Source organism: Victivallis lenta, assembly GCF_009695545.1.
Lineage (GTDB): Bacteria > Verrucomicrobiota > Lentisphaeria > Victivallales > Victivallaceae > Victivallis > Victivallis lenta.
On sequence record NZ_VUNS01000029.1, the window covers coordinates 1 to 57,671 of the forward strand.

General features: G+C 57.3%; 50 protein-coding genes (1 of these 50 running past the window's edge). 31 read left to right on the plus strand and 19 right to left on the minus strand.

Going from position 1 to position 57,671, the window contains the following annotated elements:
* Positions 1 to 733: 733 nt before the first annotated feature.
* Genes FYJ85_RS18855 through FYJ85_RS18870 form a run of 4 tightly spaced genes read right to left on the minus strand, consistent with a single transcriptional unit; the run spans position 734 to position 4,422 of the window.
* Positions 734 to 1,417 (minus strand): hypothetical protein, encoded by a 684-nt coding sequence (locus FYJ85_RS18855; RefSeq protein WP_154420205.1) that lies wholly within the window; start codon positions 1,415 to 1,417, stop codon positions 734 to 736.
* A gap of 59 nt (positions 1,418 to 1,476) precedes the next feature.
* Complete coding sequence (locus FYJ85_RS18860; protein ID WP_154420207.1) at positions 1,477 to 2,421, minus strand: hypothetical protein; 945 nt, start codon at positions 2,419 to 2,421, stop codon at positions 1,477 to 1,479.
* A gap of 13 nt (positions 2,422 to 2,434) precedes the next feature.
* A complete protein-coding gene (locus FYJ85_RS18865; protein WP_154420209.1) occupies positions 2,435 to 3,424 on the minus strand; it encodes a hypothetical protein in 990 nt (329 codons plus the stop codon).
* A complete protein-coding gene (locus FYJ85_RS18870) occupies positions 3,415 to 4,422 on the minus strand; it encodes an AAA family ATPase (protein ID WP_116884172.1) in 1,008 nt (335 codons plus the stop codon). Before FYJ85_RS18870 ends, FYJ85_RS18865 begins: the two co-directional genes overlap by 10 nt.
* A 275-nt stretch (positions 4,423 to 4,697) precedes the next feature.
* On the opposite strand from FYJ85_RS18870, the gene FYJ85_RS18875 reads away from it, so the two are divergent.
* The 8 genes from FYJ85_RS18875 to FYJ85_RS18910 are packed head-to-tail and all read left to right on the plus strand — an operon-like array spanning position 4,698 to position 16,070.
* Positions 4,698 to 5,024, plus strand: coding sequence for a hypothetical protein (locus tag FYJ85_RS18875; RefSeq protein WP_116884173.1), 327 nt, complete (start codon positions 4,698 to 4,700; stop codon positions 5,022 to 5,024).
* 10 nt (positions 5,025 to 5,034) lie between these two features.
* On the plus strand, positions 5,035 to 5,370 hold the full coding sequence (locus FYJ85_RS18880; RefSeq protein ID WP_116884174.1) for a hypothetical protein: 336 nt from the start codon (positions 5,035 to 5,037) through the stop codon (positions 5,368 to 5,370).
* On the plus strand, positions 5,357 to 8,230 hold the full coding sequence (locus FYJ85_RS18885; RefSeq protein WP_154420211.1) for a TraC family protein: 2,874 nt from the start codon (positions 5,357 to 5,359) through the stop codon (positions 8,228 to 8,230). The genes FYJ85_RS18880 and FYJ85_RS18885 overlap by 14 nt, the downstream gene beginning before the upstream one ends.
* A 2-nt stretch (positions 8,231 to 8,232) precedes the next feature.
* Positions 8,233 to 10,908 carry a coiled-coil domain-containing protein gene (locus FYJ85_RS18890; protein WP_154420213.1) on the plus strand — a complete coding sequence of 892 codons (2,676 nt, stop codon included), beginning with the start codon at positions 8,233 to 8,235 and terminating at the stop codon, positions 10,906 to 10,908.
* 20 nt (positions 10,909 to 10,928) lie between these two features.
* Positions 10,929 to 13,706: a coiled-coil domain-containing protein gene (locus FYJ85_RS18895; protein WP_154420215.1), complete on the plus strand. Its 2,778-nt coding sequence runs from the start codon at positions 10,929 to 10,931 to the stop codon at positions 13,704 to 13,706.
* 17 nt (positions 13,707 to 13,723) lie between these two features.
* On the plus strand, positions 13,724 to 14,173 hold the full coding sequence (locus FYJ85_RS18900; protein WP_154420217.1) for a hypothetical protein: 450 nt from the start codon (positions 13,724 to 13,726) through the stop codon (positions 14,171 to 14,173).
* 11 nt (positions 14,174 to 14,184) lie between these two features.
* Positions 14,185 to 15,066: a hypothetical protein gene (locus tag FYJ85_RS18905; RefSeq protein WP_154420219.1), complete on the plus strand. Its 882-nt coding sequence runs from the start codon at positions 14,185 to 14,187 to the stop codon at positions 15,064 to 15,066.
* Positions 15,063 to 16,070: a hypothetical protein gene (locus FYJ85_RS18910; protein ID WP_154420221.1), complete on the plus strand. Its 1,008-nt coding sequence runs from the start codon at positions 15,063 to 15,065 to the stop codon at positions 16,068 to 16,070. Before FYJ85_RS18905 ends, FYJ85_RS18910 begins: the two co-directional genes overlap by 4 nt.
* A 5-nt stretch (positions 16,071 to 16,075) precedes the next feature.
* Here the strand turns inward: FYJ85_RS18910 and FYJ85_RS18915 are convergent, their stop codons facing one another.
* Positions 16,076 to 16,351, minus strand: a complete 276-nt coding sequence (locus FYJ85_RS18915; RefSeq protein ID WP_154420223.1) for a hypothetical protein — start codon at positions 16,349 to 16,351, stop codon at positions 16,076 to 16,078.
* A gap of 82 nt (positions 16,352 to 16,433) precedes the next feature.
* Between FYJ85_RS18915 and FYJ85_RS18920 the strand changes: the two genes are divergently transcribed.
* The 11 genes from FYJ85_RS18920 (at position 16,434) to FYJ85_RS18970 (ending at position 27,708) form a co-directional block, all read left to right on the plus strand.
* The gene (locus FYJ85_RS18920) at positions 16,434 to 17,042 is read left to right on the plus strand and encodes a hypothetical protein (RefSeq protein WP_116884181.1); all 609 of its coding nucleotides are present in this window, start codon (positions 16,434 to 16,436) and stop codon (positions 17,040 to 17,042) included.
* Positions 17,035 to 17,622: a hypothetical protein gene (locus FYJ85_RS18925; RefSeq protein ID WP_154420225.1), complete on the plus strand. Its 588-nt coding sequence runs from the start codon at positions 17,035 to 17,037 to the stop codon at positions 17,620 to 17,622. Before FYJ85_RS18920 ends, FYJ85_RS18925 begins: the two co-directional genes overlap by 8 nt.
* Positions 17,623 to 17,736: 114 nt before the next feature.
* Positions 17,737 to 18,747: a hypothetical protein gene (locus FYJ85_RS18930; RefSeq protein ID WP_154420227.1), complete on the plus strand. Its 1,011-nt coding sequence runs from the start codon at positions 17,737 to 17,739 to the stop codon at positions 18,745 to 18,747.
* A gap of 18 nt (positions 18,748 to 18,765) precedes the next feature.
* Positions 18,766 to 19,962, plus strand: a complete 1,197-nt coding sequence (locus FYJ85_RS18935) for a TrbI/VirB10 family protein (protein WP_154420229.1) — start codon at positions 18,766 to 18,768, stop codon at positions 19,960 to 19,962.
* 20 nt (positions 19,963 to 19,982) lie between these two features.
* The gene (locus FYJ85_RS18940; protein WP_154420231.1) at positions 19,983 to 20,624 is read left to right on the plus strand and encodes a hypothetical protein; all 642 of its coding nucleotides are present in this window, start codon (positions 19,983 to 19,985) and stop codon (positions 20,622 to 20,624) included.
* Complete coding sequence (locus tag FYJ85_RS18945) at positions 20,621 to 20,881, plus strand: hypothetical protein (protein ID WP_154420233.1); 261 nt, start codon at positions 20,621 to 20,623, stop codon at positions 20,879 to 20,881. The genes FYJ85_RS18940 and FYJ85_RS18945 overlap by 4 nt, the downstream gene beginning before the upstream one ends.
* Positions 20,882 to 20,988: 107 nt before the next feature.
* Positions 20,989 to 21,456 (plus strand): hypothetical protein, encoded by a 468-nt coding sequence (locus FYJ85_RS18950; RefSeq protein ID WP_154420235.1) that lies wholly within the window; start codon positions 20,989 to 20,991, stop codon positions 21,454 to 21,456.
* Between the two features lie 13 nt (positions 21,457 to 21,469).
* Positions 21,470 to 22,267, plus strand: coding sequence for a nucleotide-binding protein (locus tag FYJ85_RS18955; RefSeq protein ID WP_154420237.1), 798 nt, complete (start codon positions 21,470 to 21,472; stop codon positions 22,265 to 22,267).
* Complete coding sequence (locus FYJ85_RS18960; protein WP_154420239.1) at positions 22,245 to 25,136, plus strand: hypothetical protein; 2,892 nt, start codon at positions 22,245 to 22,247, stop codon at positions 25,134 to 25,136. Before FYJ85_RS18955 ends, FYJ85_RS18960 begins: the two co-directional genes overlap by 23 nt.
* 52 nt (positions 25,137 to 25,188) lie before the next feature.
* Positions 25,189 to 25,614 carry a hypothetical protein gene (locus FYJ85_RS18965; RefSeq protein ID WP_154420241.1) on the plus strand — a complete coding sequence of 142 codons (426 nt, stop codon included), beginning with the start codon at positions 25,189 to 25,191 and terminating at the stop codon, positions 25,612 to 25,614.
* On the plus strand, positions 25,615 to 27,708 hold the full coding sequence (locus FYJ85_RS18970) for a type IV secretory system conjugative DNA transfer family protein (RefSeq protein WP_154420243.1): 2,094 nt from the start codon (positions 25,615 to 25,617) through the stop codon (positions 27,706 to 27,708). It begins immediately after the preceding gene.
* 51 nt (positions 27,709 to 27,759) lie between these two features.
* On the opposite strand, the gene FYJ85_RS18975 is transcribed toward FYJ85_RS18970, so the two are convergent.
* The 6 genes from FYJ85_RS18975 to FYJ85_RS18995 all read right to left on the minus strand — a co-directional run bounded on the left by FYJ85_RS18975 (position 27,760) and on the right by FYJ85_RS18995 (position 32,022).
* Positions 27,760 to 28,158 carry a type II toxin-antitoxin system death-on-curing family toxin gene (locus tag FYJ85_RS18975; protein WP_116886008.1) on the minus strand — a complete coding sequence of 133 codons (399 nt, stop codon included), beginning with the start codon at positions 28,156 to 28,158 and terminating at the stop codon, positions 27,760 to 27,762.
* Positions 28,155 to 28,382, minus strand: a complete 228-nt coding sequence (locus FYJ85_RS18980; protein WP_116886007.1) for an AbrB/MazE/SpoVT family DNA-binding domain-containing protein — start codon at positions 28,380 to 28,382, stop codon at positions 28,155 to 28,157. The genes FYJ85_RS18975 and FYJ85_RS18980 overlap by 4 nt, the downstream gene beginning before the upstream one ends.
* A 154-nt stretch (positions 28,383 to 28,536) precedes the next feature.
* Positions 28,537 to 29,142: a tyrosine-type recombinase/integrase gene (locus FYJ85_RS23310; RefSeq protein WP_206213314.1), complete on the minus strand. Its 606-nt coding sequence runs from the start codon at positions 29,140 to 29,142 to the stop codon at positions 28,537 to 28,539.
* Positions 29,139 to 29,981: a hypothetical protein gene (locus FYJ85_RS23315; protein WP_206213315.1), complete on the minus strand. Its 843-nt coding sequence runs from the start codon at positions 29,979 to 29,981 to the stop codon at positions 29,139 to 29,141. The genes FYJ85_RS23310 and FYJ85_RS23315 overlap by 4 nt, the downstream gene beginning before the upstream one ends.
* Before the next feature lie 124 nt (positions 29,982 to 30,105).
* Positions 30,106 to 30,411 (minus strand): helix-turn-helix transcriptional regulator, encoded by a 306-nt coding sequence (locus tag FYJ85_RS18990; protein WP_116886005.1) that lies wholly within the window; start codon positions 30,409 to 30,411, stop codon positions 30,106 to 30,108.
* Between the two features lie 117 nt (positions 30,412 to 30,528).
* On the minus strand, positions 30,529 to 32,022 hold the full coding sequence (locus tag FYJ85_RS18995; protein WP_206213316.1) for a tyrosine-type recombinase/integrase: 1,494 nt from the start codon (positions 32,020 to 32,022) through the stop codon (positions 30,529 to 30,531).
* A gap of 406 nt (positions 32,023 to 32,428) precedes the next feature.
* On the opposite strand from FYJ85_RS18995, the gene FYJ85_RS19000 reads away from it, so the two are divergent.
* The 11 genes from FYJ85_RS19000 (at position 32,429) to FYJ85_RS19050 (ending at position 43,321) form a co-directional block, all read left to right on the plus strand.
* Positions 32,429 to 33,118: a DUF1559 family PulG-like putative transporter gene (locus tag FYJ85_RS19000; protein WP_154420249.1), complete on the plus strand. Its 690-nt coding sequence runs from the start codon at positions 32,429 to 32,431 to the stop codon at positions 33,116 to 33,118.
* Positions 33,119 to 33,140: 22 nt separating this feature from the next.
* Complete coding sequence (locus FYJ85_RS19005) at positions 33,141 to 33,569, plus strand: hypothetical protein (protein WP_154420251.1); 429 nt, start codon at positions 33,141 to 33,143, stop codon at positions 33,567 to 33,569.
* Positions 33,570 to 33,841: 272 nt separating this feature from the next.
* A complete protein-coding gene (locus FYJ85_RS19010) occupies positions 33,842 to 34,930 on the plus strand; it encodes a substrate-binding domain-containing protein (RefSeq protein WP_206213317.1) in 1,089 nt (362 codons plus the stop codon).
* A 21-nt stretch (positions 34,931 to 34,951) separates the two neighbouring features.
* The gene (locus FYJ85_RS19015; protein ID WP_154420255.1) at positions 34,952 to 35,983 is read left to right on the plus strand and encodes a hypothetical protein; all 1,032 of its coding nucleotides are present in this window, start codon (positions 34,952 to 34,954) and stop codon (positions 35,981 to 35,983) included.
* Between the two features lie 9 nt (positions 35,984 to 35,992).
* The gene (locus FYJ85_RS19020; protein ID WP_106051167.1) at positions 35,993 to 36,745 is read left to right on the plus strand and encodes a sugar isomerase domain-containing protein; all 753 of its coding nucleotides are present in this window, start codon (positions 35,993 to 35,995) and stop codon (positions 36,743 to 36,745) included.
* A 44-nt stretch (positions 36,746 to 36,789) separates the two neighbouring features.
* Positions 36,790 to 36,981, plus strand: a complete 192-nt coding sequence (locus FYJ85_RS19025; RefSeq protein ID WP_154420257.1) for a prepilin-type N-terminal cleavage/methylation domain-containing protein — start codon at positions 36,790 to 36,792, stop codon at positions 36,979 to 36,981.
* On the plus strand, positions 36,948 to 37,466 hold the full coding sequence (locus FYJ85_RS19030; protein ID WP_154420259.1) for a hypothetical protein: 519 nt from the start codon (positions 36,948 to 36,950) through the stop codon (positions 37,464 to 37,466). Before FYJ85_RS19025 ends, FYJ85_RS19030 begins: the two co-directional genes overlap by 34 nt.
* An 18-nt stretch (positions 37,467 to 37,484) precedes the next feature.
* Positions 37,485 to 40,103 (plus strand): glycoside hydrolase domain-containing protein, encoded by a 2,619-nt coding sequence (locus FYJ85_RS19035; protein ID WP_154420261.1) that lies wholly within the window; start codon positions 37,485 to 37,487, stop codon positions 40,101 to 40,103.
* A gap of 2 nt (positions 40,104 to 40,105) precedes the next feature.
* On the plus strand, positions 40,106 to 40,744 hold the full coding sequence (locus FYJ85_RS19040; protein ID WP_154420263.1) for a hypothetical protein: 639 nt from the start codon (positions 40,106 to 40,108) through the stop codon (positions 40,742 to 40,744).
* Positions 40,741 to 41,841 carry a Gfo/Idh/MocA family protein gene (locus FYJ85_RS19045; RefSeq protein WP_154420265.1) on the plus strand — a complete coding sequence of 367 codons (1,101 nt, stop codon included), beginning with the start codon at positions 40,741 to 40,743 and terminating at the stop codon, positions 41,839 to 41,841. Before FYJ85_RS19040 ends, FYJ85_RS19045 begins: the two co-directional genes overlap by 4 nt.
* Before the next feature lie 7 nt (positions 41,842 to 41,848).
* Complete coding sequence (locus FYJ85_RS19050) at positions 41,849 to 43,321, plus strand: ABC transporter substrate-binding protein (protein ID WP_206213318.1); 1,473 nt, start codon at positions 41,849 to 41,851, stop codon at positions 43,319 to 43,321.
* A gap of 19 nt (positions 43,322 to 43,340) precedes the next feature.
* Here FYJ85_RS19050 and FYJ85_RS19055 read toward each other — a convergent pair whose 3' ends face one another.
* The 5 genes from FYJ85_RS19055 to FYJ85_RS19075 all read right to left on the minus strand — a co-directional run bounded on the left by FYJ85_RS19055 (position 43,341) and on the right by FYJ85_RS19075 (position 51,735).
* The gene (locus FYJ85_RS19055) at positions 43,341 to 45,860 is read right to left on the minus strand and encodes an endo-1,3-alpha-glucanase family glycosylhydrolase (RefSeq protein WP_154420269.1); all 2,520 of its coding nucleotides are present in this window, start codon (positions 45,858 to 45,860) and stop codon (positions 43,341 to 43,343) included.
* A 2-nt stretch (positions 45,861 to 45,862) separates the two neighbouring features.
* Complete coding sequence (locus tag FYJ85_RS19060) at positions 45,863 to 48,088, minus strand: endo-1,3-alpha-glucanase family glycosylhydrolase (RefSeq protein ID WP_206213319.1); 2,226 nt, start codon at positions 48,086 to 48,088, stop codon at positions 45,863 to 45,865.
* A 32-nt stretch (positions 48,089 to 48,120) separates the two neighbouring features.
* Positions 48,121 to 48,783, minus strand: coding sequence for a type II secretion system protein (locus FYJ85_RS24130; RefSeq protein ID WP_206213320.1), 663 nt, complete (start codon positions 48,781 to 48,783; stop codon positions 48,121 to 48,123).
* Complete coding sequence (locus tag FYJ85_RS19070; protein ID WP_154420273.1) at positions 48,780 to 50,678, minus strand: DUF5696 domain-containing protein; 1,899 nt, start codon at positions 50,676 to 50,678, stop codon at positions 48,780 to 48,782. Before FYJ85_RS19070 ends, FYJ85_RS24130 begins: the two co-directional genes overlap by 4 nt.
* 508 nt (positions 50,679 to 51,186) lie before the next feature.
* Positions 51,187 to 51,735, minus strand: a complete 549-nt coding sequence (locus FYJ85_RS19075; protein ID WP_154420275.1) for a hypothetical protein — start codon at positions 51,733 to 51,735, stop codon at positions 51,187 to 51,189.
* On the opposite strand from FYJ85_RS19075, the gene FYJ85_RS23325 reads away from it, so the two are divergent.
* On the plus strand, positions 51,715 to 51,885 hold the full coding sequence (locus FYJ85_RS23325; protein ID WP_206213321.1) for a hypothetical protein: 171 nt from the start codon (positions 51,715 to 51,717) through the stop codon (positions 51,883 to 51,885). The two genes, FYJ85_RS19075 and FYJ85_RS23325, sit on opposite strands and share 21 nt — an antisense overlap.
* Before the next feature lie 9 nt (positions 51,886 to 51,894).
* Here the strand turns inward: FYJ85_RS23325 and FYJ85_RS19080 are convergent, their stop codons facing one another.
* From FYJ85_RS19080 to FYJ85_RS19090, 3 genes are all read right to left on the minus strand, one after another.
* Positions 51,895 to 52,536 (minus strand): sugar O-acetyltransferase, encoded by a 642-nt coding sequence (locus tag FYJ85_RS19080; protein WP_106051183.1) that lies wholly within the window; start codon positions 52,534 to 52,536, stop codon positions 51,895 to 51,897.
* 166 nt (positions 52,537 to 52,702) lie between these two features.
* Positions 52,703 to 53,449 carry an H-X9-DG-CTERM domain-containing protein gene (locus FYJ85_RS19085; RefSeq protein WP_106051185.1) on the minus strand — a complete coding sequence of 249 codons (747 nt, stop codon included), beginning with the start codon at positions 53,447 to 53,449 and terminating at the stop codon, positions 52,703 to 52,705.
* A gap of 337 nt (positions 53,450 to 53,786) precedes the next feature.
* On the minus strand, positions 53,787 to 57,671 hold the 3' portion of the coding sequence (locus FYJ85_RS19090; protein ID WP_154420277.1) for a hypothetical protein. 195 nt of this gene lie beyond the right edge of the window; 3,885 of the gene's 4,080 nt are visible here — the last part of the coding sequence; its start codon lies beyond the right edge, outside the window — the gene reads right to left on this strand; its stop codon occupies positions 53,787 to 53,789.

The following is a 57,671-nucleotide window of genomic DNA, read 5'->3' on the forward strand; positions in this document are numbered from 1 at the left end:
TTTGACGAAACAGACTTATCGAGGTATTTTTCATTACGGAGCCCTCCTTTGGGGTTAGGCAACCGTAATATACTGTTACGGACAAAGTTTGGCTCCGCCTTTTTGGCTAATTGTTAGGACACGTCTGTGATTACCTTATGTTTTATCGATTTCATGATGACAATCGATTTTTGATTTTCAATCTTTTCACTCTAATTTAACACGATTTCTGTACATTACAATGATTCAACGAAACAAACAATTAAGAGGTATCACAACTTATAAGAAATGAAATACTACGGCTTTCGTAACCGGCAGCAACGCTGCGGCGCCCGAAAATGCACGCCTCTCAGAGCAGCCGTGGACATAGTCACCAAGATAGCCCGGTCAATCGTCTCGTCGTGAAAGCGGAGAACCATTTCATCGACGAATTCATCGAGCCTTCATTGACCCATCAGAAAATCCGGGGCACACACCGCCGCCCTCCGGCACTTCAAAGCGAACCGAAAGACAACGGTAGGGCTCCTCCTGTAGTTCTGTGCCTTTCTTGGTATATTCAGTTGCCTTGCATTTGATTTTTTCAATCCTGTTGTCAGTTATCCATGACTGCAAATGATCGAAAAATTCTCCGGCAGACAACTGAAATTTACTGATAAATTCGTTAAAATATCCCTCTGTGAACTAAAAATATTTTCTATAGGGAAATGAGTAAATAAATGTTTTTTACAGATTATTTTCATAACATCGGCCAGTTTCATTTGGAGTGGAACTTCCACATACTACTGCGCTTTCGTTCGAGATTTTGGATTTTCCCCTGAACCTCTTCCCATAGCGTGTCATCGAGGTCCTCCTGCCATTGTTCCAGTTCATGCCGGGAGCGAAATATTTTTATTTCCGGACAATTGGCCTGCATTGTTCGAATCGCGGCATCAGTAAAATCGGGAACGGCAGCGAGCGGCAGGACATCCGCCTGATTCCCGCCAGGAAAGTTGAAGCTGAGAAAAACCAGCTCCGCAGAATCGTTTTGTGAATACATACGGAGTTGCCGCCGCCATTTTTCGACTGTCACTCGGCTGTTTTTATCAGGTTTCGACAACTGATTTATGGTTTCCCGGAACGCCTTATCTATTATCAGGTAATTGAGGTCGAATTTCGAGGTACAGAATAAAAACAGATCCTCATCCGCGATCTCATAGACATGATAAGGGTGCCCATCTTTGAAACTGATCAAAGTCAGCATCCGTTTTTTCGGAGTCCGGAAAAAGCAGGCCTCAAGAAGAATCAGGAAGATCGCGGCGATCAACAAAATTCCCATGATCAACATCGAGAATGCCAGCGGTTCGGAAGAGTCTTTACGAGTATCGCTTCCAGCGAGTATAATCAGGAGCAGCCCGAAACAGCCCGCTTCCAGCACAGGCAACAGTTTTTCATGCTTCATATTCAATACTCCGGAATTGGCCCCGCTGCAGCCGTACCACTGCCGCGGGGCGGGGGGGACTATTTGCCGATAACCGGCGCTTTGGTTTCTTTTTCCAGAACCGAGCGGGTATCGAGGGTACTGCCGAGTTCGATCATATCATCCTCCGGCATATCGAATCCCGGAACGATTTCCTGCGGGAGTTCCGGAGGATAAAGCCGCTCCTCTTCGAGTTTGCGGCGCTGTTCCACCGCTTCGCCGAGTGTGGCGAAGCGCAGAAGTTCCGTTTCGGCATTTTTTTCCACTTCATCGGTGAGGTGAAAGATTTCGCCGATATCACCAGCCGCCTGAACACAAATGGCATACCTGACCGGTGGTGTCGGAGAATCGCCGTCCCGGAATTTCTCCCAGAGCCGATAGTGGCGTTCCGCTTCTTCTTCGGTGTCGAAAGTAAACCGCTCCCGGTAGTTTTCCCCGAGTTCGTCGTGAGTGATTTCCCATCCGGTTTCAGGCGGAAATGGTTCGATATCGTTGAGCTGTACGAAGAAGGGCGCGGTTTCAACCGTGAAGCCGAACCTGGGCTTTGCGGGTGGTTCCGGCTCCCGGCCGGGTACTGCGAGTGGGAGTTCGATCTTCTGCTCGCGCAGCCGCACCAGCTCCGGGTAGAGTTCGACGGCATAGCCGCGCGCGATCTCCCGGCCGAGGGCATCGGCCCCGGCCAGCACCATATCGTAAAGATAATGCGAAGCCGGCAACGGCAACTCCTCCTGAATTTGAGCGCGGGCGATGGCGCCGCCGATCCGGCGGGCCTGGATCAGAAAATCGAGGCGGTTGCGGGAGTCGGCATCCATTTGCGGATGAGCGGCAGCGGCGGCAATCTCCGCCGGAGGTTCCAGTACAGGGAGTTGACGAAGTTCCGACAGGATTTTTTCACGCAGCGGCGCGGACTGAAAACCGTCCTCCTGACGGTGCATTCCGATTTCACAGGTGAGTTTGTCGATGAGTTTCCGGTAATGTTCCATCATTGAAATGCCTTTCTTATTTGATTTGACTGTTGCGCAGAATGTCGAGAGCGGCGTTCCGCGACATCATGGCGGTTTCGTAATCGGGAAAGACCTGAGCGTACAGGTCGTAGCGGGGAAGCGAAATCATCTCCGACTTCTCGCCTCGGGCGGCCGGCGTGATCTCGCCGATCTCCACCCGACCGTCGGAAAAATACCGTTCGCAGTAACGCGCGGGTTCGGGGGATTTTTCGATTTCGGATGCGAAATGTTTCTGATTGGCGAGGAAGCCCCACACCATCGAAATGGGCGTTGCCAGTTCGGCTTCCACCTTGCCGCAGCCGCGCAAGGCGAGAGAGCCGGCCATGGCCCGCCGCGATTCACCGGCTTCGGCTTCCGCTCGCGACAGGATGATATTCCGGAGATAGTGATGCGCCCGGTTCCGGAAAATTTCCTGATTGGTCTCTTCCTCTCGGGTCAGGGAGAGTTCGAGGAGCGTGACGAACAGTTCCATCAGAAAATAGCGTTTTTCGACATCCGGCTCCTGCTGGAGAAAATCGCAGATGTAATTCCGGACGCCGGCGCTTTTCAGAACCGGGTTGGAGAGCGCGGAACGGATCAGCCGCAGGCGCCTGTCCGCCAGTTGGAAGATTTCGATGAATCTCTCCGGCAGGAATCCCGGCTCCGTCTGCATCTCCAGTTCGAGGTTCAGGAACTTGAAGAAGACGCAGTGAAATTTTCCGGCGCACTGCCAGAACTTCAGGTGAAGCCGATCCCATTCGCTTGTCAACTCCATGACGCCGGCCAGCCCCCACTCTTTGATGGTACGGTGGTACTCTTTGTCGGCAGCCAGGTGCCAGACGATCTTGAATGGCGGCGTGATGCCGTACAGCTCGTCCAGAACGGCGGTGCGGCATCCTTTGCCGGTGAGCTTCGCGTGGACGGCCTTGCGCTTGAGCATCAGCAGGAACCCCTGCAGCCTGTGGTCGAACACGTGGGTCTGGAAACAGTCGTTGATCAGTAACATGAATGGAACTCCTTTGTTTGATTGGGTTTGGGAAGCAAAATCAACTGCCGCGATCCGCCGGGAGCAAGATCGAGCCAGCCGGTTCGTTCTTTTTCCGGGGAGCACAACAGTTCGAACATAAATTCTCGGATGGTTCTCTCGACGGAGCTGCGAAGCTCGCGCGCGCCGTTGCGCGTATTGTCGATGGAGCGGATCGTTTCCTCGATCAGATCGGCCGAAAAGCCCCTGATATCGATCCGGTGCGTTCCCCGGTAGACCGGAAGCAGCTGCGCATAGAATTTACGGGCGATCAGCCGCAGGTGTTCCGGCTTGAGCGGCCGGAAGATCAGGATTTCATGGTTGAATTTGCCGAAACGGGCGACGAATTCGGGAGAAAACCGCTCTTTCAACTGCATCTCCAGACTCTGCTGCAGCCGGCGTTCGCTGAGGTGTTTTGCGCTTTGGAAAAGGTGAGCGCCGATATTGGAGGTGGCGATCAGGAAAAAGCGTTCGAGATTGTAGGTGCGATTGTTGTTGAGTGTGATCCGCGCGGCATCCAGCTGCTGCAGAAGGATCGTGAAAAGCTGCGGATGCGCCTTTTCGATTTCATCGTAAAGGATGATGCCCTCGTCGTTCTCTTCGAGGAAGCGCTCAAGACGGCCCGGAGATTTTCCGCCGGGAGTACCGAGCAGGTTGACCAGCGCCTCCTCTCCGGCCTGGCGTGAAAACTCCGACATATCGAGCCGCAGCAGCCGCGCATCGGGCGAACCGTACATGAACTCTGCCGCGGCCCGGACGGATTCCGTTTTCCCCACACCGGTGGGGCCGAGCAGAAACAGGGTTCCGCGCGGCCGGTTGGGAGTGCTGAGTTGGCACCAGCCGTATTTGATGCAGTCGGAAAACGACCCGATGACGGTCTCCTGTCCGATGATCTGCCGGCGCAGAAAAGTTTCCAGACGACGGCTTTTCTCGACGACTTCCCGCATGGTGTCTTTTGAATCTCTGTTCAGGTTTCTCATGGTTAATTAACTCATAAAAATTTGAAATTTTGTTGAGATTTGCTCTTGATGTTTTGAATCCGATATGCTTTATTGATATCGCATAAAGGAGATCTATTCTAAAATTAAATTAAACACATATCATCTTTATTTCAAGCGTATAGCAAAAATAAATCAAATAAAAATCGATAAAAATGAATCATATATAACCATTGTATATCACGGTTATTTATCGTTACGATAATAACGATAAAATAATAGTAAATAATAACGATAAAAAACAAGGAGCGGATAAGATGAAAATGTACCATCAGCTCTCCGACAAAGTGAAAGGCTTCGTGATTTCCGTTGTGATCCTGGGAATGTCGTGGCGGTCGGACGCCTCAATTCAGCAGGTGACGCTGGACCAGGGTCTCGGTTTTGTGGGGTATTTCATAATCGGGATGATCATGCTGACGAGCCTGATTCTGATCGGAGTCGGTGGGTATCAGCTCAGCCAGGATTCCGGACGCGGCAAAATGACGATTGCCGGCGGCGTACTGACCCCGGTGTTTCTGGCGGTGGTCTATTGGATCTTCAAAAATATCCTGAACATCGACCTGGATTTCATTTCCAATCTGTGAGGAGCCGGATATGAACGAGGAAATTTTGATCGTAATCAACCGCAATCCCGGCCAGGCGGTTCACTCGGTCGTGAAACTGTTCGGCATCCGCATTCGGGGCAACAGCGTCTACATCTTTTTCGGCGGCCTGCTCGCCGGGGTGCTGCTGGCCATGGCGGCTTATCAGGTCAGCATTCTGCTGGCGGCGATGTTGCTGGTTGCGCCGGCAGCTGCTGCGGTCGTTTTCATCCGGATGTTCGTGGCCAACAAACCGCGCGGTTATTTCGGCTTCTGGCTTGAGGAACGTTTTCGCGGTTCCAAACTCAATCCGCCGCAGAAAGCAGGAGGTAACCATGCGTCTGCCTAATGCGTACATCGTACAGACAGCGAATCCGCAGGAGAGTTTTCTGGTCTACGGGGAACTCAACTCCAGGGGATTTGCAGCGAAAGGCTACCGGCTTGAGGTGCCGAATCTCGACAATGCGGGCAATGCGCTGAAGAACGATCTGTTCATGCGCCTGTCGGGCTGGCTGGCTTCGCAGAGCCTCGATAAGCGCATCCAGATCCGCTATACGCGGGATGCGGACTACCGGGATATTCTGGAACGGTACAAAGAGGACACGGAACAGTATGCCGCCGATCTCTGGAGCCGGAAAATCCGCTCTGAGAATTATGATGATTTCATGCGGCGAATTGCGGAACGCAGACTGTACCGGGAGTATGTTTCCGTATATTTCAGCAGGGAGCTGCGTCAGTTTATCGGTTCGGATTTCATACCGGAACAGGAACAGGACAGGCGCCAGTTTGAACGGGAAGTGACTACCGCCTTTGAAGCAGACCGGACGGAACTGCAGCAATTTTTGAATCAGCCGGTAACTCCGTTGGATCACATCGGACTGTACAAGGAATACTACCGCGCGGTCAATAAATCGGCGTTCGATCTGGATATCGATTACGAGGCGGATTTTGAGGCGGATCTCGCCGGAATCTACCGTTGCGGCTATGCGAAAACTTCTTCCGAACCTGGTGCGGTGAGTTTTCACTCGGACGGCTATTTCCACAATATCTTCACACTCCATGACTTTCCGAAAAGCGACCTGACGCCGTTCGCCGGCAACCGCCTGCTGGGAAACGATATTCAGAATTTGACGATAGCAGTCAATATTGAACCGCTGGACACGGAAAAGGTCATTGAACAGAAACAGAAGCACTGGCGCCGGGTGCGAGCGGACCTGCTGGAAGAAGAGAGCGAAGTTGCGGCCTCCGCCGGTCTGGATGAGCTGACCGAGCACATTTACCGGCTCGGCAAGGGAGAGGATTCGCCTTTCCGGATTGAGTATGTGATCCATACCTGGAATAAGGATGCCGCTGAACTTCAGAGCGACAGCATGATTCTGCGGCAGGCTGCGACTTCAATGCTGACCTCGCTGGACTCCTATGAACTCGGTCTGCAGTCCATGCACAATTTCCTGAAGACGCTGCCGGGATACTCCTGGTATAAGCGGCATGATGCGGCATTGGACTGCATGCACCGCCCGCTGGCGGCCATGCTGCCGTTTTCCTGTTCATTTGTCGGGAAAGGCGCGGAGGGAAATATTCTGTTCGGAGGCGATCACTGCAATCTGATGACCTTTTCGTTTTTCGACGGCGACACGCCGCAGCATACGCTTTGCCTGGGGCAGACGGGATCGGGGAAGTCGGTCAATTTCGTATCGATTCTCTCGCAGGCATACTACCAGTTTGCCAAGGTCGTGATCATCGAAGAAGGCGGCAGCTACTACAACCTGACGCGGATTCGCGGGAATGAGGCACAATATATTGTGATCGACCCGAATGCCAACCAGACGTTGAACTACTTTGACACCGGCGGCCTGCCGCTGACTCCGGGACAGTTCGAATTTGTGACGGCGTTTCTGACCGCCATGTGCGGCGAGAGCAGCGACTTGGAGGTGATTCAGGACCGGACCGCTCTCATCAGCCCGTTCGTCGCGGCAGTCTATACGGATGCGTATGTCGAATGGCGCAACCGGAACCGCGAAGGGCTCGAACGGGCTGCCCGGATGGCGTTGTCCGTGGAAAAACTGATTCCGTCCATGCCGATCGACCGAAATACTGCGCTGGACGCTTGGATCGAACTGCGGGATGCGCTGGCTGCCCCGGCGGAGAGTCCGGATGAGGCCCGGCGCAAACTACAGGAACTTTACAATTCGTGGACGATCCGGGAACTCAATGACTACATCATCGAGGATTCCGAAATGCTGCGCAATATTTCGTATGCGTATATGGCGAAGTCGGATATGCCCTATCACAGTCAGCTGGTGGAGGCGCTGCGCGAAACTTCGCTGCTGCATCTGGATCGCTCCGACCTGAACCGGGTCGCGGCCCGGCTGGCGGTCTATTCCGTTGAAAGCGGCAAAGGCAGTCTGTTCGACGGTGAAACGACGGTGGATCTCGGCAGACGATGGGTTCATATCGAACTCGGAAAAATCGCGCAGAGCGGTGCCGTACTGCGGAATCTGGTCGGGATCGTGATCAACAATCTGGTGATGAACCAGATCATCAATATGCCGCGCGGCAGCGCCAAACTGTATTTGTTTGAGGAGCTGGCCCGATTGCTCGCCACGGTTCCCGGAGCGGCGGAGATCGTCAAGCAGTCTTATGCCCAGTTGCGGAAATACAAGTGCGTGGCGGTCACGATCACGCAGTCCGCCGCCCAGATGACGCAGAGCGGCGTGGGGCAGATCGTTATGACGCAGAGCAAGCAGTTTCTGTTTTTGCGCAATACCGATGCGGCCGAACTGCGGCTGATCACGAATTATGTGCCGCTTTCGGAGGATGCTCAACAGAATATCCGGAATTTTCCGACGCCGGAACATCTGCCTCCGGGCAGGAAATTTTCCTCGTTCCTGCTGGTTGCGCAACGGGCCGGCTGGCCGCTGTGCGGAACCGGACGGAATTACGCTTCTTCGGCGATTCTGGCAACCGCGGCAACCTCGGGAAGGCTGCACAGCAGGCTGGAACGGCTGATGAAAGAACTTCAGGCTCAGAACGCGGGATTGCCGTTTGCCGAACTGCTTTTGAGGGCAATGGAGATCGCAACGGTCGACAATACGCTGTTTGCGATCCTCGACCGGATCGAAAAACTCGGCAATGAACAGATCAAATCTCTGGTGACCGACGCCAGAATTGAGTTCAACAATCTCATCAGGAAAGGAACATTGGTATGATTATGAAACTGAAAATGGAAATCCTCATCTGGAAGCTCGTTCACCGGGCTTTGCTGCTGGCTGTCGGGAGCGCGATTCTCGCTTTCGGAATAAGCTGCCGTGGAGCGAAGGTGCTGTATCAGGCAGAAGAGTTGTTAAATCCGACTAATTCGTTTGTCATTCCCCGTGAATGCGCGGGGCATACTGCCACCGTCTGGGCCGTATGCTATAAGCAGGGAGAAAACATCAAACTTATCGTTACGCTGTATGGGCCTGACGGACAAGCGATTGGAGTTTCGGAAGCCAACTACAACAATAAATATGAAAACACAAGCAAAAAGACGCAATGTGTGCTGAATCGGACTCTTGTTTTGCAGGAAGGAACTTACAGCATCACCCTTGATGGAAAAAGCGAAAAAGACGTGATTGCCAAGACGGAGAGTATTCTGGTGATCTGCTGGGATTGCGCTGGTGACGATGCCACCATTCTTCAGCAAGAACTGACCGGCCAGTTGGACAATCTCCGTCAGGAATTGAACGGTAAAATCGACACCGAGACCAGAAAACTGCAGGATCAGATATCGAATCTGCAGAAGGCTTTGAACGACGCGATCGGCGATCATGACCGGGATCAGGCCGAACTGCTGAAGAAGATCGAGGAGTATAAGAAAGAACTCGCGGATTCGGTTTCCGGCCTGCGGCAGAAGTTGTCCGAACTGGAGGCGAAGCAGGCGGAATACCTGTCCGAACTGGAGAAACTCAAGCAGAAGCACGATCAGGATATTGCCGCCGTGAATGCGCGGATCGACGAACTTGCGGCACAGTATGCGAAAGACGCGGCCGGCCTGAATGCCAGACTTGATGAGATTACGGAGTCCCTGAAAGGTCTGGAGGAGAGTTTCGGAGCCGACGGCGGCGAGTTGAAAGAGCAGATTGAGAAGCTGACGGAGACGCAGACTACGCTTCAGCACCAGATTGAAATCATCGAGCGGCAGCACAGCAGCGATATGAGTGCCGTCCAGCAGAAGATTGATTCGGAAACCGCCCGGATTCAGGCTGCCCACGACGCGGATGTCAAACAGATTCAGCAGTCGATCAGCCATCTGGATGAGAAGTTCAGCGCGGAGAACGCACGGCTCGAAAATTCAATCGAGAAAATCGACAGCCGCCTGGAACAGCTTCAGAAAGAATACGCGGCCGGCAATCTGAGTTTGAAGGAACAGATCGATGCCCTGAAGTATCAGCAGCTCTCCTTTGAAAAACAGCTTTCCAACCTGAGCCAGACGCATTCCCGCGATGTGGCGGCGCTGCAGACGGAGATCCGGGAAAAGACGGAAGCGTTGTCCGGAAAAATCGATACCGCCGTGGCGGACTTCCGGCAGGAACTGGTGTCGTTGAACAACACTTACAGGGAAAAAGCCGGAGAGCTGAAAAATGAACTGGAAGCAGTGAACTCCAAGCTCGAATCCGAGGTTGACAAACTGAATGCCGCCGACCGGGAGCTGTTCGAGCGGATCGCAGATTTGCGGGTGCAGCAGGCGGAATACAACTCCAGGCTCGAAACGCTGAAGGCGATCCACGAAAAGGATATGGAAGCTTATCGGAAAGAGCTGGAGGAACTGGATGCCGACTACCGGGAGGCGGCGGCGGAAATCCAGGCCCGGATCGATGCGTTGGAACAGGAGGCAGTTTCGCTGCGGGCGCAGCACGAAGCAGATGTGCAGGCAATCCGGGAACAGATCGAGGCTGTCTCCGGAGAATTGAACGAGGATATCAAAGCCCTGTATGACGAATTGGAAAAACAGCAGCAGGCTCTTGACGCGCATAAGCAGGAGGTCCTGGCCGAGATCGATAAGCTTCAATTACAGATTACCGCGCTGGACGATGCGATGACCGCCCGGCTGAAGAGCCTTGAGAACCGGATCAAATACGCCGTCTATTCGGATGAGAAACTGGAAGCGCTCGAAGAAGAGTACGCGCAGCTCGTACAGGCCAAGGAGACGGAAATTGCGAATATCGACTTGGAAATCGAAGAGCTTCGCAAACTGGGGCTGGACGCCGGGGCAAAGGAGGAGATTCGCAATCTGAAGCTGCAGGAACTGACCGCGTTGCGTAACGAATTGAGCGACATCCGGTTCGCGATCCAGCTCCGCCATGACGATTCGGAGTTCGCGGCACACGAAAAGGAGATCGAGTGGTTGAAGGAGGAGCTGGCGGCCCTGCGGAATTCGGCGGATCTGCAGATCAAACAGCTTGAGGAGAAGCTGGCGGAGGCCGAGAAGAAATTCCAGGAACTGCTGGAACAGTTGAAAAACGAAGCCGGGGCAACGGATGCGGAGCTGAAGCAGCAGATTGCCGATCTGCAGGGGAAAATCGATGAACTCACGGAAACGCTGCGCAATGAACAGCTTGCCGGAGACGATGCCCTGAAAAAGCAGTTGGAAGAGCTGGATGCCGCTCACAAGGAACTGCTCGAAAAGCTCGATCACGACATGGGCGAGCGGCTGGACCGCCTGAAATATGAATTCGATACGCAGTTCGAAAATTTGCGATCCTCGATCAATAACGTGGCGTACCAGCAGAGATTTTCCAATGGGAACGGCAGCAGCTCCTACGGGTTGCCGTCGGTACAGGCGGAGGAGGTTCCGGCCGATACCCGCGATATGCGGGTCAGTCCCGATCTGATGCTGGAAATATAACACTGAACAGGGAGGAAATTATGTTGAAACGATTGATGATGGCCGGGATGTTGATTGCTGCAGTGTTCTGCAGCCGCGGAGCCAGAGTATTTTACCAATCCGGCGCAGCAGCACGCAGCTACCAGATTCCGGTGACGGCGGATCAGATCGGCCATACCGCCACCTTTCTCGGGTGCGCCCAGCGGTTTAACGACAATTATCTGCACATCGTGATCTACCTGACCGATCCGGAGGGGACCCGGCTCGGCCAGACGATCCTCGACACGAAGGTGACGGCGAGCATCAGCCTGATCAAGACGACGCAGCTAATTGAGGGAAATTACGTCCTTGCAGAAACCGGCAACGGCGACGATCCCACCAGGGGCGAGATGGTGATGGCGACGGCGATCGACTGGGACGCTCCCGGCGACGACATCGGCAATCTGCAGGAGGAGTGGAATCAGATACTTGATGATCTCAAGGACGAACTGAGCGGCGAGCTGGACTCCAAGACCACTGAGCTGCAGGGTAAAATCACAGAGCTGCAAAAACAGTTGAATGACGCGATTTCCAAACACGATGCGGATCAGGCGGCGATCCTGAAAAAGATCGAAGAGTTTCAAAAAGAGATTTCCACCTTGGAAACGGAGCTGAAAGCCAGAATTGCAGAATTGGAAAAAGCCAAAGGCGAGTTGCAGGCGGAACAGGATCAGCTTCGTGCGGATCATGAAAAGGATATTGCGGCACTGAATGCCCGGATCAATGAACTGGATTCCAAGTTCGGAGCCGAGATATCCAAGATTCAGAACATGATCACGCAGCTCACGCAGAACATGGAACAACTTGAAGATCGCTTTTCCGCGACCGACGAGGAACTGAAAGATAAAATCGAACAGCTTGAAAAGGAGCAACAAGAAATTCGGCAGGAGATCGCCGAAGGCAATCCTGAACTCAACGCCAGACTTGACACACTTGAAAAACAGCAGCAGGAGTTGGAAAACAGGCTGGATGAGGAAACGGAGGCGCTTCGCAGCGAGATTTCCGAGCTGAGCAAACAGCAGAATCAACTCCGGCAGGAACTGGAGCTTGCGAAGATCAGGCATGACAGCGATATCGCGTCGATCCGAAGCCGGATCGATTCGGAAACCGCCGCGCTGAAAGCCGCGCATGAGGCGGATATCAAACTGTTCGAACAGTCGATTTCCAATTTGGATTCCAAATATGCAGCCGAATCCGGACGGCTCAGTTCGGAACTGGAGAGGACCAATGACCGGCTGGCAGAACTGGAAAAGGCATATGCGGCCGGCAACAGGGAACTTGAAAGCGAAATCAATGCTCTGAAGCTGGATCAACTGTTGCTGTCCAGCCGGATTGCGAATCTGGAAGCGACACATTCGCGTGATGTTTCCTCGCTGCAGTCGCAGATCAACGAGAAGAATGCGGCGTTGAACGACAAAATCGACAGCGCCGTGGCCGATCTGCGTCAGGAGCAGCTTGCCGCCGAAAACCGGTATCGGGAACAGGCCCGGGAGCTGAATGACCGTCTTGCCGGTCTGGAAGCGAAATTGGACGCCAAAGTCGATCGCCTGAGCGACGCCGATCGGGAACTGTATAAGGAGATCGCCGCTCTGCGCGAAAAGCTGGCGGGGCATCAGGCAGAACTGGAAGCGGTCAAGGCAGCCCATGAACGGGACATCGCCGCTCTTGAGGAACAGTACCGCGAACTTGATGCCGAATATCAGGCCGACAAGGCGGAACTTGATTCCCGGATTGCCGACATCGAAACCGATATTGTAGGGCTTCGTGAGAAGCACGAGGCGGATATTGCGGCTATCCACACGGAAATCAATGAGGCCGCGCAGGGACTCAATGAAGAAATCAAAACTCTCTATCAGGAACTCGCGGCTCAGAAAGAGGCAATGGAAAATCATAAACAGGAAGTGGTTCAGGCGATAGACCGCATTCAGCAGCAGATCGCTTTGCTGGACGCGGCGATCAACGAGCGGCTGACCAACCTTGAAAACCGGATTCGCTACTCCGTCTATTCGGATGAGAAGTTGGCCGAGCTGAAGAAAGCATACGAGCAGAAAGTCCGGGAAAAGGAAGCGGAAATCGCCACGCTGGATATCGAAATCAGAAAACAGCAGGAGGCCGGTCAGGACGTTGCGTTGTTGGTCGAACAGCGCAATCAGGCGCTCACGGAACTCGAAAAGCTGCGGAATGAACTCAAGGATATCGAGTTTGCGATCGTAATTCGCAACGATGAGTCTGAATTTGCGGTTCACGAGGCTGAAATCCTGCAACTGAAGAAAGAGCTGGCTGCGTTGCGCAATTCGACTGACGCTCTGATCAAGGATCTGCAGCAGCAGTTGATCGACACGGAGAAGAAACTGCTGGCGTTGATCGAGGAAATCAAGGCCGGCGCCGCAGGCGAAAATCAGGAACTCCGGCAGGAATTGGAAGTGTTCAAGGAACAAGTTCTCGAATTGATTGAGAGTCTGCAGGCCGGCCAGACCGGAGGCGACGACGCCTTGAAGCAACTGATTGAGGAACTGGACGCCTCCCACAAAGAGCTGCTGGCGAAATTGGAACAGCAGTTTGCAGACCGTCTGGAGGAGCTGAAGGTTCAGCAGGACAAGCAGTACGACAATCTCCGGACAACGATAAGCGATCTTGCCCTGCAGCAGCGATACTCCAACGGCGGCTTTTACGAGCGCAACTCTTATCAACTGCCGAACATCGAGTCTGAAGGAGTGCCGGCGGATAATCGCGATCTTCGGGTGAGTCCCGATAAAACCCTTGAAATGGAAATTCTTTAGCAGAAGGAGAAGTGAGTATGAAACGAATTGTGATGATGGTCTGTGCGGGAGCGATCGGAGCGGCGGCATTGTGCGGCTGTTCGTCGAGCCAGTTGGCGAATACGTCAGCTTCCGGCCTGCTGGCCCCGGCCCTCGGCCTTGGCGGCGGACTTGCCGGATTGTATGCGACCGAGGACGAGGATGTCGGCACGCAGCTGGCGGCAACCGGTGCGGCGGCAGCGGGAGCTTTCCTGCTCGGCCAGTTCATTGAGAACGACTTCAAGGAAGAGAAGGCCAAAGAGTACCGGGCCGGTTACGACCTCGGCCGGGCGAACTCCATCAAGGAACTGTACTGGCTGACGCAGCAGCTTCACCGAGCGCAGGATGGCGATCTGCCGCAGATGCAGATGTATGAACTGCCGGTGCAGTACCCGGCCGATGGCGCGAAATATGTCCCGGATACGGTCTATCTGCCGGTCGTCAAGTAGGAGATGCAACGATGAAAATAGCGAAATATACCGCTGCAGTCCTGTTTGCCGCGCTTCTCTGTGCCCCGCCGCCGGCGATGGCGTTTCTGCAGGAAGTCCATGACAGCGTGATCTACGTGCACAACACGATCAAGGCGATTCAGGACGAAGCTTATCAGCAGATGGCATTGGATATCGGCGCCGACCAGCTCGGAACGACCGGCGAAATCCTGAAAACCAGCGTGGACACGCTGAAAGTCACCAAAGATACCTTCGATGTCTGCAAGGACACCTACGATACCGCTATGGATATCTCCGGCTACATCGGAGACCCGATGAAGCTGACTTCCTATCTGAATTCGCGCTTCTGGCACGAGAACGAGATCTCCGCCGCGCTGAACATCACCCGCGACGCGATGGAAATGACCGATGGCGATGTCGCCTATACCGGCGAAATCGAATCGATGCTGCATCAGGTCGACTACGCGGTCGCCGACGTTCAATTGAAGCAGTCGGAGAATCTGGCGGAAACTCAGAAAGGGGCGATTGCGGTTCACAAGTTCATGTCGGAATGGGGGCCGAAGGCGCTGATTCAACTGGCCGATCTGAACCGGGAAGATCAGAAATACAATCCGCGCGAATCTTCGCTGACGGAAATGCAGTACGCTGCTTACCGAAATGGAATCTGGCAGTCCAACACGCTCGGACAGATGTTCGCAGCACAGACTGCCCACTCCGCGATGGTGGCGCAGCAGCTCTACATGGAAAATTCCCGCACGGATCAGGCGGACTACGACCGCGCCAAAGCGATCTATGACAACCGGAATCTGACGGAAGCCGGGAAAGCGGCGCTTGAGTCCAAAGGAACCATATCCGGCAATTTCATCGACGCAATTCTGGGAGATGACGAATGAAACCGGAAATGGCGTTGCAAAACATCATGCAGGTGATGGTCGATATTCTGGACAAGATGCACATGGTCTGCCTGGCGTTCGCCCTGCTGCTGATCCTGCTCTCCGTCTACCGTCAGTATTCGCAATTCGGGGAGTTTCTCGGATTGAAATACATGGCGGGCGTACTGCTGACGATCGTCCTGATCGGGCTGTTCCCGGAAGTCTCGGATTACCTCTTCCGGGCCATGTTGAAGTGGGGGCGGCAGGTCACTGCCGAAGCGGAGGCGGTGATGAAGGTCCTGTTCGATATTGAAATCGACGGTGCCTGGTATGACTCGATCGTCGTGGGGATTTCGAGCGTGATGTACAAAGGGGGCATCTGGATCGGCCGTTTTATCCGGGAGATCATGGTCATCGTGCTGTGCGGTTTGTTCCTGATCCTGAAAACCCTGTCGCCGATCTTCATTGCGATGCTTGCCGTGCCGGAAACCAAGAGCGTTGCGATCAATTTCCTGACAGTGGCGTTCGGATTGGTGATGACGCCTCTTTGCATGTTGTTCGGCGATCTTGCGATGATCTGGGTTGCGGCCCAGATGTGGGAGCAGACCGGGATGCTTGCCGCCGTCACGGCTGCAACCGGAAGCCTGGCCGGCGGCGCGGTCGGCGGAGGCCTGACGGTGCTGGCGAGTTCGCCGCCCGGAGCCATCACGGTTGCCGCCGGAGCCGCCGGGGCGCTGATCGCTTTCGTTTGCGTGTTTGTCCTGTTGTGCGTGGTGATGTATGTGGGAATCCCGTGGGCCTGCATTTCGCTTTTCCGCGGAGCGGGAATCGGCAATGCGCTGGCGATGTCGCTCAATACCGTTTCCAATGGGATGGCTGTCGTCAAAAGCGGGTATGCCGCGAGCAAGGCCACTGCAAACGGATTGACCACAATTTCAAAGGCGTTGCACGCCAGAGGCGCTGCGGCCAATCCGGCCGGAGCCGCCGGGGCGGGACGCTCCCCGGCCGGAAAGGAGGAAGCATGAAACGGTCACTTTTTGTCTTTCCCGGCCGGATTCTCGTTGAAGAACAATGTTTCCGGCGCGGGCGTGGAGTGCTTGCGGATATTTTCCCGTTGAATCCGGTGGATTTCCCGGGCGTCTTTGATCGCCTGCCGGCGTCTCGCCTCTTTCCGGCGGTCAGCCTCGGCCTGCTTTTCCATAAGCTCGGTCTGGCGTTTGATGTTCGCTCGGGTTTCCTCCGATTCGCCGCAGCCGGTGAAAACGAAACCCGCAAGGCAGGCTCCGAGGATCAGGAATTTCTTCATAGCAGTTCCTTTCTTTGGAAAAGTTGTTACAAACGGGTCTGCCCGTTCACTGATCAGAACGGGCAGACCGGAAAGGCAATATATGTCTGCTGAAATTTATCATCCCACTGCCTGTGAACTGGTTTGCCGGGAACGTCGGTTACTCGTTTTCTGGATCGTTTATCATGCCGTCATCTGGATTGCCATTGCATTGGGCGCGTTTTTCGCGGTCCAGTATATGACCATGCCGGACCGGGTGCTGGTCCTGGGACGCGACCGCAATATCTACCTGGGCAATTCCGCACCGGTGGAGTCCCGGATCGTAATTGAGGACATCGCACTGCGGGCGGCCTATGCACTGCTGTCGCGCCGGTACGATTCCCGGGACGACCGGCTGCTGGAAATGGTCTGTACGAAGCGCGGCCTCGGGCGGGCGCGCAACTATCTGGACAGTACCCGGGAGTTGTTCGAGCGGCGGATGCTGATGCAGGAGATCGAACACTGTTCGGTCGAATACGTCAGTTCCGGCGGCGGATATTTCGCTCTGGTCAAGGGAATCCTGAACCTGAGCGGCATCTATTTCGGCTATCCGCACATTCAGAAACGCGACTTCGCGCTGCTGATGCGGCTGGAACGCTCGGCTTCGGATTTCGAGCTGCCGTTCCGGGTGGAAGGACTGAAACTGTATGAGGAGGAACATCAGGATGAATGATCCGAGTTATCGCAACTGGAACCGGTGGCTGCTCCGGGGAGTGCTGGTCTATGTGCCGCTCTCTTTCCTGACTCCGCTGCTGATGTACCAGTTCCGGGACAACAATCGTCTGATCGTGATCGACGGGCGCAATTCATACCATGTCACGAAATACGCCTCACAGGAACAACTGGTCCGGCTCTATGAATATATGGCAAGGCTGGGGACCGATGCGCTGCTGATGCGGAACCCGGCGGGGCTGGACCGGCCGGAACTCTTCGATGAGATGTATGTGGGACAGGCCCGGCAGAAGGCGCTCGATCTGCTCAAGGCCGAGGCGGAGAATTTCGGGAAACAGGAGCTCCACCAGAAAGCGGAGATTCTCGGAATTCAGGTATTGGAGGCCGACAGCCGCACCTCGTTTTTGAAAATCTCAGGACAGCTGCTCCGCAACTCCGGCAGGAACCTCAACGCTTCCGCAGAAATTCTGCAGTTCGAGCTGTCGATGAATCTCGTGGTCAACTACGACCTCGGAAAAAATGCGGTTTATCCGTTTGTCGTTTCCGATATCAATTTCAATCAGCAATCAATCAGAAAGTAGAGGTGACACATGATGTTGAGAAGTAACATGTTCCGCCGGTTCGGATTCCTGTTTGCCCTTGGCGGGCCGATGTTCTGTTCTGCCGGGGAAAGCCCGGAAAGGCAGATCCGGGAGATGAACCAGTTTCAAGAGTATGTGCTGGCGCAGGGGGAAGTCTACAAAATCTATGTCAAAAAGGACGACGGCGTGACGACTGTGACGTTTCCGTCCGCCATCTCCAAGATCGCCGGGGTGAACGTCTCCACCGATGGAAGCACCGATTTTCAGATTTCCGCGCAGCCGGGCGGCTATTACTTCAATCTGGCGGCGCTGAAGGAAGGCGCGGCGGGAACTTTGACCGTCGTATTCAACCGCAAGACCTACATCCTGTATCTGATGCAGGACAACGCCAAAGCGTTCGCCGCCGTCAACTTCACCGGCGGCTCCGGCGGCGGTCCGGAGGCCGTCGGCCGCTCCGGCGGCGTAACACCGGCAAGACTGCTCTCGCTGATCGATATGGCCAAGGCATACGATCTGCTTATGCAGCGCTATCCGACCGAGCTGCGGGATACGAAACGCTCGACCGCCAGGGCGGTGTTTCAGTTTGAAAAGTTTCGGCTGGAGCTGCTGGAGGTGATCCGGTTCCACCATGAGGACACCCTCGTTTTCAAGGTCTTGCTGCACAATGATACAGATGAGGAGATTCTCTATGACAAGTTCAGCTTTTCGGTTCAGGCGGGGAATCGGACTTATCCGATGAGCGCCGCCGACGCCACCGGCGTGATGCCGCCGCAGAGTGCCACCTATGCGTTCTTCACCGTCACCGGTACGCCGGAGGGACGCCGGAACAATCTGGCCCCGGACAACGATTTCAAAGTCGGAGTAACGGCACAGTATATGGAAACGGCACCGCTTACGGTGGTGCCGGAACAGCCGGACCGGGCCGAAGCGAAGATGGACCGACATCTCGAAAAGCTCACGGATTCCGTGGAGAAGCTGTTGGTACAGCAGGCCGTTCCCGCGCCGGCGGCAGAACCTGCTGAAGAGGAGAACGCCGGGAAACTCCCGGAAACACCGGAGAAGATCGAGTGGTGGGACTTTTCGGAGTTTCCGTCGAATCTGGCTTTTCTTATCAATTGGATGTGATAAGGTTAAGGTGACATCATGAATTTGCGGGAATTCTTCAAGAAATTGCGCAGTCCGCTCGGAACCTCTCTTTTGTTCCTTGCGGCAATCGTCACACTGGCCTTCTCGGCAGTACCGTTCCTGATCCGGGAAGATGCCGGTACACTCCAGGTCGTCCGTTCGGAAAGCGGCGAGGCGAGCTTCAATATCCCCGGCAAGGCCAAAGCGATTTCCGCCGCGGCCTCAGCGGAGCGGCAGGCCGGTTCCGGTTCCGAAACGGTTGATCTCTCCGAAGAACCAGACCGAACCGGCAGGCCGCTGCCTCCTTCCGACTACCGCATCGCGTCCGGGGAACGGAGTCCGGGGGGCACGTCCCGAACTTCTTCCTTCGACCGCAGTCGGAGCACGCCGGTTCAGGGACCGAAAATCACGATCATCGACGGCGAATCCGGCGCCGGGCGAAGCAAAGAGTTCGTTTCGGACCGCTTCGCGCCCTATGGCCGGCTGCTGGCCTGTAAAATGATCAACACCGTCGAGAGCGGCGATGCCGATACGCCGCTGATCGCGGTGGTGATGGAGGATCTCTGGTGGATCAACGCCAAAGGCGAAAAGAAACTGATTATCCCGGCCGGAACCGAAGTGTTCGGCAAGGTCAACGGCGCCAAGCCGCAGCGAAACCGCCTGACCACGGACGGCAATTTCGTGTTGGTCTGGCAGGCCACTTCGGACATGGTTGGTTTTGAATTGCAGCTCAAGGGGATCGCATTGGAAAAGTCGACCTATCCGGACAACCGGATGCTGGCCGCGATTACCGATATGAGTGCCGGAATCCCCGGACAGGTGATTTCGAATGAGAATCTGTCCAAGTTCCTGATGTACACCCTGGCATTCGGCCAGGGACTGGCGCAGGGATACCAGACCAACGAAGTCTATACCGACTCCGGCATTACGATTACGACCCAGGACGGAACGACGAAAAACGCGATGGCCCGCGGCGCGGAAACGCTGGCGCAGGTGATGCTGCAGGACGTTTCGCAGATGATTGCGAAAGAGTCCTACTACATCCGGGTCGCCAGTGGAACTGAATTCTACATCTTCGTTCAGCAGGTCATCAATCTCGACGACGCCCAGATCGCGGATACCCTGCTCAATAAGCTCGAAGAACAGAAGATTCAGGGGCCGCAGAAGCCTTCGTATAAAAACGTGCTGAACGCCTTTTCCGGCGGGAAACAATAACAATGAAAGGGACAAGAAGTATGAAGAAATCACTGTGGATGATCGCGTGCGCCTCCCTCGTCGCAGGTGCCATCACCGGATGCAAGACGGAAGAACCGCTGCCGGAGCCGCCGAAGGAGTATATCCATGTGCCGGTGCAACTGGTGGCCGGAGCCATTCCGGGCGGCAGCCAGGAGAAGATCATGTCGAATCCGAATCTGCGGGCTTACGCAGTAGGGCGATACGTCGATCCGCATAAGCGTGTGATGCACGAACAGCACTCCGTCTACCGGATGGAGAAGCTGCCGGAGTGGAACCTGCTTCCGCAGCCTGACGCCGATCCGGTGCTCCGGGCTCAGAAGATGCGGCAGGAACGGTATGCGGATGCCGCGACCGGCCAGATCGAACGGACTGCCGCGGAAATCCATGAGATGCGCCAAACCGTCCTGATGCTTCTCGAAAGCCGGAACGTCCAGAAACAGCAGGCCGATACGCTGCTCCGGAATTTTGAAACCCTGAAAAAGCAGTATGGCGTCCTGTCGGGAAACATGGTCAAAACCTCCGAATTCGTGAACTCTCTGGAGGGTGAACTCAAGAAACTGAAGCAGGAGAATGAAGTTCTGAAGCTCCAGCAGAAAAAACGCGAGCTTCCCGCCGCCTGTCCGCCGGAGGTGCGCCAATGAAAAAACAGTGGGTTCCTATCCTGATTCTGGTCTGGCTGGTTCTCCTGACCGTCTGCATGGTTCTGTTCCAGATGCGGACCGGCGTCGTCGATGAAATCCTCGATGAACAGGACCGGCAGGCCGGAATCCTGATCAAGCAGTCGGAGATTCTGGCACTCAATACAGTCCTTGTCCGGGCGCTGGTCGAACAGGTACGGTCCGGCAGGGAAACCGCGAAAGATGAGGTGACATTAAGACTGGAGGAACTGCCGCAGTAGCGGATGATCCGGAATGCTGAGGACAGGCCCGCGCTCCTCCGCTTTCCGTCAGGTGATCGGCATCCGGAATGCGTGATAAAAGAACACCTGAGGAAAGGAGTTTCACTATGAAAAATATCACTTGCGGGCAGAAGGAACAGCTCTCCGTACTGTTCCGGAGAGGACAGTTGAGCGGTTTGCCGGTACGGAATCCGGCGAAACTTTCGGAGGCTGCCGCCGCCCGGCTGATCGCTGCGGCGGCGCAGGTGCCGTTCGGAACGTACCGGCTGGTTTCCGAACGGATGCGCCGGCGGCTGCTGAAGCTGCGCGAAGGCAAACGGGTGCGGTTTGAGGATTGTGAACTTGAATTCATGACGGAGGATATCGCCATGGGACTTTTCTGGGTTGCCGGCCGGCGGGAATACCGGGATACGGTGCCGGCTTTGAGAATGCTGCATCAGCGGGTCAGGAAGATGGTCGCCAAAGGCTTCCTGGAGTACATCCCGAACTGGGAAATCTGCCTCCTCGACGCTGACGAGGCGGACCGGCTGATCGCTGAAGGCGAACGGAAGGTCGCCGCGCTGCTGGAGAAATAGAGGGTTTGAAGGTATGTCGAAATTTGTGATGATCGCTGGAACAAAAGGAGGGATCGGCAAGACTTTGATTGCAACGTTCCTCGCAGACATCGCTTCGGAGCACGGATTCCGTCCGGTCCTGTTTGACTGTGATAACGAAAACCACTCCCTGAGCAATGCCTGCGGGGGCGTTCCGGAGTTTGAGCTGGCCGATATCGATCCCGAATCCGCCGAAGAAACGGATTATCCGCTGGATTCGGCGGTCAACCGGATCGCGGAGCTGGAATCCGCGAAAGAGAGGAAAAAAGAGTATTTTTATTTGCTGGACATGAAAGCCGGAACGAGCGGCTCCACGATCAGGTGGCTGGAGGCGTTTCCATTTGAATATATGCGGCAGCTTGCAGTCGAGGTGTATCTGGCCGGATGCGTGACCGCCGACATCGACAGTTGCCTGACCTGGGGCAAGTGGTTGCGGGAATACGCTCCATTGGCCCAAACGGGGGCCCTGCGTTTTCTCCTGGTCAGGAACCACTTGGCCGGAGACCGTTTCGATTTCTACGACGACAAGCTCAGACCGCTGCAGGAGAGCCGGGAGCTGCGGAGCATCGTGATCGATTTCCCGGAACTCAGCGGCAGGTATCTGAAACTGATCAAGGATTACCGGACCAGTTTCGGACAGGTCGCCCGGAACCGGACGACAATCGCTTCTTTCGGGTTTATGGACCTGCACCGGATTCGGCTCTCATTTGAAAAAATCAAAACCGGTTTCGACGGGCTTTTCAATCCCGGTCCGGGTAAGGAGGTGGCACATGGCGGAAAACAGGAAAACTGAAACCGCTCCGGGCGAGCTGCCGCTTCCGGAGCGTCAGGAGCTGGCGGCACGGCTGATCTGCTCCGGCATGATTCCGCCGCGGCCGCTGGACCAGCTGACCCAGGAAGCCGTCGAGGAGATTACCGCCGGTCTGCCGTCCGTTCACATCGGCGATCTGGTCATCAGGGAACAGAATGCCGGAGAAGTAACGATTTCCGCATACGGGATCAATCAGACCGAGGTGGAAATACAGCTTGATCGTATGCTTCCGCAGTATGAAATGCAGGGAATCCCCGAATTTTATCCGAGCAGGGATTATTCGCCGCAGGCGTGGCTGGGATTCATGCGCAGTCGCGGTCCTTACGGCCACTGGGAAGAGATGAAACGGTGGCTGGACTGCTGGCAGGTCGATTATGTGCCGGAACGGCTGCAAACCGGATTTTCCGATCAGGTCGAAGCCATTTCCCGGCAGGCGCAGGAGTTGCTGGAGGAACGCCGGGAGGATCTGATGGCGCGGCTGGCGTGCATGGGATTGATTTCGCCGCTCGATTATTTCCGCCGGACTCCGGAGAAAGCCGACGCGATCATTGCGGCGCTGCCGCCGCTGGTGGATATGGAGATCATCTTCGACAAGGAAGATGGTTCGCAGGCGTTTTACCATTTCATCAACCTCGCGGAGTATCAGTTCCGTTCCAAGACCGTCACCGATGCTCCGGCGGACAAGCCCTGGGAAATGGATGATCCCCGGAACAACCGTTTCAAGACCGCAATGTATCAGGATTATTCGCGCGAAATACAGGAAGAGGATGCGCTGAATGACGCGATTGCCGAGCTGTTCGACGCCCGGATGTTCAAGGTCACGCTCGCCTCGGAAAGCGACAAAAGCCTGAAACTTCAGGTCGAGAAATTTTTCGCCGGCAAACCGGAACTGCAAAACGAGCACCAGCACGTCCGGGCGACCCTGAAGCACGGTTATGCCTGGCTCGATTTCCTGAATCAGGAGATTGAAAGCGCCATTCCGATGACCTCTCACGAGCATCCCTCCTTCAGCCGCCTCAAACGGGCGTTTGAAGCATGGGAATTCGCCCCGAGCAAAGCCGTCGTCAACTGGCAGGCCGGTTTCCGGCAGGACCGCCGGAAAAACAGCGAAGAGGCGCGCATGACGTTTTTCCGGACATTGTTCAGCAAGCTCGCCACGGCCGAGATCATCAAGCGCTTTCCGCAGGATGAGTGGTTCGCGATGAACTCCCGGTATGCCGAGGAGTTCGCCCGACAACAGGTCCCTCTGCTCCCGGACCAGCAGGACATCGGCGACTGGCTGAAACTCTTCGGCCAACCGCGTCCGGATGATCCCATCGCCTTATACAAACTTCAACGCAGCTTTCAGGCTTCCGGCATCCCGTTTCACCGGGAGGCGGTCTGCAAAGCGTTCAACAACCCAAAAACGAAAGGGAAACAGAGTATGAGTATCAATCCGCAAAACGAACTGAAGTATCTCGTCGGAGCCGTCAGGCACCTGATCGAACAACGCCAGATGCCGCCGGTCAGCCCCGCTGTGCTGGGCTCTCTGTCGCTGGAGGAAGTCCGGGAGATGCTCCGGGAAGATCCCCGGCTCAGGCTCACCGACGATCAGGCGCAGATGCTGGCCAACAAGCAGCGGGCCGGCTATCTCCGGGATATGGCGCTGCCCGCCGGAGGAATCCGGGAGCTTTCCCGGCCCGAGGCCAGTTACATCATCAACAATACGCCGCGGCTCTCCCGAGCCCAGATGATGCCGGACAATCCGGCAACCGAGGAAACCCGGAATTATTTCCAGCGGCTGATCAGGAACTCCCCTGAAATGCGGCTGCCGGCCGCCACCTGGAACTATATTTCCGAAGAGGCTTTACAGGGGAAAATCCGGAATATTCTGGCCAGCCGACCGATCAGTGAGCAGCAGCTCGCCTACCTCAACGAGTGTTATGCGAATCAGACGCTCCCGATGGAGGTTGCAAAGCAGTTCATCGACAAGCCGACGATCGGGCCGGATGATTTCTGCAACCTCAACCAGTATCAGGCGCGGGAGATTTTCAACGCCTGTCCCGCCACTCCCAACCAGATCGAGTATTTCCTGGCGATGTCGGACAACCATCCGCTCAAACCGGCCCATCCCGAGCGCATGACCTATCTGGAAGCGCGGGAACTCCGTGACAAGATCAGCATGCGCGGCAAAACGATCGATCCGGAGGGACCGATCATCGCCAACCAGATCGCGGCGATCCGGGATGAGATGGAACGCAATCCCTCGCTCGAACTTCCCGGCCCCGTCGAGAAGATGACCTACGGCGAGGCCAGAGAGTTCCTCGACAATCTCAGTCCGAGCGAGGGGCAGATGAAAAAGCTCGGCTATCTGATCCGCGAAAACAACGTCAGCGATCTGATTCCGTCATTTATCCGCGAGAGCCTCAAGCGTGGACAGGTGTCAAAAATGATCGACCTGCTGGTGCAGAAGGACCGGCACGGAAACATCGATACGCCGGCTCTGGAGAAACTGGTCGCACAGGTCGATCCCCCGGCGACGCCGGAACAGCTCGAAACAGTCAGGGCCTATCAGGAAAACGGCAGTAAAATCAAGCTGCCGAAGAATCCGACCTACCGTCAGGTCGAGCATCTGCTGAATCAGGAATATGAGAAGCAGACCATCAATCAGGCGCAGATCGATATCCTGAAAGGATGGGTTGCCAAAGGAACCGTTGAGGCGAAATACCTGAAAGCGCCGGAAAAGCTGACGCAAGCTGAGTATGCCCAACTTCACCTGAAGCATTTGGAAAACTCCCGCGCGATGAATGCCGGAACTCCGGCCGCTCCTTCAATGGCTAAAGCACCGGAGATGCCCGGCATGAGCCGGTGAACCGCAAACCCGCGCCGGATTTCCCGGCGCGGGAACCATTGGAGGCTTGTGTATGAAAGAGAAAAAAGAAACACTGCGGAATCTCGCCATCCGCACTCTGGCGGGAGCCGGTACTTCGCGTGCCAGAGCGCTCGATCTGTTTTCACTGTATGAAAAGTGCGGCAACGAGGACGATATCGTCTATGCCATCGTCTTTGAGCTGGAGGTTCTCCATCATCTGCAGGAACGCATCCATCTGGAAAACTGCCAGCGGAATGAACTCCTGATCAGGCAGATGACGCAGGCTCTCGACAAGAACTGCGAGGCACTGACAGCTCTGGTCTGCCGTCAGGAGCAGATCAGCCGTTCCCAGTTCCGGCGGCTGGTCGCTCTGCACCGGGAACGGTTCCTGAACCGTCTTATCGCGGTCTGCGCGTTGACGCTGCTTTCCGTGCTGGCCGGGCTGGGCGTGTTTACAATCTACTGGCTGTGGGTGTGAATGTCGATACTCAATCAGGAAATTCTGAATCTCGCCGGAAACGTCTGGAGTGTCAGGGACGCCTGCACCGGCGTGATCTGTTTCGGAGCGACCGGCAGCGGAAAATCTTCCGGCCCGCTCCGCAGCATTGCCTTGCGGTATCTGCAGCTGGGATTCGGCGGAATCGTCTTTTGCGCCAAGCCGGATGAGTGTGAAACCTGGGAAAGTTATGCCCGGGAGACCGGCCGCACTTCCGATCTGCTCAAGCTGAGTGAAAACACTTTTGCTTTTCTGAACTATGAACTCGAACGCCCGGCTGAAACCGGCGGCGGGCAGATCGAGAACGTAGTCAATCTTTTTCTCGAAATCACGAAAATCGGGAAGGACAGGCGCAGCGGCAGTACAAACGATGAGTACTGGCAGAACGCCATCAAGCAGTTTCTGCGCAACACCATCTCTTTTCTGGTCATGGCCGGTGAAGCGGTCACGCTGCCCAACATCAAAGCCGTCATCGATACCGCCGTTCGGGACAAGGCTGTCGCGGAAGCACTGAAAGATTATTTTGAGGAGTTCAAAGGCTTCTGCGCCGTCAACAAAAATAAGTGGTATTGCCGGCAGCAGAATCAGGCCGGATTCGATGAAGCACTGGGACTATTTGAAACCGGATACAAAAAGCAGAGGCAAAATACGCAGATTGAACAGCCGCTGATCGTCGCGCATCAGTTCGCCTGTTCGCTGATCCTGAAAATCATCTACCATGGAAAACATTCCGGCCCCGATTACGAACTCGGCTTCAACTATTTCATCATAGAATTTCCGCAGCTCGACGAGCGGACGCGGAGCAATACCGTCAGTTCTTTCACGGTCCTTGCGGACTCCATGCTGCGCGGTGAATTTCTTCGATGTTTCGGGGCTCCCGATTCATCGTTTTCACTCGAAAGCCTTTACCGCGAAGGCAGAATCCTGATCGTCGATCAGGATGTAAAGCGTTTCGGCCTGGTGGGGCAGATTACCGCCGCAATCATCAAACTCTGCTTCGAGCGGATGATTGAACGACGGGAGGACATCACGCGCGACGAAGCCCGTCCCGTGTTTTTGTGGGCGGACGAAGCCCAGTATTTCTCCCTCGACAACGACCAGATATTTCAGACCACGGCGCGTTCCTCGCGGACATTGACCGTCTACGCCACGCAGAACCTCAGTAATTTTCAGGACGGTTACGGAAAGGAGAAAGCCAACTCTCTGCTGGGAAATCTCGGAACGAAATTCTTCTGTAAAAATGGAGATTTTGAAACGAACGAATGGGCCGCGAAAAGCATCGGTCAGGAGATTGTCAGGCGGCGCAGTCTGAATCTCGGAGACAGCAAATCGGGAGGCGCCAAAGGCGAATACAGCCAATCCGGCAGTTATTCCGAAGGCTGGTCCGAGCAGAAAGATTACATGGTCGATATCGTCACTTTCACCACCCTTCAGGCGGGAGGCCCCCGCGGCCAGTGCCGTGTCGGTTACGTGTTCTGGCAGGGAGGCAGGATTTTAAACAACGGCGAAGTGTTCCTGATCGGAACCTTTGATCAGAAGTGTCGGAAAGTATGCGGAGCAAGGTTTGAACGCCGTTGTCCGCCGATTCCGCAGCTCGGATTGAAAAATGCCGGGGAAAGCCGCCGGCTTTATGGATGCGATTATGTGATTCTCGGCCTTTTTGTTATATCATCACTGATTGTTCTGAGCGGATTATGGATGATCTTTGCCGAACGGGACCGGTTTCTGCTCTTCATCCCCGAACTTGGAGTCGTAAGCATCGCCACCGTGTGCCTGTGGACAGCCGCTTTCGCCTTTGACCTCGGACTGGAGATTCTGCGCATCCTCGGCGAAATCATCATCGCCAAATACCGCGGATTCCGCAGGCTCCGTCAGAAGCGGATCAATCAGATTCCGCTGCTCACTCTCACTTGGTTTTATCTTGCCTTCTCCTTCGCGCTGGCCATCCTGATTCAGAATGCCATCTACACCGGGCAAGGCGCCATCGGATACCTGCTGACATGGTTCGCCGCCGCCATCGCCCACTACCTCTTCAAAAACGCAGGCGGGAAAAAAGTCCCGGTGGAGAAAAATTAGAAATTGACCGGCTGGCTTGGTATTGGTAATTCAAGCGGCCCAGGAGATACGTCACTTCTGTTCGGAGCTGTGTTTTTTGAGAAAAAGCGTAATCTCCGCTTTCAACATCTTTCCACTGGCGACACGCAGAACCATCGCGGTAAATTCTTCGTCGGATGCCTCGAAATCGATTCCATTCATATCAAGAAAGACCAGTGCGGCCATGGCGCCGACCCGTTTGTTGCCGTCGACAAACGGATGATTTTCCACAAGATGAAAGAGATAGGCCGCCGCCATCTCGTAAATGGTCGGATGCAGGAACGTTCCGCCGAACGTTGCAGACGGCATACCGATCGCGGATTTCAAAAGTTCCATATCACGCACTCCGGAAGCTCCGCCGAAGTTCTCAATCTGGTAATTATGGATCTCAATGATTTCGGCGAATGTGAGAAAAACCGGCTCGGATTTCACTTCGCAAGCTCCTCGAAAGACTTCTTATAGCGTTTGCCGATCTTATCCATGGATTTGTGAAACTTACCGGCCCGAACCGCGTCTTTCACGGGTGTGAGAACGAGCGCCTGACCATCGGTTACGACCTCAAATGCCGTGTCGATGGTTGCCCCGAGCAAATCAAGAATCGGCTTTTCAATCACAAGCGCCGCGCTGTTACCGTGCCTGGTCAGATTTTTGATCATTGTCCGTCCTTCCTTGTTATTATATTGTCAATACAAAGATATATCGCTATGACGCATATTTCAAGGTGGATTTGATGGAATTATGCAAAATGGTTCTTATTAGAATATCATATTTTCAATAAGGAGTAAATCTGCTGCTCAAGCTACATTATTGTTACTGAACATCTTCATCGGTTATATTCAGGTAACTTCGCGTTGCGGCCAAAGACCGCTGGCCGAGTATTCGCTGAATTTCGCTGAGTGCATAGTTGCCGCGGACAGCCAACTGGTATCCCCAGGTTTTCTGGAGAGTCAGAAAACCGACTTTTTCCTGCAATCCGCTTGAAGCCGCAGATTCTTTGAGGAAAGCTGTTACATAGCCCTGCGACCAAGGCTGAGCTATTCCTGACAACCTGCGAGTTTCAGTTTGGAACAGGTAGACATCATTTGCCGTTGCTGCACGGAGTTGCTTGATTTCTCGGGCATCATCGTCGGAAATTCTGATTAACATTTTGCTGCCGGCTTTCGTCAATTCCGAAAGCCGAAGCAGAGTCATTTCCAATTGTTCTCCTGAAACCGGGTCAAATATCGTTTGATTTTCAATTTGTTCCCAGGTCAGTTTGAGAAGCTTGCCCGGAGCGATACCGGTGTCCAAAGCAAGTATGAAAAACACGTAATGCTTTTGAGAATAATGGCACTTGACGTATTTACGCCAACGCATTAAGCCACCCAGGTCTTTGACCGGTTTGGCGGCGGACGGGACATTGCCTTTGCTGTTCATTTCCGTATTGATTCCTCTGTAACGTCTGAGGATGATTTCGCGGCGAGAAATGCTGAATAATAACGCCGCATGGCAGCCGCCGTGGTTCCGGGATATTCCTGATCCTCCAGCAGTTCCACTGCTGTTTTCGGATAGGGATGATTGGTTACAAACTGCCGCCTGGCTTTCCCGCGCGCCGCCATATCCGTATAGCCTAGAGCCAAATAGGATTGATAATATCTGTTGTATTCTGCACCCCAGCGAATTGCATTCCAATGATGTCTTTGCCTTTTGTTCTGGTAGCCTTTCATAAAAGTTTCCAACAATTCCCGGGTAGCCTGTCGGGGAAGCAGTAAAAATTTTCCAAGAACCAGTTGTTGCTGCCATTCCACTGATAACTGATATAAAAAACGCCATTGGGCTGTTTCAGGTAAAGATATCGCCGCTGCAATCCGGGGAATGAACTGATAGATCGTGATAAGCTCTTCGTCTCCGGTTGGAGCAGGATCGGGAAATTCTTTCAGCTTCTCATTGACGCGAGGGTCATCCACTGAACCATGCGGATTGAAGAAAAGAGACTTCGAGTCAATATGCGATTCAATAAAGATGCTGACTTTCTGAAGATATTCATTCTCTTTGCCGCTCAACATATCCATATTCAATACCGGATACTTGCGGGTAATTTCCAAAAGCAGAAAAGAGATCAAATTTTGTCTCCATGCTGCAAGAAGTCTGCGTGGGGAATCATTTGAAATGCCGGAAGGAGTGACCAACAGAGAATGGATATCTATCAGCACGGGCGCCTGCTCATAGATATCCTGCAATTTCGCATAATATTGATTGGATTTCTCTGCCGTCATATTTTCCTGCCAATTATTTATAACATACACGTTTTATTCCTGATTTCAAAATCGGAAAGCTCTTTATGGATAAAACAAACATCGGTGGAATGTCAACTCCACCGATGCTTTGGGGCAAAGGAAATTACTTCTGTGAGTCCTGTAAAAATTGGGCAATGCTGTCAGCTGTGATTCGTGCTGAACGATGGCCGAATTTGATGCGCTTCAGCTTCCCATCTTTGATATAGTCGTGGATAGCTTTCTTGCTCACTCCCAGATAATCGGCTGCCTCCTGAATCCGGACCAGCCGCGGGAATTTCGGCCCCTCGTCTTCTTTGCTTTGCCGGACTGCGACTTTCAGCTCGTCGAGTTCGCTCTGCTCCAAGGCGCCGCAGGCGACCAACGGAGTTGCAAGCTGGATCAGGGTGTCAAGGGTTTTCGGTTGTATCATGTCGGCCTCCTTTCATTGATTGAGGGTTTGAAACTAAAGTAATTATACTGCATGATACGACCGAAAAAAAGAAAATTTGCCCGGCAAAGCTGAACACCACCGGCAAGTGTTCAGCTTTTACGACACATTTTTTGAAATATTCATCCCATTGACCAGATGGCCTGCTGATGATTCCTGAGTTTGGTTTGCCTCCGGCAGGTTATCCGGCAAATTGTCGATCAAAGTTTCCAGAATCGCCAAAGTCGTTTCCGAAGCATTCTGAATCAGGTGGAGCAGGCGTTCTTTTCGCAGGGAATAACCGGAAATCGGTTCACTGGTAGCTGGGAGTGAGTTCTGCATAATCAGCTTCAAACCTTCCATACTGGCCTGCTTGTTGGCATGATCCTGATAGTGCTGGGTCTGCGCGAGCCGTTTATGGCCGAGCCAGCGTTTAATCGTCGAAGCCGGGACACCTTTTTGTTCCGCTTCATACGAGAAGGTATGGCGAAAAGAATGGAAACCTTTTACTGTCTGTTTTCTGGCTCGTCCTTCAACCTCAATCCGGGTTGTGATTCCACAGGAAATCAGATAATTCTGGATCATATTGTTGATCTTGGTATACCTTTTTTGCAGATGCAGCTCCGCCATTTCCGGAAAGACATATTCACCACGCCGAGTCTGTTTCCATTGCTTTTGCAAAACTTTATTCAATTCCGGAAAAACAGGAATATGGACTTGTGTTTTGGTCTTTTGAGCGATAAGAGAAATCTCGCGTCCTGTGAAATCCGGAGCAATTGCCCCGCGATATCCGGTAATGCCTTCAAAATACTCCCATTTCAATGCCAATACATCTCCTAACCGCAGACCGGTATAACGTCCAACAAAAAGTGGACCGGCTAAAAGTTTGGGGGGATTTTTGAAAATAATTTCCAACTCTTCCTCGGTAAAGATTTTCCGCTTGACGGGTTCGAGCTTCAAAGGCGGAATATGAGCAAAGGGATTTTCTTCGCCGCCGAGGTCCGGCAACAGGAATGAAAACACGCTTTTGCAGACCGAATGATAGCGGTTCAGCGTTGTGTGGCTCAAGAGACCGCCTCGTTCATAGTCTTTGAAAACTTTGCGTTTCGGACAAGTATTGGGATCATAGGAGATGGTTTTGTTCCACCGACCGTATTTGCGTATATAGGCGATATAGGCATCGGCGTGCATCCGTTCCACTTCATCCAGTGTACGCAACTGATAATTACTTTTCACAAAATTCACAAAGTCGAACCAGTAACCGCGTGAAACCACAAGAACTCTGTTGCTGGTTTCACGGGAATGCGGCTTGGCCTGAGCCAAATCAAAGGCATTATCCAGTGTAATCAGAAGCCGAGCTTTCAACTTTCGGACAACTTTCAGTTCCGCCAGATACTCTTCACGGGTTTCTATTTCTTTCAACTGCTGCTGTTCCTGAAGAAATTTCCTGGCGGCTTCTTCTGCTTCACGGCGTTCCCGGATGTGATTGCCCTGAGAATTTTTCAAGGTAATGTTTTTTCTTTTTCCGTCCTTCTGCATATATTGCAGATAGAAATTATCTCCTCGTTTGTAAATGGAACCACTGCCGTTGGAACGTTTTCTGGATACTGCCATATTGACTATCCTCCTTAACCGAAGTTGAGTTGAGAAATCATCGTCTTTTTCGTCACCATAATTCCCATGGGACGAAAAAGACAGACCAAATTTCTCTTCAAACCTGATCATTATTGGAAGATATTTAACTTTGGACAGAAAAATAATATTAAATCATTTGATTATAGTAAGTTACAATATAAAATATGAAGTCTGGATAACTTCTGCAATTTTCTGCAATTTTTGTGACGTATCAATGAATAAGGGAGGCAAACTGAGCTCAAATCATGAAAAAAGATCAGTCTGGCAAGATTGCAACTCGGCATAAATATAAACAGAGGATATGTGTTGATGATAAAGAAGATATGATATAAAATTTGTTTATTGCATCATCATTACTATAGCGATCATCGCGATTCTCGCCGCCATGCTGCTGCCCGCGCTGAACCAGGCGCGCGAGAGAGCCCGCAGCATCTCCTGCACGAACAACCTGAAGCAGTGGGGGCTGGCCTTCGCCTCGTATGCGGATGAAAACAACGGTTATATGGTTCCGACGCTGCACTCCGGCGACACCCCCGTCTCCGGCAAGGAGAAGTGGCAGATGAACAATTACTGGCCGGCCTCGCTCGCAAAATATCTGGGGCTCGGCGACAAGTCCGGCAAGCTTGCGGTCGCGTTCGAGGAGCAGAAGGAGCTCCGGCTCATGATCTGTCCGTCCCTGCAGGAGAACTGGGGCTATGCCATGAACTCCAAGTATCTCTCGCACGTCCAGCCTTCCCAGCCGGCCGGCGGTTATCTGAACAAGTGGGCGAAGATCGGCCGGATCGGGAATGCCTCGTCCGTCGTCAGCATCGCCGATGCGGAGTGGTATCTGAATCCGGAGAAGACCATGAAACGCTCCGAATGGTGCGCCTATCTCGCCGCCGGCGGCAACGGCTTCGTCAACTGGTGGCCGATGTCCGCCTTCCGGCACAGCGGCCGGGCGAATTACAGCATGATCGACGGCCACGTGATGTCGATGTCGATGCATTCCGGCATCGTCAAAGAAGGCGGCATCACCAGCGACGAGTGCGACCGGAAATGGTGGGGAAAACGGGCCGGATTCGAGTACGATTGATTGACCGGAATTCCGGGGAGCGATGAATCGGACCGACAGCTGTCGAAAGGAAACACGAGATGGGGAGAATCTTGCAGTGGCCGGGCATCCTGCTCGGAATCGGGGCGCTGTTTTCGGCTCTTGCCGCGCCGGAGTGGTAGATGAGGCCGACTGCGACCGGCTGGACGGCTGGACCGGCCAGGAAGCGAATGATATGCGCGGGATGCCGCCCGGCCGCATCGCCGGGCCGGGGGAACTTTTCTTATATTCCTTTCTCTGTCACCTGACGTTAAAAGGAGACGGCAAGCCGCATACCTTCCGGCTGCGCCTGAGCAAGGAGATGAAAACGAACAACCGGCCGTTTTCCGCCGCGCGGCTGCGCGGCGAACTCTGGTTCTTCTACCGGTTGCCCGGCGTTCGGGACAACCGGCCTCCGCTTCGCTTTGCGATCGAGCGCGCAGTTCTGGAGTAATCGCATCTCCTGTTCGGGGAGGGTCCGGCGGAAAAGAAGGTGCTTTTCCGCCGGACCCTTCTGCCGTATTATGGAATCAGTGCAGATACCCCGCCACGCCGTTTTCGACAGGACGAAACGCGTTATCCGTTCCCGTCCGGGCATCTCGTTTTTCGCGGTCGTGCTGTTTTTTGCCGCTTTTTTGTTATACTTCTGTTGCTGTATTGTTATACTTGAACCATAATAAAAGTGTGATGAATACATACACACGCTTATTCTTGGAGAGTCATAGCATGTCAGCACAGAAAAGTCAGGCGATCGTCAGGCGGATCGCCGATGAGATCCGCCGCGGGGAACACGGCGACACCGGCAGCGCCTTTATGACCGTGCGGGAAATCTGCGACGAGTTCGGCGTCTCGCTGGTCACCGCACAGCGCATCGTCAACCAGCTCAAGACGGCGGGGCTGCTGAGCCGTTCCGGCAAGCGGCTCAATATCGCCGCGCGACAGTTCACTCCGTCCGGACCCCGGCGCGCCGGGGTGCTGGTGACCAATATCGACAACCCGTTCTTCTCCCGGCTGCTGAATGCGGTCGAGCTGGCCGGGCGGCGGCGCGACATCGAGATCATTTCGGCCGGGAGCAACTACGATCCGGACCATGAAGCGCGCCAGCTCGAGATGCTTGCCGGCAGCGGAGCCGACGGCTTTCTGATCTGTCCCGCCCACGATTCGAAGTCCGCTCCGGTGCTGAACGCGCTGAAACTGCCGTTCGTCCTGGTCGGGCGCCGGGTGGCCGGCGTCGATGCCGATGTCGTCATGGTCAACGATTTCGAGGCGGGCCGCATGGCGGCGGCGCATCTTTTTGAACAGGGGTGCCGAGATTTCATCTACCTCGGCATCAGCCACTTCTTGGATGATATGCGCGGCCGCGGCTTCTCGTTCGAGCTGCACGAGCGCGGCATCGCCCTCGGACCGGAGCGCTGCGTCTGGGTCAATCTCGCCGGCGATGACAATACGCTGCCGGGCAGGGTGCGCGAACTCTGCGGCGGCCGGCGGACCGGCGTATTCTGCTATCACGACCTGCTCGCTTTGCGCATGCTGAGGGCGGCGCGGCTCTGCGGGCTTGAAATTCCGCGCGAGGTGTCGATCGTCGGCGTTGACGACCTGCCGGCAGCCGCCGAGGCGTTTCCGTCGCTCTCGAGTATCTCGTACCCGATTCAGCAGATTGCGGAAAACGCGCTCGAAATGCTGCTGCGCCGTTCGGAACGCAGCTTTGCCGGGGCAGGGGCGGTCAATTATCTGGACCCGTCCCTCGTCATTCGCGAAAGTTCCCACGAAATTCCCGGCGGACCTGCTGTGTCGCAGGGCCGCCGCATCATCTGACGGAAAGGAGCCGCATTCATCATGGCTATTCAGGAAACGGCGGTCAGCTACTACGGACTCGGCTACGTCGAGCACGCTGCGGCGGACTTCGAGGAGATCAGGGCCCACCACTGCACGACGGTGATTCTCGCCGTCACCGAATTCGAATTCGACTTCTGGCGGCCGAATCTGCCCGCCGTCGTCGCCGCGGCCCGCCGGGCCGGGCTGAAGGTCCTGCTCGATCCGTGGGGCATCGGCAAATTCTTCGGCGGCGAGCAGGTCAGTCTTTTTCTGCAGAACAATCTCGAAAACCGGCAGGTGTCGGCATTGACCGACGAGAAGTTGAATGCAGCCTGCTTCAACACGCCGGCGTTCCGTGACTACTTCATGCACTTCTGCCTGACCCTGCTGCGGGAGGCCGGGGCAGACGGCTTCTTCTGGGACGAGCCGCACTATCTGCTGCCGAAATCCTACGCCTCGATCACCGGCGGCGCCGGCGACGACTGGAGCTGCCGCTGCCCGGTCTGCCGGAAGAAGTTCGCGGATTATTACGGCTATGAGATGCCGAAGCTGCTGACCGATGACGTGAAGCAGTTCCGCTGGCGCGAAGCGCTCGAGATCCTCGAGGAGACTTCCCGCCGGATCAAGGTGTTCGATCCGGCGCAGGAGATTACAATCTGCGTCCATGCGACGCTGAACACCTATTATGTGACCGAACAGCGCGGCTACGACGACTGGGAGCGGGTCGCCGCTTCGCCGTACTTCGATGTGTTTTCGACGACGATCGTCTCGTGGGAGCTGCCCGAGCCGTTCTTCCGCAGCATTGCGGAACGCACCGCGGCTGTGGCGAAAAAGTATAACAAACAATCCGAACGCTGGCTCATGGGGTATTACAGGCAGCCGGACGATTTTGCGCAGATCGACCGGATGACGGATCTCTATGAATCGCTCGGCATCGACCGGCTGGCCGCGTGGACCTATCGCGGCGGTTTCGGAACCCGGCTGGCGGCGCCGGACGCGCTCGGCCTCTGGGACTGCATCGGCCGGAACTACAAACGCATCCTGAAACGATAAGGAGTGAGTATGGAACTCAATGATTTCGGTTATCTCGACGCTGTCGTCGGGAATCTGGAACAGGTCAGGACGGAGCAGGCGGAGAATATCGCCGCGGCCGCTTCGCTGATGGCCGACGCGATTGCGGAAGACCGCCTGATCCACGTCTACGGCGGCGGCCACACGACGCTCGTGATGGGCGAGATGTTCTTCCGGGCCGGCGGTCTTGCGAACATCGACCCGGTTATGGAAACCGGGCTTTCGGTCTTCAACCAGGCGCTGAAGTATCTCGAACTTGAACGCACAGGGAATTACGGCGCGGCGATCGTGAAGTACTACGAGCTGCAGGAGGACGATCTGCTGATCATCTTCCACAACATCGGCATCAACGCCGCGACCATCGATGCGGCGCTAGAGGCGAAGCGGGCCGGGGCGAAGATCGTCGCCGTGTCGAGCTCACTGTGGCAGAAGGAGATGCCTCCGGATCACCATATCCGGCACGGTTCGGGGAAGAATCTCTTCGAACTGGCGGATGTCTGCATCGACGACTGCAATCCGGTCGGTGACGCCGTGGTGACGGTTCCGGGCTTCGGCACGCCGATCGCCCCGGTGTCGAACGTGGTGGACTTCGTCATCGCCCACTGGCTCGAAATCGAGTGCGTTCGGCAGTGCGTCGAACGCGGCCTGACGCCGCCGGTCTGGCGCAGCGCGAATGCGCCCGGCGGCGACGAGTTCAACGCCGCAAACCTGAAGAAATACCGCCCGAGAATCAAGAACCTGTGATTGCCGCATCGAATGAAAACGGAATTATGAAAAGGAACAGGATAATGAAACGGTATTGTTTTACTCTGATTGAGTTTCTCATCGTTATTGCGATCATCGCGATTCTCGCCGCCATGCTGCTGCCGGCGCTGAACCAGGCACGCGAACGGGCGCGGTCGACCTCCTGCATCAGCAACCTCAAACAGACGGGAACCGTTTTCGGATGTATCTGGATGATTACAACGGGGTTCTGCTGACCTATTCGTCGAACCCGGACTGCTATTGGAACGAGGCGCTCAACAACCGCAAATCCATCAGAGAGGACCAGAAGAGCTACTTCTGCCCGTCTCTCCGTCCGAGCGGCTCCAACCACGACACGTTTACCACCTACGGCGCGTTCATCGCGGCCGTGGCGCTCCCCGCCGCTTATTCGGCCAACACCGGCGGCGCCTCCGGCACCAACTGGAACCGGGTCGACCGTGAACTCGGCAGCACGCCGTTCATCGGCTGCTGCGCCCGGGCCAACAACAATGCAGGCTTCTACAGCATGCAGATCGCGGCAGGTTCGCCCGGCGGCTTCACCAATGTTCACAACAACCGCGGCAACCTGGCCTATTCCGACGGTCATGCCGGTTCGTCCACCCCGCAGGAGTTTCGTGAAACCATGCGCAAGGTCTGGAAGGATGACGCCAAGGTAATCTATTACCGCGACGCCGCCGACGGTTTTAAGGTCATCAATTAGAGGAAGGAGTTTCGCGGTATGTCGTATTTCCATCGAATCCTGGTCTGTCTGGCGGTCGCCGCCGGGACCGCCGCACTCTCCGCCGGGGAACTGGTCTGGCGTCTCGGAGATACCGCCGGCACGACCCTGGCGCCGGCGGCGGGCAGGACCGGCTTGCGTTTCAGCGCGCCTCCGGTGCTGGAGAAGAACGTCGCGCACCCGGAGTTGTCCGGCGTGCGTTTCTCCCCGGAGCTGCCGGGCGAAGCCGCGGCGGATTCCTCCCCGGAGACCGACCTGACCGATGACTTCGCCCTGGAGGTGACCTGCCGCCCCGATGCGGTCGATCACTACCGGACGATTCTCTGGAAGGGGGACCGGAGCGTGAAACCGGAGCGGATCGCCTATTATCTGTCGATCCATGACGGGAAACTGGAATTCAAATTCAAGGATGCGGCCGGGGAGTGGTGCGTATTCTCCACGTCCGAAGCTGTGATCGCGCCCGGTCTCTGGCACCGTATCGCCGTTCAGGTGAAAAACGGACGTCCGGCATTCTCGGTTGACGGAAGGCTTTTGCCCTCCGGCGACGGTTACGCCGGGCGGGCTCCGCTCAAACGGCTCGAATCGAACCGGGACAAGCTCTATATCGGCCGCGGCCGGGCCGGAGCAATGCCCGCCTACGGTTTCTGCGGCGTGATCGGTTCAGTGCGGCTGACGGCTCCGGCGGCGAAAACGGTGCTCCGGACATCTTCCGGCGACCGGCTCCGGCGGCTCGGCATCCGTGACGATTTCGAACGGGAAAGTGCCCGCCTGCGGCGGTTGGAACCACTGATGAAGGCGGGCCGGATCAGCGGCGATCCGGCCCGCCTGGCCGAAGAGGGCGCGGCGATCGCCGCTCTGCTGGCGAAGGGCGACTTTTCCGCCGCGGCCGCCGCTGTCTCCGGCTGGAAGCGGGAACTGGACCGTTTCGAGGCGGAACGCCGGGAACTCGAGGATCAAGCCGCCTATGCGGAACTTTTCCGCGACGGTTCGCGCGGCGAAGCATTTGCGCTTTTCACCATGCCGACCGGACTGACGTTCCGCCGCGACTCCGGTTTTTACCGGCTGCTGACTCCGGCGGCGCCGGTGGAGCTGAAAGCCGCGCGCGGCGAAACCGAAAGCTTCCAACTGCTGCCGGGCGCCGGCACCGAACCGCTTTCCGTCGGATTGGCATTCAGCGGATTCGCCGCGGCTGACGGCACCCGGCTGGCGGAATCGTCGGTGCATTGGGGGGAGATCCGGGACATCACGGCCGAACGGACCGACCTGGGCAACAGTTTCTCCGGACCGTCTTCCCCGGAGTTCACCGGTTCATGGCCCGATCTGATCATAGAGGAGAACCCGGCGGAAATCAAGGTGCCGGCCGGCAGCGTGACCCCGGTATTTTTCCGGGTCAGCGTACCGCGCGATGCGAAACCCGGACGCTATGAGGGAACGGTCGTCGTTTCCGCTCCTTCCGGGAAAATGGAGCTGCCGGTTTCGCTTCTGGTACGTTCCTTCGAGCTGCCGCGCCGCAATTCGATTCCGGTGGTGTTCTCGTTCTTCCCCGATTTCTACAAGGAGTGGTACGATCGCAAAACGCTGACGGCGGCGGAACGGGAGGCAATCAACCGTTTTCTGGCCGATTACCGGATTCCGCCGAACAACATCTATGCGAACGGACTCTGCCCCGATCTGGAGACCATCGCCGAATTCGATCTCGGCTTTGCCACCGCCGGTTATTTCCTCTACGAAGAACCGTTGAGCGCCGGGGCTCTCGACGAACTGGCCGAAACCTTCCGGCGGCGGCTGAAACCGGTGACGGACAGCGGCCTGCAGGACCGTGTCTACCTCTACTCCTTCGATGAAATCAGCCTGACGGAACCCGGGAGGCGGGAGAAACGCTATGAAGCGGCACGGCAGATCATGCGGCGTTTTGCGAAGGAGTTCCCGTATCTGAAGCGGCTCCAGACCTCGGAGCCGGTTCCGGAGCTGCTGGACTGCTTCAATGTCTGGTGTCCGCAGTTTCCCTATTTCAAGGGCGATAATCCGATGATCGGGAGAGTGCGTGACGGCGGCGGGGAGTTCTGGTGGTACAGCGCCGATGCCCCGTACAAGCCGTACCCGAATTTCTTTCTCGGATATCCGCTGACCGACCTGCGGGTGATCATGAGCATGACCTGGCAGAAAAACGTACGCGGCATCCTCTACTGGTGCGTGAACCGTGAATGGCGGACCAATCTGGATATCCGCGACCGCTGGCCGGCCGACAACCGGGCCTGGAAACCGTCGATCGTCAACATCTTCACCGGCGCGACGGTCTGCCGCAACGGCATGGGCAACCTTGTCTATCCGGGGCCGGAAGGGAAACTCTACGCTTCGCTGCGGCTGGAAAATCTGCGTGACGGCATTGAGGATTACGAGTATTATGCGCTCCTGAAGCGGCGTACTGCCGAACTGCACCGCGTTCGGCCGGATTCCCCGCTGATTGCGGAGGCGGAAGCTGCCTTGCAGGTGCCGGCCGACGTCGCCGTCGATATCGACCAATACTGCCACCGCCCGGAACCGCTGATGCGCCGGCATGACCGCCTCGGCGACCTGATCGAACGAATTCAAACCGCGCTTGCGGCGCAGGGGAGGTGAGTATGCTGCCGATTCTGACTCCCGGCGAGGCTGCCGCCCGTGACGACGGCGAATTCCTGACCGGATTTTACTGGCGCACCGGCTCCGTGCTGCTGCGGGTTGCCGAGGCTGCCGCCCGGAACACCTGCGGCGAACTGTGTTCATTGCGTTTTACCTGGAGCCGGCCGAAACGGTCCGCCTCATCCGAAACGGAGTTCCTTTACGACACGTTCGCCGCGATGCTCGACGGCGCGGAGCTGCTTGCGCAGGCGGAGTGCTCCCGGCTCGTGCTTGAGAAGGTTCCGGGAATGAACCTGCTTTTCGGGCTGGCCGGATTTCCGAACGGCGTGACGGCGGAGTTCGAGCTGAATGAGTGCCTGCCGGACACGATGCCGGACACCTGTTTCCTGAAGGCGAATTTCACGCACGGACACGTGACCAATCAGCCGATCGTCGGCCATTTCAACGAGGAGGGGATGCTCTTCGCCACCGACCGCGAGCTGCGCCGCGAAATACCGGAAAACGTCGAAGGGCCGTTTCCGGATGGTCCGGTCGAGCAGCTGCTTCGGCGTTTCCGCAAAGCCGCCGCGCGCGGTCTGGTTCCGCCCGGCGCATTCGGCGCCGTCCGCCTGAACAAACTGATAAGAGGCGCTTTGAAATGAAGAAGATAAGAATGATGATCGCCGGAACGGCGAATCCGCATGTCCCCTTGTATCTGCGCGGAGCGGGCCGGAATGTCGAAGCGCTGGAGATCGTCGCGGTTTCGGATTTTGACGCCGTCCGTCTCGGGCAGGCGAGCGAAATACTGTCCGGCCGCCCCGGAATCCGCTATTACCATGATTACCGGGCCATGTTCGAAGCGCACCCGGAGGCCGACGCGGTCATGATCGGCAGCGACAACGTCGACCACTTCGAGATGTTCAAAGCCGCCGTGGAGCGCCGTCTGCACATCTATATGATGAAGGTGATCTCAATGGATGAGGACGAGTGCCGACGGATGATCGAGATCGGCCGTTCATACGACCGGGTCGTCCAATGCGAGCTCGAACTGCACTTCTGCCCGCAGTTCGCCTATGCGCGGAAACTGTACCGCTCCGGAGCGCTCGGGGAGCTGAAATCGGTCTACCTGACCAATATTTCGCAAAGTCCCTGCAACTATTTCCCGAACTGGGGAGATCCGCAGCTCTCCTACGGCAAACGCATGCCGCTCCGTCCCGGCGCGGCGGTTTTCCGTGGCGGAGCGATCACCGACCACCCGCACCCGTACGACCTGATCCGCTGGATCACCGGACGCGAGTTCCGGATCGTCAATGCGGTTTCGGCCCGCAATCAGCGCGCCCGCCTTGCGGTCGAGGATCATGCCGCGCTCACCGGCGAACTCGACGGCGGCGTGAAGTATTTCGTGAATCCTTCCTACTCGAATCTCGAAGAGGAGGTCCCGGCGCGCCGGCTGCTCTGGCCGAAGTCGCTCGAGTGCAACCTGAAACTGACCGGCAGTCTCGGATATTTCGCGTGCGACTACTTCGACCGTCATGTCTATATCGTCGGTAAGAATTTCGCGTCTCCGGACCGGCTGATTGCAGACAGTACGCCGGAGTTGCCGGCGCCGGCCGGGGCGTCGCTGATCGGCAGTTTCGCCGCGGCCGTCGCCGGGGAGCGTCCCGGGCCGGAGAGCACGCTCGAAGACAGCTTCGCGGCGGTCCGGGTCATGAATGCCGCCTATGACTCGATTTACCGGAACACGACCATCGAACTCTGATACGCATATGAAAAAAATCTTTCTTATTATCGCATCGGTCCTGATCGCGGCTTCGGCGGTCACCGTATGGACGCGGAAGGAGAGCTCCGATCGCCCGTCGATCGTCTGGACCGCCGGATTGTCGCAGGACCGGGTCGAACAGGTGGAACTCTTTCACCGGTGGCTGGTTGAGAACGGCTATACGGCCGAAGACGGCGGTCCGCTCTTCACGGTCCGGCTCGAGAGCGCCGGCAACCAGAGCGTACTGATTCAGGCGGTCTCCGGCATGGCCGGGGACCTGATCGACCATGTCCCCGTGAAGCGTTTCGCCCCGATGGGAGTGCTTGAGGACATCACGGAGTTCGCCCGCGAAAACGGGCTCGACCCCGGCAGCAACTACGGCGCGGCCCGCGGACTTCTGATGTACAACGGCCGCCAGTATGCCTACCCCTGCAACCTCGCGGCGGTCGCCCTGGTCTGCAACGCGGATCTGTTCCGCCGATACGGCATGGAGCCGCCGCCGGAGGAGTGGACGCCGGAGGAGTTCGAACGCATCGGCCTGGAATTCACCCGGCGGGCCAACGCGGGCAGGGCGAGGCAGGAGGTGTTTTTCGCGGGAGCCATCCCCCGGATGCTTCTGCCGCTCGCCCGCAGCATGGGCGGCGATGTCTTCAATGAGACGCTGACCGCGCCGCGCCTGACGGACGAAGCTTTCGTCAGAGCGCTGAAGCTCTATCTCCGCTGGGTTGCCGAGCTTCACCTGATTCCGGATGCCGCCGAGATCGCCTCCGAAAGCGCCGACGGCAGCAGCGTCAACGGACAGGCCACGCCGCAGCTTGTCGCCGGGCGCTACGGCATGATCGTCTCTGGACGGTATGTGAACATGGACCTGCGCCGCTTCAGGAAGGGGCCGGTCGCATTGAGCTTTTCCCAATTCCCGGAGTACGGCTTCAAAAACCTCATCCTGAGCTCGCGCAATACGGCGATTTACCGGGGGGCGAAGGAGAAGAGATATGCGGAAATCTTTCTGCTTTATCTGGCGGGGAAGGAGTACAACGAACTTATCATCAACGGTTCCGACGGTCTCCCGCCGAATCCGAAATGGGCGGCGGACAATCCGGATTACCACACGCCGCCGGGCCGGGAATACGAAGGCAACCTCCACACCAACGAACTCAGATGGGCCCGCACCATTGCGATACCGGAGAGCTTCAGTCCCTATTATCCGCTGGCGGACAACCGGATCGAGGACGCTTACAACCGGGTGGCGAACAACCTCTGCACGCCGGAGAAGGCGCTGGAGATCGCCGACCGCTCCATCGCCCATTCGATCCGTGAGACGGTGGAGGGAACCCCTTCGCTCCGCGAGCGTTACCGGCGGGCGTGCGAGCTCCAGAAGAAGATCGACGAACGCAAGGCCGCCGGCAGGAAAATACCGGCGGCCTGGATCAGCAACCCGTTTCACCTGAAATATTACGGAGATGCCGGGAAGCTGGAGTAATCGCCGCAGTTCCGGCGCGTTACCGTGTGCCGGTTTTTTTCAGCCCGGCCTCCGGCAGCGCGACTCGGAAGCCGATGTAGATGTAGCCGGGGTAACCGGGATGATTGAACTCCCGCACCGTGTTTTCTGCATCGCTGTTGTAGTAGCCGAACGAGCTGCCGCGGATCGAGCGGTAGGGAGACGCGCCGGTTTCGACGGGATTCCTCCCGGAGCGCGGTCTTTCATCCAGATAAGTATCGGTACACCATTCGGATACGTTCCCGGCAAGGTCCAGTACGCCGTCCCGGCTCGCTCCGGCCGGGAAACTTCCGGCCGGAGTCGTTCCTGAGCCGGCGCCGATGCGCGTATACGGGTCGAGCCCGAGCGGATCGGGCGGCAGGTTCGCATGTTTCCGCGACGGCGGCTCGTCGCCCCACGGGTAGCGGCGGTTCTCTCCGCGCCCGGTGGCGACATATTCCCACTGCGCTTCGCTCGGAAGCCGGAAACCGTCCGCGTCCGGGATCAGCTGCCAGCTCTGTTCGTCGTAGGCGGGCTTCAGGCCCTTCTCCGCCGAAAGCCGGTTGCAGTAGCGGGCGGCGTCGGTCCATGATACGTAGATCACCGGATCGCGGTCCCGCCACGAGAAGCTGTCGCGCCGTTCCCGGTGTTCGGGGAAGAACCGTTCGTATTCGGCGTTGGTCACTTCGCACCGTCCGATTGCGAACGGATCGAGCGCGATCTCCCGCTCTCCGCTCCGGAACGAGCCGCCCGGAATCCGGACCAGCGGCGACGGCGTTTTGCGGTTCGGGGCGAAGTGCTTGAGCGGGATGAGCTGGATCGACGAAATTTCGACATTGCCGCGGTCGTCAAAACCGTCCGGCGTCTTCTCCATGCCGAGCGTGACGGAGCTTGTTCCGGCCGGAATCGTGAACAGGAACGCGGTTGCCCGCTCCTCCTTGCCGGTCGGCGGCAGAAAGAGCGGAAAGTAGCACGGATTGATGCCGTAATCCGTTCCCGGAGTGTCGAAGCGCAGCGTCAGCCGTGCGTCGTCGCCCGGCTCCGGGTTCCGGAAGCTGATCCGGAAGCAGTAGCTGTTTCCGGCGATGCCGTCCGGCAGGCTCCAGCTCTCCGGCGAAGTGCGCGCCGGATGGAAGGCGGTCTGCTCCGGCTTCAGCGTCAGGATCGGTTCGCCTGCCGCTGCGCCGGTGGTCCACTCGCGGAAAATCAGGTGTTGCCCCTGCACGGCGTTGGTCTTCGTCGCTTCCGATACGATGCTCCGCCGGTTCACGAGGTCGAAGACGGTCGTGCCGCGCCGGGTCAGGCGGAATTCCGGCACGCCGGGTTCGAACGGGAGCTCGACGTGCGAGATTCCGCCGGGCAGTTCGAACGCCCGTGCCGTTTTCCCGGTCTTCACCTCCAGCCGGGCAGGGGAGGTCAGAAACGCGCTGACATAGAGATTGTCCCCGACGTCCGTATGGAGCTGGTCGAGCGGGGAACCGTCGAAACGCTGGTCGCCCCAGGCGCTTTGGGATGGAATCCAGACCCGGGTCAGGCTGCGCGGGCGGTTGCGGCTCGTGACGTAAAGCCGATCCTGTCCGATCTCCGGCGCGACGCCGGTTTTGTAGTAGTTCGCAAAATAGCCGGTTACGTCCAGAAACGACTCGTCGCGGTTGAAGTGTTCGCGGTCGAGGCCGGTTTCGGGCGCGGAGTGATTCCAGCGGAACGGCATCAGGTTCGAATCCTCCTGGTAATCGTTCCATGTGATGATTTCGACGAATTCGGGATCGTCGGCGATGATGCCGCGCCACATCGCCTCGTAGCCGGCCATCCCCCGGAAATCGCGCCGGTTCGGGCTGTTGTAGGAGGGGCAGACGCCGGCGAGGCAGAGCTTGCCCGCCAGCAGCGCTTCGCGCCGCGAAACCCGGTTGCCGTCGGTCAGGTCGCCGACCGTGCCGTCGCAGGTGAAGTAGCCGATGCCGTCGAGTTCCGGTTCCATGGCCAGAAGTTTGCGGACCGTTTCGGGGCTGCGCGCCATCGGATGAAACGCAAGCCCGGCCTGCGGCACGACCAGAATCTCCCTGCCTTCTTTCCGGAGGATCGCGGCCGGGTCATGATACTGCGCCGGCAGTCCGGCATAGCCGGAAAGAAACGCCTTGCCGCGGAACCGGAACAGATTCGGATGGTCATAATACCGGCGGTACATGTCCGTCACGTTCCGCTTCGTGTCGCCGGAAATCGCGCTTCCGGCGAAGTCCGGCGACATGAAGCAGCGGAAATCGGTCCCGAGCTTCCGGGCCTGTTCGAAGATGCTGTCGGCGTTCGTGACGTAGCGGGTATCGGCGGCGTTGCCTGCCGCGTCGAACTTCTTCCACTCGCCGCAGTTCAGAGCGAAACCGTCGATGCCGTATCTCTGCGCGAGCTCGATTTCGCGCCCGTAGAAGTCCGGCGTGGAAGAGAAACAGGTCATGTAGTGGGCGAAGACGTGCCGCTCCTCCGCGGCCGCCGCGACGGCGGCTCCGGCCAGGAGGCAGAACCCGGCGATTTGTGCGATCCGGTTCATGGTTACTCCAGGTTGTCCAGTTTGATGACGAGATTGCGGATCACCAGCCGGTCGGAGTCAAAGCCCGGCGAACAGTCGCAGAAGAAAAAGATTTCGTCACCCTTCTGAACCCTGACCTGCCGCAAGTCGAACTTCAGCCCGGTTTTCGGCGGAATCACCTTGTCGAAAAGGGATTGCGTCCGGGTGCCGATTTTGAGTGTGATGCCGTCCTGTCCGCCGTTGTCCGGCAGGATCTCGCCGGAGACGGAGACGGTTCCGGCGACCGGGCTTCTCCAGCCGAGGATCTGCGCCGCCTCGCGCCGCGGTTTGAACAGGGTGTCCCCCTCCGGCGTAAACGCGATCCAGCCGTGCAGATGTCGGAAGCCCGGCGCCGACGACGGCGACAGGTGGGCGAGCACGCCGCCCGTGTACGGAACGTTCGGCAGATTGGAGTTGGTTCGTTCATAATGCCCGTCGTTTCTGATTTCCCCCTGCTTGCCGTGCTTGTAGTAGTAGCGCCAGACCGCCCGGCCGTTGAAATCGCGTTCGGGGTTCGCGCAGGTTTTCGCGTCGAAGATATCCTGCCGCCGCCATTCGTCGCCGGCGCGGTACGGCTTTTCGGCAACGAGCGGATCGGTTTGGTTCCGGTACTCCTCGAGATTCGTGAAGCCGTCGCCGTCCGGATCGGCCTCCGGGTCCGCCGCGGTCATCGTCGTGAAATCTCCGAACCGGCCGAAGTAATACATTTCGAACCAGTTCGGCAGCTCGTCGCCGTCAGCGTCCCCGTATTCGCTGTAATGAAGCGGCGGAACGCCGGGAAAATCCTCCTCCCAATACCGGTCGCAGTCGCTGGAAAAGGCGTACATCGTATTGTCCGGACGGAACGGGCGGTCGGTGATCACTTCGGGCGCAACGACTTCCACGACCTTTTTTCCGTTCCTCGCCACGGTTGCGGCGACGCTTCCGGGCGTGACCGGGAACTGGCGGAAGCTCATGCCGGCCGGCGCGTCGTAGGCGATCCCGCGGCCCGGCAGTTCGACCCGGCCGGGCGCGGTCAGCAACGTTACCACTTCGATGACGCCCGGCGCGAACTCCCGTGCGTGAAACGGGTAGATCTGTGCGTCTTCGTTGAACCGGCGGAAGGAGAGAATGATCCGGTCCCGGTCGACGGCGGGCGGTTTCCCCTGTTTCCACCAGTCGATGAAATAGCGGTTGTACGCGAGTACGGCATAGTTCGTGTTGTAGCCCGGCGCGAGAACCGTGTCTTCGCCGTAATCGTTCCAGGTCACGAACTGAAGCAGCGTCGAGTCGAGGTCGCGGGCGTTCTTCCACATGCGCCGGAGTTTGTTGAAGCCGTCTTCGACGTAAAGCGACTGGTTGCCGCGGTTGTAGTATTGAAACCACATCGGCTGGCTCCACTCGGCTCCCTTCGCCTTGACGGCGCGGCCGGCCTTGAGGATTTCGTCGGTCGGGTAGTAGGCGTCGAAGAAATCCCCGACCGCCGGAAAGTGTTCCGCGGCCCAGGCGCCCGCCTCTTCGACGGAAGCGCCTTTCCCGCTCGGAACGCCCCAGTTGAACGCGCCGATACAGAAGTGAAAGTAGAGCGGCTGCCCGACGAGGCGCTCGACCTCGCGATAGGCGTCGGCGATCTTGCGCCGGTCCTCCGGCGTGTTGATTGCTTTGGCGATGCCCTGCGAGTGATAGCCGAAAATCAGCGGCTTTCCGTTGCGCCGGGCGAGATTCGGGCTGTCGCCGTGCCGTTCGAGCAGATACTTGATCGCGTCGGCATACGCATGCGGCCGGGTGTCGCCGCTGTCTTCCGGGTGCTGCGGCAGGCAGGAGGGGTCGAGGCAGATCGTGATTTTAAAATCGGAGCCGGATTTTTCGGCGGCCCGGAACAGCGCATCCAGCGTGGCTTTTGCTCCGGCGGACCCGGCCCAGGCATCGAGCGAAAAGCCGTCGATACCGCCGCGGATCGCGCGTTTAATATCAAGCTCGGCGCTGGCCTCGGGTGAAAGCCGGGTCTTGTGGGGAACAAGGTCCCAGTTGTAGACGGTTCCGCCGGTGGCCTGCCCGAAGGCCGGGCTGTTATGGTCGAGTTTCAGCTCGCTGCGGTGGTGGGCGGTCGGTCCGGTCCCGGCCGGGTAGCAGCCCATGTAGTGGGCGAAAATCTGTTTCGGCCGTTCGGCTGCAAAGCCGCCGAATGCGGCGCACAAGGCGAAAAGCAGACAAAATGATTGAAGTCTCATGAGTTCGTCCTTTCTTTTAAATGATACCGCCGTCAGAGGCATTTGGCAGGTTCAAGGATCTCGTCGCCGTCACCGTCGATCGCGTCTTTGCGGATCACGGCACAGTGTCCGTCAAAGAAGCCCATGGTGGCGGAAGTGTTGTCGTGCCATGCGCCGATGTGGCTCTTCGGCGTGTAGGCCCAGCCGCCTTCCGCACCGCCCCATGTGTTGTTGCCGAGGTTCGCGCCGACGGTGCAGCTCCAGTAGGAAAGGATGGAGGGTTTTCGGAATTGCGTTATTTTATAGGTGACTTTGGCTCCCCATAAAGTGGTGAGCCGCCGGTTGACCCCGATGGTGTAATCGTTGTTGCTGACCGGGTACGGACAGGAAGGGCAGGTGGTGCCGAACGCCATTTTTCTGTCGGGTTCATTCTGCCTGGATGAGGTTCCCCGGCCGGTGAACCCCAGAAAGCTGAGGCCGTCTGCCAGCAATGTTTCGCGTCCGTCCGGCAGGTGGATGTTTTCCGAGGGAATACTGTCGCCGTAAGCGCTTATGTATTGAAGCGTCGCCGCCATCAGCTGCTTCTTCTCGCTGAGGCAGTTGGTGGTTTTTGCCTTTTCGCGCGCCCGGTGCAGGGCGGGGAGCAGCATCGAAGCGAGGATTGCGATGATCGCAATGACCACCAGGAGTTCGATCAAAGTAAATCGCTTGTTCATTTTTCATCCCTGTTCTGGTTGATGACTGCAATGACTCGGGAGCCTCGGGTAATGGTCAGAGTGCCTCCTTTCGTATGGAAGGTGAAAGTGATATCGTGCGTGAACCGGATGAAGATTCCGTCTTCATTTTCCCTGTACTCCTCGACGAAACTGCCGGCCAGGTCGGGCAGTTCGCGCCGGATGCGCGCGCTCGCTTCGACGTCGTCCAGCGCGTCGCGGAAGTCGCAGCCGAGCCCGCCCGGCGTGTATTCGAATTCGAACCAGTCGTTCCCCAGATTCTCGTAGAGGCCGAAGAGCCCGGTCCGGCTGCTCCAGCAGCTCCGGTAGATGACCAGTCCGTGGACGGCGACGTTGTAGAACGGGACGATCCGCGAAACCAGCCGGTTGAATCCGTCGTCCAGCCGGGAGCGGAACTGCTCCCACCCGGAGCGGCCGAGATTGGCGGCTTCATCGCAGTAGGGCAGCGCATAGGAGGCGCAGTTTTCGGAGGACGAAGCGCCGTAGAGTCTGCGCACATATTCGAGGATGCGGCAGAGCGACAGCGCGAATTCGCGTTCGTCGGCCGGATGCTTCGGGTGGCTGCACCGGAAGAGTCCGGTCGTCTGCGCATCGAGATAGGCGCAGCCGTGGAATCCGAGCGCGTGAATCCGGTCGAGCGTGGCGCCGTAGCGTTCGAGGCAGACGGCCGGACACAGCTTGTACGCTTCCCCGCCTGCCCAGATTCCGGAGATCTGCCGTTCGCCGTATTCATCAGTCGAAAGCATGTCGCAGTCGAGGTCCGGCGATCGCAGGTATGCGTCGGTCACATTGTCGTGCACGACGATCTGGTAGCCCATCGCCGTGGCTTTGGCGATCAGCGCTTTCAACCCTTCTTCGCCTCCGAGACGCGGATCGACGGGAAAGCGAGTCGGATAAGCGCCGTCGTGGCCGTCGATGTTCCAGCCGACCAGCGTTACGATCGCCTTTTCGAGTCCGCGTCCGCGAAGCGCATCGAGAATTTTTCCGGCTTCCGCGAAGGTCGCGTGGACCCGGACCGGAGAGGAGCCGTCCGGCACGGTCGGATATTTGGTCGCCAGGAACAGTTTGATCCGCGCCGCTTCCGCCGCGTAGGCCAGCACCGGGTTGCCGTCCAGCCGCTCGGACAGCGGGATGACGCCGGTCTCTTCGATAAGACAGCTCCGGTACTGCATGGCCAGCTCCGGCCACGGGACACGGGCGGCGCGCATCCGGTAATCGATCCGCATCGGGCCGCTCGAAAGCAGCTCGTCCGGCGCGTGCCGGAGCCGGAAGGTTGTGAAACAGCGGCAGAAGCCGTCTTCGACTTCGGAGTCGCACCAGGCGGAGAAATCCCCCTCGGCGACGATGGCGAGCAGCGAGCCGCGCCGCGTCATGACGCAGAAGGCGTTGAACTGGTTGAACTTCTCCCACTCCGACTGATCCATGTAGAAACGGTTGCGGGTCCGGCAGTCCGTCGTGAGTCTGCCGGGTTCGGCCAGCGCGCCGGTGTAGGCGGGGAGCAGCCATTCGGCCTCCTCGCCGCGCTCCGTCTCGAGCAGCCCCGGCAGCAGGGAAAGTTCCAGCAGCCGGAACGATGCCGAGCGGGTTTCGATGAGCTTGAACGGATCGATCCTGACGGAAAGCCGGTCATCGGAAACGGTGAAATCGAGCGTGGCCGAGAAGCCGAACTCCCGGTTCCGGGCTTCGAGCACGAGCCGCGAGGCGGTCGAAGCCAGTTCCCGGAAGGTGAAATTCCGGACCTCATAAGTCCTCTTTTCCGGCCGCGCGTAAACCTTTCCCCGCAGCAGCTGCTCCGGCCGGCACCGGAACACGCTCCCGGCCGCGCGAAAACGGAACGCCTCCGCATCAAGTTCCAGACACTTCCCCTGATTCCCCACGTTTTGCTCCTTTCCCGAGCCGGTCGCAGACAGCGGCGGCAAATGGCATGAATTTTAATTTATACCGTCTTATATGGTATGTATTAATTATGCCGAATAATTGGGCCGTTGTCAAGAGGCGGACCGAAAAAAAACGAATTTTTTCCGGTTGGATTCGATATTTTCATCGATCGGCCTATATTATTCCGTCATGCGACATGGTCTGAAACGACAGCCCCAGGGTAGTGTCAAAAATTTTATGGAAAAACGGGTGTCAAAATGCTGGAAAAAAAATACTCTTTCCGCCCCTGCCGCGTCATGGAGAAGGCAGGAAAGGCTCGCTGCGATGCCATGTTGTAAATCGGCGAGTCTCCAATAGTTTGCGCTTCGATTCCGATGAGCTGGGCGGTGCCCGTTCTCGTCGAAGCGCTCCCTAGTGACAACTCTTCATTCGGTAGGGTGATTTGTGGTGATAATATATTAATGATAAATTGTTTATCGCAAGAGCAGCACGGCTCGCCCGCGCCAGTTACAATGCGGAAGCATCCGTTTGAAAATGCGGTTCTGTTCGTTTTTCCACGATGTGATCCTTTATGATTCTGCCGGAGGAATCAAGAATCAGAAGTCCTGTCGTCCGGATCGATATTGTCTTTGCAGGGATGTCTTTTGCCGTCTTGCCAAGTTCTTGTTTTATATAGAAATAGGGCTTGTTGTTTTTGTTCTCCGCCAGTGTGCAGAACATTTTCCAATCTTCCTGATCCGCAAACACGGGGGGAGTTGTCTTGTTGTAATTGTCATTCAGCGTCTTAAGCCTGGCCAGATAATCTTTCAGTGCACTGTTGCTGCTTAGATCCGGAGAACGCTTTTCGACTCCTGCAATAATGCCGTTTAGATCCTGCAGATCCAGGACATATTTCATATAGGAGACGGATATCGGTTCAAAAACGATATAATTGTCTCTGTGGAATCCTTCCATTAGCCTGTTGCGGGAACAGCAGCCGCCAGACAAGGCCGCAAGGAGAAACAGGAAAGTGAACAGCGATATTTTGTCGCGCAAATGCAGAAATGTCTGTCTCATCTGATTTATTCCAATAAAAGTTTTCCTTCCTGCGCTGCATTTCTCGGCCGCAGGGTCGAATATGTGGAGGTGCCGCGCATGGGGCACGGCGTCAATCTCCCGCTCTCGGTTTCTCTGAAGCGTCTGGAGTTCATCGCCGGGCTGCTCTGACGGAAGGCTTCAGCGCGGCATCGGACGATTGTCGGCGAGGATTTCCGGCTTGCGGACCATGCTGTCGGCTTCGGTGATCTCCCGGATGACGCGGCACGGGTTGCCGGCTGCGAACGAAAGGGGAGGAATGTCGCGGGTGACCACGCTTCCGGCCCCGATCACGCAGCCGTCGCCGATCGTGACGCCGGGACAGACCACGACATTCGCGCCGAACCAGCAGTCGTTGCCGATTCGAACCGGTTTCGCATAGCAGAAGTGCTTCGGAACACCGTTGCCGTCGAGCATGAAGCGGCGTTCCTCCGGCAGCATCGGGTGGACCGGCGTCACGATCGTCAGGTTCGGCCCGAAGTTGTTGTCGTCGCCGATGACGACGGGGGCGTCGTCCTGAATCGTCAAGTTGTAATTGAAGAAGCAGCGCCTGCCGATCTTCGTGTGGCGGCCGTAATGAAAAAAGACCGGCCCCTGCAGAAAGCTGCCTTCCCCGAATTCGGCGAGCATCTGCCGGATCAGCTCCGCGCGGATTTCGGTTTCGTCTTCGCCGGTCGCACTGTATTGCGCGCTCAGCTTATGGGAGCGCAGTTTGATCGCCTTCAGCTCCGGGTCGCCGGGGTTGAAAAGGACGCCGCTGAAAATCTTTTCTTCTTCTCGCATGGTTGTCACCCTGTCACGTGGATTGCCGGATCAACGGATTTGCCGGTTCGCAATGCCGTTCAACTCCTTTAATATATCACGCCGGGACGGAAGTCCAAACTCCGCGACGGGCTCCGGCGACACTTTTCTCCGCTCTTTTTCGCCGCCGGCGCCGGCCGGAATGGGGTCAGAGGGCGATCAGCCCGCCTTGAAGAAATGCTTTTGAGAAGCTGTAGACGGTTTTGAACTCGGCGCGTCCGCCGGAGCTTACGCTGCCGTCGCAGAAGAGCAGATTCGCGCGGCCCGAGTGAACAAGGTTCGGAAAGTAGCTGGAACTCCTGCGGTTCATGGCGAACTGCTGGACTTCCGAATCCGTGTTGCGGACTTCGGAGAGGATCGGTATCCGGAAGCTGTCGCTCCGGCCGTCGAGACCGGCGAGCCTGCGCTCCTCCGCCGGAATGCGGGGATAGCGCAGGCAGACATGTTCGTGGTCGAATTGAGTTCCGGTCATCGCTCCCCGGAGATCGTCCGGGCAGTTGTTGGCGGCGTAGACCGATTGCATGAAACTGGTGTCGTATTCGCTGCTGCCGAGCGGTACATACGGCGTCGAGGGGCAGCGGTAGGGGGCGAGCCGGGCGAAGGAGCCTTCGCGGTCCGCCAGAGAGAATTTGATCAGGTATTTCACCCAGCGGGACTCCTCGCCGGATGCGGGCCGCCAGCGCAGCAGCAGATTGTCGTTGAAATCCGCGAGATAGAGCGCGAAGGCGGCTCCGCACTGTTTGAGGTTGCTGACGCACCGGGTGGCTTTCGCCCTTTCCCGCGCCTGGTTCAGGGCAGGCAGCAGCATGGCGGCGAGAATTGCGATGATCGCAATCACAACCAGAAGTTCGATCAGGGTGAATTTTCCGTTTTTCCGACAGTTGCAGCGTTTCATAGTAGTTCTCCCATGTTCCCCGAAAAGTTGCCCCCCTTCGGCCACGGGCCTCGGGTCTTTTGGGCCGAATGCCCAAAAGCTTCGGGTACTTTTCGGGGGCCCCGCTCTCCGGTGTTCCGTGCGGCTCCGCCGTACTCACACCTTCGAGAAAGGCATTGTTGATATTTTTCCGAAAAGTTGCCCCCCTTCCTCCTTCGCCGAGGCTGCGGAGGACAAGTCGGGCCTGTCATCCACAGCGCTTGCGCGACGGATGATACTTTTCGGTGGCCCCGCTCTCTGAAGAGAAAGGCATTGTTAATATTTCGATGGCATGAATATACCATCTCCTTGTCAGCCGTTATTGTTCGGATTCCGCGGCTTCTCCGGTGACCGCCAGCAGGACGGCCGTACCGTTCCGGGCTGCGAATTCCAGGCTGATCCGGTCGATCATCCTGTACTCCTTCTGAAAGTCGGCAACGACGCCGGGAGTTTCGTCCCGGGCGGCATTCTCCCAGACCGAGAGGTATGCGCCGTCCCGGCCGCCGTTGCGGACCGGCCTGCCGTTCGGCAGTTCGCCCGGATTCCGCCGTCCGGCGAGCTCGAGACCGGAACGGGCTTCGAAGACGGCGCTTGAGCCGTCCGCGTAGTGAATGCGATAGCGCAGCAGCACTTCTCCCGGCGTGCCGTTTTCTTCTGCGGCATGCAGAAAGTAGAGCCGTTTCCAGCGTCCTCCGGCAGCGATTTCCGCCCGTTTCGGAAGACCGGCGGCATTCCCTGCGGCGCCGACTCCGACCGCGCCGGGTGCCAGCCGCATGGGAACTCCGTGCAGGACCCTGTCTCCGGCGGCGAAGCCGGAAGCCGTGTCGCCGCTGCCGGAAAGCGGGATCGGGGTCGTTTCCCCGCAGACGAATTCCTTTCGTCCGGAGCTGCTTCCGGCGGCGAAGCGCAGTTCCCGTTCGGTGCTGCACAGCTTCATTTCCGGCGTCGGCGCAATCGGGCCGGCCGGACGGATGGACGTTTCCCGGTGCGGCGGCCGCCAGCCGGGATAATGCAGTTCGATGCGGCTCCCGCCGGGGCCGAGCCGGAGCGAAAGCCGTTTTCCGGCGGCATCATGGCGGATGGCGCCCGCGTCCGGCGTCTTACCGTTCACCGTGATGCCGGCGGGTTCGACTGCGCTGAAGAGTTCGAGCGTGAACGGTTCCGGGGATTCGAGCTCGATTGCCGCCGTTCCCGTCGCAAAGCGGAACCAGGCATCGCGGAACGCCGCCCGGCCCCAGCCGGAGATGCGCAGCGGCGCGTCGCGTCCGGACAGGATGGCGCACCCGTCCAGCGAAAGCCCGACGATGGTGGAGCGGCCGGCGACATTGCGTGTCCAGACCGAAAATTCGTTGTCATCGAAAAGTCCGGCGCGGAACAGTTTTTCAAGTTCGCCGGTCGGTTCGCCGAGCGCGTCGCGCAGCAGGAGTTGCCGGTAAAACGCGGTCGGACCGTTCTGTCCCTCCTTTTTACCGGGCCGGACGTACCTCCAGTCGGCCCACTGCGGATACGCCTCCTCCATCCGTGCGAGAAAAACGCGCAGCGCCCCCGGGCAGAACTCCCGGTACATCCGCAGCAGGGCGGGAGAGTGGATCATGCCGACGATACCGCTTGCCGAAAGCTGGGAATCGTCCCATCGCGTGGCATTGACGTGACTCGAATCGAAGTAACCGAGTTCGGGAAGCTGGGTCTTCCACTCCCAGTCGTTGTTATGGGCCATGTCCCATTCGCGTTTCAGCAGTGCGCCGCAGAGCGGCACGGCCTGCCTGGCGGCGATGCAGAGCGCAAGCGCCTCGGTCCGGCGGTCGCCGACTCCCCGGGCGAGCTTCGCGGCGGCTTCGGACGCAAGCCATGAATCGGGCGCCATGTCGATTACGTGCGTGAGCGAACGGTCGGTCGTGCCGACCGCCATCGAGGCCCATTCGGCCCGGCGGGGTATGGAGCCGTACAGGTCGATGATCTGCGGCCAGTGCTTCCGGATCAGTTTCCAGTCGCCGGAGATGGCGGCGTAGCGCTGGACCGGCATCAGATGGAAGCCAGCCAGGTCGGTGATATCGTGATAGTTCAGCTGCGCGCCGTGTTTCGACCGCCAGCCGTAAGCGAGGTAGCTTCTGCCTGTGAACGGCTCGGTCCGGTCGCCGTGGCGGTGGGTGTGGTGCGCCATGCGCAGCCGGGCCGGTTCGTCGCGGACTTCCGTACAATAACGGTCGAGGACGCTTTTCATATTGCGCAGGATGATCTGTTTCTCATCCGGCGCAAAGAGGCAGAAGCCGTTGAAATACCAGGTCCAGAAGTTGTTGATATAATGTCCCGGTGAAAAGTGGAACAGGGCGTTCGGAAGACTCAGCAGCCAGCGGCGGCTTTTCTTCTGCTGTTCCCCGTAACGTTCGGTCCGGACGAACAGTTCATCGCTGAGGTCCGGAAGCGGCAGCGTATATTCCGCCCGGCTGCCGGGTACGGCGCGCCACGGACCGTATATGGTGTCGAAGCCGGACTCCTCCGCGTTTTCCGGCAGCCGGGCCGGATATCCTTTCGATGCGGCCATGGCCAGCGCCGGGGGGAGGGGAGCGTATTCCGCGCCGCCGTAATTCCAGTCGTTCTTCACGGCCCGGTAACCGAAGCGGTTTTCGATCCGCACCGTTCCGGCCTCGCGGTCAACCGCAAAGAACTCCGTGCAGCTCCACGGGCAGGCGGTCATGACCGCGTTGAGGCGGCGGCACTGCCCGGTGACTTCGGGAGGCGGCGCCGACCACTCCTTCGACCAGTCGGGCGGCAGCGGCCGCGCTCCGTAAAGATTGGCGATCCCGATCGTGCCCGCCCGCTCCGGAAAGGAGAAGCGCAGGGCATCTCCGGCTGCCGTCACGGATTCCGGCCGGTGCTGCAGCGTCAGCAGCCACGGAGCGGCCGGAAGGCCGTTGTCGCAGAGCAGCAACAGCCAGTTTTCCGCCATGTTGCGCCACTGGAATTCCGCAAGCTCCTCCGGCGTCAGGAGTTTCGCCCCGTCACGGCAGGGAATGAGGATACGGGTAGGCAGGCAGTCGCGCCCGGCGTTCACCGCGAGCCGGATGGATCTGGTTCCGGCGGTCAGCTGTATGCCGGGAGCGAGCCGGCTGACCGCGATCATCCAGTCGGCCGGCTTGCCGTCCGCCGTTCGGCATGGATAGTTCCAATTGCTTGAAGTCCAGCTTGTTTCAAGCTCTTCCGGATCGTTTTTCAGGAACGCGGCGCCTTCCGGACGGATCGACAGCCCGGTTTTCGTGCCGTCGCGGTTGACGAAGAATCCCCGGACGAGCCGTTCGCGGTCGACGGAGAACGCCAGACTCTCGCGTGTCCGGAACTGCCAGCCGAAAAGGCCGGTACTGTATGCGTCGATGCCGCGCTGCCATGCGGGACCGCCGTTTTCGGGCGAAAGCAGGCGGTTCCAGAGAGCGGTCCTGTTCCGGTCCGCCGCGTCGAGGGAGGTGCGGGCCGCGTCGAATTCCCCCCGCGAAAGCAGAAGCCCGATCCGCTCGAGTGCGGCCCGGAAACGTGCGGTTTCTTCTTTCTGAACGGCTTTTTCGTTCCGGCGGACGATGCTGCTTTCAAGCATGTGCGCCTCGTCGAAAAGCTCCTTCAGACGCCGTCCGAACCGCAGGACGGAGTGCTGTCGGACGAACTCACGGTCCAGCTCCATGGCGGCTTCGTACTGCCCGGGCCCGGCGCCGGAGTCGAGCGTTCCGCGGAGTGCGTGCAGCTTCTTTTGCCCGGCATCGGCTCCTTTCGGAACGATTCCATACGGCTTGAATGATTGAAGGAGCTCCTGCATATCGGCGATCTTCTCATCGGCGACGAGGCGGATGTTCCGCACGGCACCGGCGTCGGAAAAACGGACCCGCAAGTAATCCAGCTCGACCGACGCCCACCCTTCGGCGCCGCCGGTATTGACCAGAGGATAGAGATAAAGATAGAATCCCCTGCTGTTTTCCGGGTGCCGGAATTTGGAGAAATCGATCCGGATGATATGGAATGCTCCGTCTGCTTCGAGCGGAAGCTGCTGTTCGCTCCCGCCGCCCCTGTGATGGCGCAGCCGCACCCGGAAACCGATTCCGGTCCCGGCGATTTCCGGCGAAACCCGCGCGCGCAACCGGATTTCAAGTACTCCGAGGTCGCGGCTGTCATAGGGGGCGAACATCTCGTAGCTGGAACGCAGATACGGCTCCCCGCCGCC

Bases quoted from the DNA above. Each gene is read 5' to 3' on its own strand.
- FYJ85_RS23310 (WP_206213314.1), bottom strand. From the start codon at position 29,142: ATGAACAGCAAAGGCAATGTCCCGTCCGCCGCCAAACCGGTCAAAGAC.
- FYJ85_RS18960 (WP_154420239.1), top strand. From the start codon at position 22,245: ATGGCGGAAAACAGGAAAACTGAAACCGCTCCGGGCGAGCTGCCGCTT.
- FYJ85_RS23315 (WP_206213315.1), bottom strand. From the start codon at position 29,981: ATGACGGCAGAGAAATCCAATCAATATTATGCGAAATTGCAGGATATC.
- FYJ85_RS19050 (WP_206213318.1), top strand. From the start codon at position 41,849: ATGAAAAAAATCTTTCTTATTATCGCATCGGTCCTGATCGCGGCTTCG.
- FYJ85_RS18855 (WP_154420205.1), bottom strand. From the start codon at position 1,417: ATGAAGCATGAAAAACTGTTGCCTGTGCTGGAAGCGGGCTGTTTCGGG.
- FYJ85_RS24130 (WP_206213320.1), bottom strand. From the start codon at position 48,783: ATGAACAAGCGATTTACTTTGATCGAACTCCTGGTGGTCATTGCGATC.
- FYJ85_RS18935 (WP_154420229.1), top strand. From the start codon at position 18,766: ATGAATTTGCGGGAATTCTTCAAGAAATTGCGCAGTCCGCTCGGAACC.
- FYJ85_RS18875 (WP_116884173.1), top strand. From the start codon at position 4,698: ATGAAAATGTACCATCAGCTCTCCGACAAAGTGAAAGGCTTCGTGATT.
- FYJ85_RS19030 (WP_154420259.1), top strand. From the start codon at position 36,948: ATGTATCTGGATGATTACAACGGGGTTCTGCTGACCTATTCGTCGAAC.
- FYJ85_RS18870 (WP_116884172.1), bottom strand. From the start codon at position 4,422: ATGAGAAACCTGAACAGAGATTCAAAAGACACCATGCGGGAAGTCGTC.
- FYJ85_RS19060 (WP_206213319.1), bottom strand. From the start codon at position 48,088: ATGAGACTTCAATCATTTTGTCTGCTTTTCGCCTTGTGCGCCGCATTC.
- FYJ85_RS18880 (WP_116884174.1), top strand. From the start codon at position 5,035: ATGAACGAGGAAATTTTGATCGTAATCAACCGCAATCCCGGCCAGGCG.
- FYJ85_RS23325 (WP_206213321.1), top strand. From the start codon at position 51,715: ATGCAGAAATGTCTGTCTCATCTGATTTATTCCAATAAAAGTTTTCCT.
- FYJ85_RS19015 (WP_154420255.1), top strand. From the start codon at position 34,952: ATGGCTATTCAGGAAACGGCGGTCAGCTACTACGGACTCGGCTACGTC.
- FYJ85_RS18970 (WP_154420243.1), top strand. From the start codon at position 25,615: ATGTCGATACTCAATCAGGAAATTCTGAATCTCGCCGGAAACGTCTGG.
- FYJ85_RS18940 (WP_154420231.1), top strand. From the start codon at position 19,983: ATGAAGAAATCACTGTGGATGATCGCGTGCGCCTCCCTCGTCGCAGGT.
- FYJ85_RS18950 (WP_154420235.1), top strand. From the start codon at position 20,989: ATGAAAAATATCACTTGCGGGCAGAAGGAACAGCTCTCCGTACTGTTC.
- FYJ85_RS19040 (WP_154420263.1), top strand. From the start codon at position 40,106: ATGCTGCCGATTCTGACTCCCGGCGAGGCTGCCGCCCGTGACGACGGC.
- FYJ85_RS19055 (WP_154420269.1), bottom strand. From the start codon at position 45,860: ATGAACCGGATCGCACAAATCGCCGGGTTCTGCCTCCTGGCCGGAGCC.
- FYJ85_RS18860 (WP_154420207.1), bottom strand. From the start codon at position 2,421: ATGATGGAACATTACCGGAAACTCATCGACAAACTCACCTGTGAAATC.
- FYJ85_RS18925 (WP_154420225.1), top strand. From the start codon at position 17,035: ATGAATGATCCGAGTTATCGCAACTGGAACCGGTGGCTGCTCCGGGGA.
- FYJ85_RS18920 (WP_116884181.1), top strand. From the start codon at position 16,434: ATGTCTGCTGAAATTTATCATCCCACTGCCTGTGAACTGGTTTGCCGG.
- FYJ85_RS19075 (WP_154420275.1), bottom strand. From the start codon at position 51,735: ATGAGACAGACATTTCTGCATTTGCGCGACAAAATATCGCTGTTCACT.
- FYJ85_RS18885 (WP_154420211.1), top strand. From the start codon at position 5,357: ATGCGTCTGCCTAATGCGTACATCGTACAGACAGCGAATCCGCAGGAG.
- FYJ85_RS18980 (WP_116886007.1), bottom strand. From the start codon at position 28,382: ATGATCAAAAATCTGACCAGGCACGGTAACAGCGCGGCGCTTGTGATT.
- FYJ85_RS18900 (WP_154420217.1), top strand. From the start codon at position 13,724: ATGAAACGAATTGTGATGATGGTCTGTGCGGGAGCGATCGGAGCGGCG.
- FYJ85_RS18955 (WP_154420237.1), top strand. From the start codon at position 21,470: ATGTCGAAATTTGTGATGATCGCTGGAACAAAAGGAGGGATCGGCAAG.
- FYJ85_RS18865 (WP_154420209.1), bottom strand. From the start codon at position 3,424: ATGTTACTGATCAACGACTGTTTCCAGACCCACGTGTTCGACCACAGG.
- FYJ85_RS19035 (WP_154420261.1), top strand. From the start codon at position 37,485: ATGTCGTATTTCCATCGAATCCTGGTCTGTCTGGCGGTCGCCGCCGGG.
- FYJ85_RS18905 (WP_154420219.1), top strand. From the start codon at position 14,185: ATGAAAATAGCGAAATATACCGCTGCAGTCCTGTTTGCCGCGCTTCTC.
- FYJ85_RS19025 (WP_154420257.1), top strand. From the start codon at position 36,790: ATGAAACGGTATTGTTTTACTCTGATTGAGTTTCTCATCGTTATTGCG.
- FYJ85_RS18930 (WP_154420227.1), top strand. From the start codon at position 17,737: ATGAACCAGTTTCAAGAGTATGTGCTGGCGCAGGGGGAAGTCTACAAA.
- FYJ85_RS19020 (WP_106051167.1), top strand. From the start codon at position 35,993: ATGGAACTCAATGATTTCGGTTATCTCGACGCTGTCGTCGGGAATCTG.
- FYJ85_RS18915 (WP_154420223.1), bottom strand. From the start codon at position 16,351: ATGAAGAAATTCCTGATCCTCGGAGCCTGCCTTGCGGGTTTCGTTTTC.
- FYJ85_RS18995 (WP_206213316.1), bottom strand. From the start codon at position 32,022: ATGGCAGTATCCAGAAAACGTTCCAACGGCAGTGGTTCCATTTACAAA.
- FYJ85_RS18990 (WP_116886005.1), bottom strand. From the start codon at position 30,411: ATGATACAACCGAAAACCCTTGACACCCTGATCCAGCTTGCAACTCCG.
- FYJ85_RS19080 (WP_106051183.1), bottom strand. From the start codon at position 52,536: ATGCGAGAAGAAGAAAAGATTTTCAGCGGCGTCCTTTTCAACCCCGGC.
- FYJ85_RS19045 (WP_154420265.1), top strand. From the start codon at position 40,741: ATGAAGAAGATAAGAATGATGATCGCCGGAACGGCGAATCCGCATGTC.
- FYJ85_RS18910 (WP_154420221.1), top strand. From the start codon at position 15,063: ATGAAACCGGAAATGGCGTTGCAAAACATCATGCAGGTGATGGTCGAT.
- FYJ85_RS19000 (WP_154420249.1), top strand. From the start codon at position 32,429: ATGCTGCTGCCCGCGCTGAACCAGGCGCGCGAGAGAGCCCGCAGCATC.
- FYJ85_RS18890 (WP_154420213.1), top strand. From the start codon at position 8,233: ATGAAACTGAAAATGGAAATCCTCATCTGGAAGCTCGTTCACCGGGCT.
- FYJ85_RS18965 (WP_154420241.1), top strand. From the start codon at position 25,189: ATGAAAGAGAAAAAAGAAACACTGCGGAATCTCGCCATCCGCACTCTG.
- FYJ85_RS19085 (WP_106051185.1), bottom strand. From the start codon at position 53,449: ATGAAACGCTGCAACTGTCGGAAAAACGGAAAATTCACCCTGATCGAA.
- FYJ85_RS18945 (WP_154420233.1), top strand. From the start codon at position 20,621: ATGAAAAAACAGTGGGTTCCTATCCTGATTCTGGTCTGGCTGGTTCTC.
- FYJ85_RS19010 (WP_206213317.1), top strand. From the start codon at position 33,842: ATGTCAGCACAGAAAAGTCAGGCGATCGTCAGGCGGATCGCCGATGAG.
- FYJ85_RS19005 (WP_154420251.1), top strand. From the start codon at position 33,141: ATGAATCGGACCGACAGCTGTCGAAAGGAAACACGAGATGGGGAGAAT.
- FYJ85_RS18895 (WP_154420215.1), top strand. From the start codon at position 10,929: ATGTTGAAACGATTGATGATGGCCGGGATGTTGATTGCTGCAGTGTTC.